This is a genomic window from Amygdalobacter indicium (genome assembly GCF_029101545.1).
Classification (GTDB): domain Bacteria; phylum Bacillota; class Clostridia; order Saccharofermentanales; family Fastidiosipilaceae; genus Amygdalobacter; species Amygdalobacter indicium.
Map to the genome: position 1 here is coordinate 876,030 of NZ_CP118866.1, position 57,671 is coordinate 933,700.

Consider the following 57,671-nt stretch of genomic DNA (forward strand, 5'->3'; position numbering starts at 1 on the left):
ATCTGCTTTCAAAGGTGAACGGTACAGGCAAATCCGGTCCGGATAAAGTTAAAAAGCTTTTCACATAAACACCTTCCAGACCTGCTAAATTAGTTCCCATTTCCTCCGGCGACAACTCATCCAGATAACCGGCTTCGGTTTTATAAACCTTCATTTGTAAACTGTCATAGGACCATTTTTCCCAAGCTTCAGCTAATTTACCGGCAGGTAGGAATGAAGTTTTTAAGCTGTATTCTCCTGCTTGACTTAAAAAAGGACAATTATCATAAATCATAGATGTAAAAATCGCCTGCTTACAGCTGTAAATATATTTATACATCTGCCCGTCTATATTACTTCCCTGAATTAAATAGTGCTCACCGTCAGCAAAAATTAAAATATTTCTCTCCGCCGGTCTAATTTTTTCGTCCTTCTCCAATTCCGTTTCCAAAGGTAAAACATCTTCCGCTTCACAAATTTCATTCAACAAATTTTCGTTAATATCCTTTTGCCAAATAAATTGCTGTAAACCGCTTTTATGCAAATTTTCATGGCGACCGTCTTCACTGCAGCCAATAAAACAATTAAGTGTCAAAGTAGAATATTGTTCCTTTAAGTCTTCCAATGATTGCCCGGGCACATTTATTTTTGTAATTTGACCGCTTGTAATTTCCAACGGGAAGATTTCCGCCTTTTGCAAAATTTTACCGTCACCGGTCAGTTCATAACGCAAACTGTAGCGCTTTTGGGTACAGGCATGGGCAAAATTATTGTAAATATAAATACAACATTCCGCGTTATTCGACCTGATTACCCGAACAGTCAGAGGGCAAAGTGTATAGCGCATACCTGTTATCTCGTTAAAATCAACTATATTCTTTCCCGGCAGAGCAAAATCATTAACAGCCGCACCCAAGCAACGACTGTCTGTCGTTAATTCATTCAGAACCTCATTAACTGCAATTTCTTCTTCTCCCAGCTTATCTGCAAATGAAGCAAGATAATATGGCGTTTCGAACGGTAAAACTTTTTCATCGAGTAAACGTTCCTGCAGTGCAGAATTGAATAAGCATTTAAGAGCAACATTTATTTCACCCTCTTCACCGCTGCATGGTGCCGTCAGAGCAATAAGACTGTTTTTAGATAATTTATCAGCTGCTTCGGGCAAAGATTCTTTTAGTTGTAACCAATATTCATAATCCAATAAATAAAGTAGAATATTATTCTGTTTGTATGCAACTTCCAATGTCAAAACTTGCATAATTGCCTGCTTCAATTCCGGTAAATCAAGATAAGCGGCTGTTTTCCGGGCAGCAATCGGGGAAGCTGAATTTTTTTGCCAATCTGCTGTATAGACTAAATTACGCACCTGCCGCATACCGCTTTTTAAGCATAAATTCCGGAACATCTGATTATACATCACCCTACTGCTGATACTGTTAAAATTATTTTTATGCAAATTCTGCAAATAGTGATAAACATACTGCCTTTGTGTCTGTAAATTGACTTTAGGATTATTGGAAAGTGGAAGATCGGGCGGACATAATAAAATTTCACTATTTACCGCCCAGACTTTCAATGCCTGACCTTCATGTTCGACAATCCCGTCAACAGCGGTAATTTTCTGAAAATTCAAAGGAAAAAGCAGGCATTCCTCTTCCATATCAATTAAAAAGTAATACAATCGCGGCGACTCCCACGACCAGGCTGCAACATTTGCAATTTCAAAGGTATTTGAACCGTTTGCTCCAACTACATGAGTTAGCTGAATTTCCTGCCCCGAATCATCCAGCAAATAAAAATCTGAAGCGGCCGCTATGGCATCAGCTGCAGTCGGCGACGGCGTAATTTTTACATTTATTTTCCCTCTGTTCTCACCTATCAATTCAGTTTCTACCATCACATCGGTAACGGCAGCCTGAGGCCGTTTAACCAGGACTAAATCATTAATGCGTAAATCACGGACAGAATTAATATGCAAATAAGAACTGAAAGCTTCCGCTGTCGCTAAAATTGTCAAATGATTGATGCCTTTTATAACATGCGGTGAGAGCAAAAATTCATTATCTCTACCCGTTACCTGACTGAAACCGATAAACGTACCGTTAAGCCAAATATAAAAAGCAGCCGCCTGCATACTCAGCTGCATGTGATATTCATAATGCAAATCCTGGGCGGTAAAATATTTATGAAACAAAGCAACAGGATTATTCGCCGGAATATGCGGCGGATCAAAGGGTATTTCAGAAACCTTTTCTAACTTGCAAGCTGCTGCTTTTTTGCGAAAATTATACGACTTCACAAAATCATCCGGTAAAGCTGCCAAATCAGGATAACAGACAGAAGGTTGATCCATGCAGCCTAAAATTTCAAGGCGATCGGAATCCAACCTCAAATCGCGTGTAAATTCCTGTTTTTGCTTAATACAGGCTTTTAAGGCCTGTTCTTTTCCGGAATAAACAAAGAAATAATCCGAAAGCGGGCAAGCGCCAACTTGCAAATTGCTTTGCTCGAGCAAACTTTTTTCTTCAGAAGTCATATAAATTTATCCTCACTGCAATAAAGCAGCCCGAATTCAGACTGCTTTATTTTTTATTTATCAATAGCCGTGGCATTTTTCGGCAAATATAAAGTAATTATAAAGCCGATAACAAACAAAGGTACTACAGCTAAAATTGTTAAGCGCGGAATACCTGTCAACCAACCGATTAACGACATCAAAGCCGGACCCATAATGGCTGCAAAGCGACCGAAAACATTATAAAAACCGAAGAATTCATTATTTTTTTCCGGCGGAATAATCTGAGCAAAATAAGAACGGCTGAGAGCTTGAATTCCTCCCTGAGAAGAAGAAATTAAGACCGCCATAATCAAAAGATGCCAGATATTTTGCATAAATACGGCTGTGCAAACTGTAATCAGATAAGGAATCATAGCTACTTGAATCAATCTTATCGGCGTAAAAAATTTGGTCAACCAACCGTACAATATAGCAAAAGGGAAAGCCACAATCTGACTGCCTAAAAGAATAACCAACAAGATCACCGTATCGACGATTTCATTTCCCAAAACGCTCTGAACATAAGGCACAACCATTCTTATGATTGTATCAACTCCGTCAATATAAAAGAAATACGCTATTAAAAAAACAAACGCATACTTATATTTTCTGATATCTTTAAATGTTGAAGCAATTTCACGGAAAGAATAAATGAAAACCCCGTTTTTCGGCTTAGGTGACCAATAAACCTGTTGCACGTCTACAATCATCGGTAACGTAAAAATCAACCACCAGGCACCCGTGATTAAAAAGCATAACTGATAGCCCAAAGGATTGGCCATGCCCAAGTAATAAATAAAGACCAGCGATATGCCGAAAGGAATGATACTGGTTATATACCCCCAAGCAAAACCGTAGGAAGAAATCTTATCCATTCTTTCTTTGACAACGGAATCGACCAAAAAAGCATCGTAAAAAATAATCGAACCGTTATAACAAACATTGGTTAAAACATAGGCCAAACAAATGGTAAACCACATATTTGTAGGTAAAAATGCCAACAACATTGTCGTTAAAATACCGAAAATGGCAAAGAAGTTGAACATTTTCTTCTTGTATCCTCTAAATTCAGCCAAAGTTCCTAAAATCGGACTTAAAACCGCTAAAATTATAGAACTTAAAGAATTAAACCAGCCTAATTGCATCTGGGCTTCAGTACTGGCAATAATACCGATAAAAGCAGGAAACGCAGCGCTGCTTATAGCAACTGAAAAAGCGGAATTGCCGACGTCATAAAGCATCCAGCTCCATTCTCGTCTGTTCCTTTCCTTTAAATCAAGCTCTTCCGGTCTTTTCTGCCCCATAAGCTTGCGATATTTTAAGTTGAGCGACTTAAAAGGCGCACTCAACTGCTGATCGAATGTTGTCATAATAAACCTCCTACAATCGTTACAGCTTCATATTGGCTTATCCTACCACAAATAGCAGGAAAAAGTACAATATCACAACATATTTAACTATTGTTCTATGGCAGGAGGGACAAACTCTTTATATTTTGCCAGTATCGGTTCACACGAAGGACCGAAGTTTTTTTGCCAGACCGGCAAGTTACCTTCTCTTAAAGAAGCGAGACTTTTTTTAATATCCAAGATCCGCTGGTTGGCCGAGCCGCGAAAACGCAGCATTAAGTCTTTTTGCGCCATCTGAAAAAGTCCGTCCACTAAAGTATCACATTGTTCCAATATACTTAATTGAACCGGATTTTGCAGTAATTGCTCAATTTTATAACCGGAAAATATCCAAATATTCAATTGTCTGCCGCTGTTTTCCGCATCCGATTCGGCCACCAGATTGCGCAACAACTTTAAAATAGCAGCCAAGTCCTTACCCTGCTGCATAGGTTCACCGCCCAAAACAGTCAAGCCGGAAACAAAAGGGTTGCGCAACCACTTGGCCAATTTAACTGTCACTTCCGGTGTCCAAAGCTCACCGTATTTAAAATCCTGATACGCTCCGTTAAAGCAACCGGGACAAGCAAAGGTACAACCGGTAACAAATACAGTCGAGCGAATTCCCGGTCCGTTAGCTACATCAAATTCTCGCAACTGTGCATAACGCATAGGTTTACTCCTTTGCTTGATAACAAAAGAGTCAGTCAAACAACTGACTCTTTCATAACTTTCAAGTTTTCCCGTTAAATATGTAAAACACGGCTCTTAATTTCTTTTGTTCGACCCTCATTCCAATAATTGGAGCCTAAATAGCCGCAAGTACGTCTGACTACAGTCAACTTATTGCGATTGTTGTTACCGCATTGCGGGCAGGTCCAAACATTGTCGTCATCGAGCTTAATTTCACCGCTGAAACCGCAAACATGGCAATAATCAAGTTTGGTGTTGAACTCGGCATACATAATTGTTTGATAAATATACTGAATCATTTCCAATATTGCCTGAATGTTATTCTGCATATTAGGTATCTCAACATAAGAAATCATGCCGCCTTTTGACAAGGGTTGAAACTCCGACTCGAACTTGAATTTGTCGAAAACGCTTATAGGTTCACGTACATCGACATGGTACGAGTTGGTGTAATATCCTTTATCAGTAACATTTTCAATATCACCGAAATGAGCGCGGTCGATGGCGCAAAAACGATGTGTCAGCGATTCTGCCGGCGTACCGTAAACACCGAAACCTAAACCTGTTTCAGCCTTCCATTTATCTGCAGCCTCATTCAACTTGTGCATCACCTTAAGCGCGAAAGCTTTACCTTCAGGGCTCGTATGACTCTTGCCGGTAACTAAATAACTGGCCTCGTACAAGCCGATATAACCGATGCTTAATGTTGAATAACCGTTTTCCAGGAAAGGTCTAATCTTCTCACCTTCTCCCAAACGGGCGATAGCGCCGTACTGCCAATGTAAGGGGCTGACGTTGGAATTGACATTCAACAAACGCTCATGTCTTAACATCAAAGCTTTCTTTACAATATTGAGGCGCTTGTCGAGCATCTTGAAATAGCCCTCTTCATCATGGCGGTTCAAAATACCGATTTGCGGTAAATTAATCGTAACAACGCCTTGATTGAAACGACCGTCGAAAACATATTTACCGGCAGCATTTTTCCAAGGGCTGAGGAAAGAACGGCAACCCATCGGACTGAACACGTTACCTTCATACATTTCGCGCATTTTTTTAGCAGAAATATAATCGGGATACATCCGCTTGGCCGTACATTCGGCCGCCAACTCCGTCAGATAAAAATAAGGTGCGCCGGGCTTCACATTATGTTCATCCAGAACATAAATAAGCTTGGGGAAAGCCGGTGTTACATAAACACCGCATTTGTTTTTAATACCTTCAATTCGCTGCCGTAAAACCTCTTCCGTAATCATGGCCGCTTCTTTAGCATATTCGTTATCCGGTTCACAATACAAGAATAAAGTAACGAAAGGTGATTGACCGTTTGTCGTCATTAAAGTATTAATTTGATATTGCACAGTTTGGACGCCGTCTTTTATCTCTCTTCTCGTCCGGCGCCAGGCAATCTCTTCCGCCTTCTGTCTGTTGGCCTCCGTCGCTTCAGCCCCGTATACCTCGGCCTGTTCTTCCAGAACTTCTTTCAAATAACGCAAATAGGATTTACGCACGAACGGCGCCAAAATTCTGTCAAAGCCGTTAATTGACTGACCGCCGTACTGATTCGAGGCCACCTGGGCAATTATTTGGGTCGTAACAGTACATGCTACTCTGAAAGTATGCGGAGTTTCGATCTGATTACCGTTAATTACAGTACCGTTCATCAACATATCTTCCAAATTAATCAAACAGCAGTTAAAAATCGGTTGTATTGCATAATCCAGATCATGATAATGGATAGCTCCCGAATCATGAGCCTGTAAAATATCAGTCGGCATAATTTTCCGGCGGGCCATATCTTTCGAAACTTCACCGGCAATTAAATCTCGCTGCGTTGCTGCCAAAAAGGCATTTTTATTGGAATTTTCATCCATTGTATCTTTATTGGTGGCTTCAATTAAGCCGATAATTCCGGCATCGGTTGTATTATCCTTACGCTTAAAGCTTTGCACAGCCTTATAATTTTCGTAAGATCTGGCAGTTGCGGCATTATCATGTTTAATCAAGCTGTAATACACCTGATCCTCAATTTGATAAATTGTAATAGCCCTCGGAATATTACGGGCAAATTCTTCAATTTCACCGGCAATTTCTTCAGCTTGTCCCGCAACATAATTACCGGTTGCCGAATTCATTGCTTTTTCAATAGCAACTTGAATCTTGCTTTTATCAAACGGCACTGTTGTTCCGTCACGTTTAATCACTTCCAAAGACATACTCAATCCCTCTCATCTACCAATATATAGAAACATCATCCGCTCAGTTTTACATAAGACTGCCGCTAACTGACGTTTCTTAATCAGAAGCGCAAGCTCCAATTACTACATATTGTGGTAAGGCAGCCTTAAAGCACAAATAGAATACCATTCATAGATAAAGTGTGCAAGCAAAGATTGATTTGTAATTTTACAGGAATATTACATAGTGATACAAATTAGATCGTTCCTGCATTTTTTTAACTGCCGTTCGCTTGTAATTAGGCGTTTTTTCTCTTATTAATAAATCTTTTTACCTTTATTTTTGTTAAAAACTTGTAATAATTGACTTACAGCTCTCGGGTGTTCAATACACAATATTGAAAGTATACAGCATTATTGGCAACTGAAGTACTATAAGTTGTGGTCATGCATCACTTATCAATGCCGGTCGAAAAATCACAATTAAAGCCCGCTCATTTCCCTTATTGTCGATTTATTCAAGTAGCAATTAATTAAACAAAACATTATAATAACTAGTACTTATAAAACACTTTAATACACTTTAATTGAGGGTACAGCATTGAAAAGGAATTCAATTTTAATTAAGGCCGGTGAAATAACTAAAGCTAATGCAACAAATTTAGCCAAAATCGGTATGCGTACTTTAACTTTTCGGCGTTCTAAAAAAAGTAAAGCGGCGCCGTCTGCACATATATCGACCTTATTCTATTCATTTTCTTATTTTTTGCTTAGAATATTGGCAAGTATACTATTTGCATATCGCTCACAGCATAATTTTGCCGAAAAAGAACTTAAAGGCCCCAGCATCGTGATTGCACCGCATTCTTCCCTTTTGGATCCGGTATTCGTGATGTTATGTATGGGACCGAAACATAAGTTACATTTCGTAGCCGGTAATTTTTTGCAGGAAGGTCACGGCTTTCTCCCTTGGCTTACGGCCAAAATGAAAACTATTAATATCACCCAGTTCAACAGTGACTTTTTAGCTGTCAAACAAATGATTTCTCTATTACGTAGCGGTGAATCCATCGCTATTTTCCCGGAAGGTGAACGTTCTGCCGACGGAAGACACGAGTTATTTTCCGACGCTTTTATTAAATTGGTACAACGTTCTCACGCAAATTTGATATTTTGTGATCTTGACGGAGCTTTCCTTTCCTGGCCGCGTTGGTCAGGGTATCACGGCTTACGTTTGGGCAAAATTGCCGTCACTGCTTCTCTTGTTTATACGGGGGAAGAAACAGGCGAATTGGAACTTGAAGATATTCGTACTAAAATGACGGAATTACTGCGCGGTACAGACTACCATAATCAACTTGAAAGACGCAACAAGGGTCAAAAAACTTACAGTTATTTCAGTTTCAACCCTGCCGGAGGGTTGGACAATCTCTTATACAGTTGTCCCAATTGCCAGGAGTTTTTATCCATGTATCAGTTAAATCGCACAGCTATCATGTGTTCTTTGTGCAACTTTAAGGCGGAACTGGGCAAAGACGGGTTATTCAAACAAGCTATTAATTTTCCGGCCATCGGTAAAATAAAAATAGGCACAAGTACCAATCCTATTGTTTGGCATATGTGGCAGATAAGGCATACTTCCGTCCGTTACTTGAAGGAACTTGCACCGGATTATCTTTTTCCCAGCAGCGGTAATTGTACAATTGAAACTTTTGACGCCCAACATCACGCTGATTTAATCGCAAAAGATGCCTTGAGTTATTTAGCCTTGGACTGGGCCGGTGAAAAGCCGCGTTTTACCTTTGCTTTTCAAGCTGATTTACCTGCTGAAGTTGCCGCAGAATTTCAACAGGATTTAACGCTGCCCAATGCCCGTTCCGCCTATATGACAACAACGGAGACCGAACGGAAGATTAATAACCTGATTCAAATTACACCGCAGCATTTTGTCTATGAAGATATAAAAACCTATTTGCAATTTTGGCACAAAAACTATCGCATAACTTATTATCCGAATGATGTTAAGTTAGTTTATGTTTACCGTGACTTAATTGAAGGTCTGGGTCAACCTGATTTGGATCCCCGTTTAGCTCGTTGCCATGTAGATGATGCCAAAGATCTGATCAATGATTATAAAATTTTGCGTCAAAAATTGAAGAAGGAATAATTATGCCTGAATTACCGGAGGTGGAGACTATCCGTCAAGGTCTCAATCAACAATTAAGCAACAGTCATTTATGTTCAATTGTCAGACTTGATAATTATTGTTGGCATGATGAAACAAGCAATTTTTCCTTAGCTGCCGATTATAAATTATCTGAATTCGAGCGGCAGGGAAAATATTTATTTGCGCACTTGAAATCTGATACAAGTGCCGAGGATATTACTCTGATTTTTCACCTTCGGATGACCGGAAAACTCATTATCACTTCCACAGTTACCAACTTACCGAAACACAGCCATTTTTATTTTGAGCTGAAGAAAGATCATAAAATTTTGTACCTTTATTTCAACGATGTTAGAAGATTCGGTTATGTTAAACTCCTGCCCCGGCAAAATTTAAGTTTTGATCAAAGTTTAAAGAAATTAGGTTTCGACGCATTAACGCATAAGTTGACCTTAAATGAAAAAGCATTAACGGAAAAAGAGGCGGAAAATGCCTTTATTCAAGGATGCAGACGTCATTTGCACAAAAATATCAAATCTGCTCTGCTGGATCAAAGCATTATCGCCGGTTTAGGTAATATCTATGCTGACGAACTGCTCTTCTCCGCCCGCATCCATCCTGCCAATCTTTGCTGTGATTTAAGCGAAAAAAACTTACAAATTTTATACCGTTCCATTCTACCGTTGCTCAATAAAGCTATCAGTAATCACGGAACATCATTCAGTGATTATGTTGACAGTTGGGGCATTAAAGGGAATTTTCAAAATTATCTGCAAGTTTATCAGCGAACCTCACTTCCCTGCTATAGCTGTAAAACGCCCATAAAGAAATGTAAAATTGCAGGTCGAAGCACACATTTCTGCCCAAAGTGTCAAATTTATTACGGTTCGAATACTCTTACCTGATATAATTGTTTTAGCGATTTTAGTTACACAAAGGAGAATTGTCTCAGATATGCGCACTCATCAAAGTCATTCCGGTGCTATGCCTAATTACGAAGGAACCTGTCGTGCGAGCAATGTACCGGTAAAAAAACGTGAGTCTGCCGTATCGGCCAAAAGTACTTTCAAATCGAATATATCCGCCGGAAAAATCTTAGATAAAATAAAGCATTTATGCCGTTACAAACAAAATAAACAGCTGCAACAGGCTGATAAAAAGGCTAAATTGCTGCAAAACACCATTAAACCGCAGAATACAGAGAATACAGCCGAAGATTTGGAAAAATTATTTCAAACTCACTTATCTCATGCGCCTTTATTGTCACCCGATACTGCTTCTGCGAAAGAATCGGCAGCTGTCCTTGAACCTCAAAGTCTGCAAATTCTCACTTATCGCGGTGTAACAACGCGCAGTAATAAAAAGCAGGCCGAAACTGCTGAAATCGTCAACTCGAAAACTGTTCCCCGCCAAAGTGAATGGGCCGACTTGAAAAATGATTTGCGCAATTTACGACGTGAAAGTCATGCCACCTGGGATTTTTCACAAAAATTATTACAAAAATTTTGGACACGCGGCAAGAATATCAGTTCTAAAGAACAACAGAAACTTGTGCACTCAACGTTCAAACTTACCTGCAAAAATTTCTGTGCAAGTATTATTTTCAACCTTTCCCGGCAATATCAAGCTTGGCGAAAATACTGTCAACACAGTACTTACAATACGCAGGCTCATAACAGCCAACTGGCAAATTTATCTTTTTGGCGTAAATTCTCTGCCCGACGCTGCAGCATAGTACAGACTCTATGCTTTGTATTGGCCGTAATTTTAATTTTCAGTACCATTTTCACTATTCATTATCACCAACTTGCAAGCATAGAAGCAGATAACAATATGCGGCGGGAATTAGATAAAAAGCATGGAATACTGCTCTCGGGTACCGCTCAATGCAAAAAAGCCGAACTTGATCAGATAAATTTACATTTAACTTTTCCGCATTATGATGACAGTTATCTTGACTATAAAATTCAAAGCCGTCTTGACAGTCTTATTCAACCGTACATTCAGGCTGCGAACAAATTACCTCGCCGCAACAGTTTTCGGCAAAAGCCGCTTCTGGTTGTTAATTATGACAGTGCAATTTTGGCCGGTCGCCTGGTCTCTTTAATTTTCACGCTCAATTATTATGAAGGCGGTGCCGCTGCCGACAAACTCAGTGATTTAGCCTACAGCTCACTGTACTACGATTTGCAATATCATAGTGTTTTAACTTTGAAAGATTTACTTTCGGAACGCAATAATATCCTGCAGGAAATTGCCGACAGCTATAATACGATGTACCGTTACGATTTGAAACAGGATTTAGGTTTACAGACCGATCAAATTACTCGGCAAAACTTTTTATTCACTCCGGAAAAGTTGATTTTATTAGTCAATCCCAAACAGAGTCATGCCTCCCTGTTGAACAACAATTCCCGACTCAACTTGGTAAGTAACGGCGGCAGCAGATACATTTATAATAACTATCTCAGCTTGAAATATAATGAAGTAAGTAAATATTTTAATCAACAGAGTGATTTGAAAGTCAGTCTTAAATATGATTCCTGGAAACGTTATCTGGCCAATAAAGATAGCGAAAAACTGTTGCCGTATACACCCGATAGTGAAGGTAATACCGACAGTCCGTACAAATTTTCGGCTCTGACAATTAATAATTTACCGGCGGAAGAAACATTAACAAAACTCTTAAAATTACTCCGCGATAATGCTGCAACTGCCAGCTTTTTCCTGACACCGCAAGAGTTAAATACCGCTAATTTGCCGACTTTACAAAATATTATTTCGCAGGGACATGAAATTGCCCTGTTGTTGGATAATAACTCTTATACACAGGCTCAAATAACTGCTGCAAGCGACTTCCTGAAACAGAAATTACACGCGACGAACAACTATTTGCGCCTCCTTGAGCAGCAAAATAATGCAATTAGAGATGATTTACAGGACTACATTCAGATCAAATGGAATAACTATCCGCGTAGCAAAAATCAAGCAGCTATGATTAAACAGCTGACTTCCAAGCGTGATGCCGGCGATATAATTTGCCTGGACAGTCAAGACGATACATTTATTGCAGTTGTAGATAAAATGTTGGAACAACAGGATAATCAATTCCGTTATGCTGCAGTTACTCAAACTGCTCAAATATACCGGACAAAGTTAACGCCGCAGCAATCACCTTATACAGATATTTCTGCCGATTAGAAAACTTAAGCGGCCGTTAAGCGTTAATAACTCGCAGGCGCCGCAAAAGCTTCAATATCAGCCCGGCCAAACTTAATAAATATTTACAGGCAAAATTCAAGAAAATTACTAAGCGCTTTTTCTTCACATAATGCCATAATTGCGGATCCAAGCGGTTGAAAGCTTCTTTGACTTCCTGCAAAGCTGCAAGATGCTCCGGATTAGGTTGCATAAGATAAATTAATTGACACACCTCATACATTCTGGCCATATGCTTAACTGTCAAATCTCGCAAAATTACCGGCTGCCCTGTCCTGTAACCGAACTTAAGATCTGCAAGCATCGCCTTAATAACTTTTACTTGATGTTGATAATTTTGAATTATTTTCTGTAAATTAACCGACTGTCCTTGACGACCGATATAATACATGTACAAATTAACCGGCAAATAATACATTGTCTCTACTGTTTGCAAAGGAATCAGACTGTAATAGTTATCTTCATAAAAGACGCCTTCAGGTAATGTTAAATGTAAATTTTGCAAGAAATCGCGACGATAACAAAGAGTATGCATAATCAGAAGTTCAGTAAAAGACCATTTCTTTACTTCCTGCCAGGTAAACAATTTATTCGCCGGCAAAACCTGTCTTAATTTATTGTCAATGTAAAAAAACTTATTATTGCGCTCAGTCGGGTATAATTCATTCGCTGTCAATAACGAATGATCCTGACGGTAAACTTGTTTCAAAATTTCCAATGTATAATCTGTAAATATCAAATCGGGCAATTCCGCAGCGGAAGAAAGCTGTTGAATTAATTGCAGCAAGGAATTTAACGGCTCGGCAGCAAAATAATCATCAGAATCCAAAACTTTAACATACAATCCCCGGGACAATTTCATTCCGGCATTGATAGCCGAACCGTGTCCCCCGTTTTCTTTATTAATTAAAATCACACTATCTTGATATTTTTGCACATAGGCAGCTGCAATTGCTGATGTATTATCATTTGAGCCGTCATTAACAATAATTACTTCTATTAATTCAATGTACGGCAGCAAGGAATTTACGGCTCTTTCCAAATACATCTGTGAATTATAGGCAGGGATAATAACAGTTAACAGTTTTCCCATATAAACTTCCTCCTTAACTACTCTTGATCAAGCTTATTAAGATTAGCAGCATTTAATTTGAAATCAACTCTAATAAAACAAATAGTTGTAATAACAGCTGCTATCAGCAAAAAGACATATAAATTAATTACTCTTGTCAATAACAACGCCGGAATTAATTGCTTATCCGGCACAATATTCCCGAATAATTGTAAAAATCCGCCCTCCGTCAAACCGACAGCTCCGGGTGAAGGTACCAAAGAAGCGGCAATATTCAAAACAGCCTGCATCGAGAAACTGTCTTCCAACAACTGCCAGCAATTTTGCGTATTTCCGGCTCTTAACGCCATACAGGCAAAAAAAGGCACGGCCGTGTAAGCTGCCATCTGCACAAGGTGTAAAGCCATAAGTTCCAACAACAAACGCCAATTTTTATTAAACGAAAGCGAGCTGGCAATATAACGCTTGGAAAAATGTAAAAGCTTACGTACTAAATTACGCGGATTTTTAATTAGTTTCTTCCGCATCAACATGCCTAATACAAAACGGAGCGCCGCAACAATAATTTTAGGATTGAAGAACAACAACAATAAAAAAGTCGTAGTTACAATGTACAAAAGATAACCTAAAGGCAGCAAATAAGAAACATAGCCTAAATTCTCCTGCAAATATCCCGATCGGAAGAAACTGACGCAGGCACAATAAAACAACATAGATAAATTGTAAAAAATAGCCAAGGCGATAAAAACGACTGAAGTATAAGACATCGGGATGGACAACTTTTTCAAATAATACATTTGCATCGGCTGACCGCCTGAAGAAGACGGTGTAATATTATTAAAGAAAAAGCCGATAAAAGAAGTGTTAAAAGCCATTTTAAATTTGACTTGTAAAGTAGGCGCGATATAATTCATTACTCTAATAATACTTAAGGCTATACAGCACTGGTGAATCAACATTAACGTAAATCCACCCAATAACCAACGCCAGTCAGCTTGTAATAAAATTGCTTTCATTTCCTTGATACTATAATCTTTGAAGATCATATGCCAAGTTAATGAAAGCATAATAATAAGAATAAATAAACCAATAAGTAAATTTCTTGCAGTCCCGCCTTTGCCGTCATTACGGACATCAGCGAGATTTTCACTTATCAATTTTTCATCCTGCCATTCCTGCATAAACAATATTACTTCTTGAATCCCATTTTATCTGCTAAAGCATTGAACTCGGTCGCTAAAGCCTGCAATTGCATAGCAACATCCTGTTTTTTATAAACATACATAGCACAAACTTTTGAACCTAAAGCTAAAGCCCAGAAAGCAAAAGTCAAAATACTTGCCCGCATAAAAAGAAGTAAGAAGAAATCAATTACCAGAACTAATTTACGATCGGCAAACTTCGCTGTCTTCAAAACATAGGCCAATACTACCAGTTTTACTATATATTCAATAACCAGCACTGCAACAGGAACACCGAAAGGAATCAGTGCAACCGGTAAAACTGCAGCAAAAAATCCTAAAACAGCCGAAGAAAAAGTGAAGACTAAAAGTGAAAATACCGTAAACACTATCCAGAGTATACCGTATATCATGTTAAAAGTCTTATAGTTACCGGCTAAAATACCCCACACCGTTGTATTGCTGCTACTGTCAGCATTATGTTGCAACTCTTCTGAAAAAAGCGGCTCATTACCGTTTTGATTTTGCTCGGACATATCTACCTCCAACAAAAATTAGCAGTATTCTGCAATATTTTCGCATAGTATAGCATATAGGAGCTGTAAAGTCTATTTATATCCCTAATTTTCGGGATTTTAAGAAAGTTTAAGGGGTTTTATAAATTACTTGTTATGCAAAAAGCTATTATTATCCTGTTTCTTCTGCGCCGGCAGAAGTTGCTCCGTTTCCGGCTTAAGGTATAAAAAAGCGGCTTAGCCACAATATAGTGGTCAAGCCGCAAAATTGATACTGTTTGCACTATCTGCTGTAGAACTCAATGATCTGACGATCGTTAACTTCCACCGGAATTTCTTCTCTTTCAGGTAAACGAGTGAACTTAGCACTGAGCTCTTCCGTATTACGTTCAATGTACGGTACGCTGAAACCGCCGAACTCTCTGAAGTTATTGCAGAAGACTTCGACCTTGCGTGAAGACTCATGTAAAGCGATAACATCACCCGGTTTAACTTGATAAGAAGGAATATCAATTCTCTTACCGTTGACAATAATATGTCCGTGGCTGACTAATTGTCTGGCCATACGAATAGAATTGGCAAAGCCGATACGATAAACCAAGTTATCCAATCTGCTCTCCAACAAGCGCAGCAAAGCTGTACCTGTCTGCTCGGAAGAACGCAAAGCTTCTTCATAATAACGCACCAATTGTTTCTCGAAGATATTGTAATAAATCTTCAACTTCTGCTTCTCCAGCATCTGCACACGATATTCAGTCGGTTTCGTACGACGCAAATTACCGTGAGTGCTGACGCGCTTCATTGCCTTGGGGTTACCGATAGCATTAACGCCAACCCAACGGCATTCCTTAAAACGTGGACCTCTTCTTGTTGCCATGTTTTCTCCTTAAAAGAATACGTAAATTTCACACCGGGCATTTACATAGGGATGTGATAAAACAGACTTGCTGTGTTGAACTTAGCTTAACTTATAATAAGCATATCCAAACTTTCCTACCTAAAATTGTCTGAACAATAAAATGCTTAAATATTTTAGCAAAAATCATCTTTTGTTGTCAAGCGAATTGGCCGCACACCGCGCTGCCGCTCAAAAATTTCTCGTCATTTCACGCGCAATCGTTTTCGCTTTCAAAGTCTCCCGCTTATCATACAATTTTTTACCTTGAGCAAGAGCCAATTCCAATTTCAGACGATTGTGTTTAAAGTACAATTTCAGCGGTATAAGAGTTAAACCGGAAGTTTTTATTTTGCCGGCCAATTTATTAATTTCCCGCCGATGCAACAACAATTTTTTCGGTCTCAGAGGATCACAATTAAATATATTTCCCTGTTCATACGGACTTATTTGCCACGAATAAAGCCATATTTCTCCATCTTTAATTTGAGCATAAGCTTCCTGTAAAGATGTATTCGCAGCCCTGATCGATTTTACTTCCGTTCCGCGCAAAACTACGCCGCACTCATAAGTATCAATGATATTATAATCATGCTTTGCCCGGCGATTATAGGCTACCTGTTTAATTCCCGTAACTTCCGTCATACAACCACCTATATCTTTTTTCTCACGTTAATTTGCGGCAAAGATTTCCACTGATCCAATGACCAGGACGGATAAGCGTTTAAAGTACTGTCTGTCGGTTTCACCCCACTCAATATAAGATAATAGGCAGCCGCACCGATCATCGCACCGTTGTCTGTACATAATATCCTGTCCGGGCAAGTAAAATCAACCTTATTTTTACGGCACATAGCAGCTAAAGCTTCTCTTAAGTGCGTATTGGCCGCAACACCGCCGGCTAAAGCAAAGCGCCGAGCTTGAGTTAATTTCAAAGCTTTCTCGGAATGTTTTACTAAAGTTCTGATAATAGCAGCCTGAAAGGAGGCGGCAAAATCATTAATATTTAATAAATCCGTCCAATTAATTCCTTTCTGCTCTGCTTGCATCTTGGCACGATTAATGTAGGTCAAAGCAGCTGTTTTCAAGCCGCTGAAGGAAAAATCCAAAGCATTTTGCAAGTGACTTTCCGGAAATTCATACCTGGTACTGTCACCTGCAAAAGATAACTTATCAATCTGCGGGCCGCCGGGATAAGGTAAACCCAAAGCTCGAGCAATTTTGTCAAAAGCTTCACCGCAGGCATCATCTAAAGTCCGACCTAATATTTGGAAATTATATTCTTTATCCATCGTCACTAAATGGCTGTGACCGCCTGAAACTATCAGGCCCGTATACGGGACATCAAAATTCGGATCACATAAAAAGTTGGCACAAATATGTCCGGCTAAATGATGTATCGGATAAAGCGGTTTGTTATAAGCATAAGCTAAAGCTTTAGCGGCACTGACGCCGACCAATAAAGAACCTGCTAAACCCGGGCCGGCAGTAACCGCCACGGCAGCAATATCTTCCATGGTACAGGCTGCCTGCGCCAAAGCCTCGGCAATAACTGCCGTAATAACTTTAACATGCTCTCTGGCTGCAATTTCCGGCACAACTCCGCCGAATTGGCTTTGTAAATCAGCTGACGAAGCTATCACATTTGCTAAAATTTCTCTACCGTCTTTTACTACCGCTACACTTGTCTCATCACACGAAGACTCGAAGGCTAATATATTCATTTTTTCACTTCTTTCCCGTCAATAATCATTCCTGCAGCTATTTTACTCCACTGTGACCGAAACCGCCCTGACGATCAAATTCCGCTTCTTCCGCATTTTCCGTCCATTGAGCTTGATATATGGGGACAAGAATCAACTGAGCTATTCTGTCTCCCCGACAAATTTTATAAGCACCGTGGGGTGTTGATTTAACGTTCAAATCATATAATGGTATTTTACCATACGGACTTTCTAAAGTTTTTAAAGGTACCTCGGCCGGGTCATTATATGCAATTAAGGCCGCTTGCGAAAGATTACGCATAATTATCTTTATTTCGTCACGATAGCCTGAATCAATCGTTCCCGGACTATTGGCAATATGCAGATTGGTTTTAAGACTCAGGCCGCTTCTCGGTCTAACTTCCAAAGCGTAATTTTCAGGCAAAACAACACTTAAACCCGTAGCGATTAAAATTGTCTGTCCGGGTAAAATTATATAATCCGCCGCCGCACAAACATCCATCCCCATATCGCCTCTATGGCGATAAAAAGGTAACTGCAAATCTTTCGGGAAATCTTTTATACCGACTTCAACAATTTTAATGTTACTGCTCATAAACTATTCCTTTCTCAGCAAGTCGCTAAAAGTAATTTGTTCTCTCCGACTTAGTTGATCTTCGTCTTTTTCACCTTCAAGCAATTGGAGAATTATCTTTCGGAAGTTATCCGCTCCGCAAGCCGGATCATTTTTATAAAGACTGAAGCGTTCCGCAATTTGACTGAAAACTTCTGCTAAAGCTGTCAGCTTCTGCTTATATTGCTGAATTTTTCTTTCAGCAACGGCAACCTGATCTTTGAGTTCTTTATTAATCAGCAAGCAATCGGCAGCTACCTGCTCCTGTTCGCGTAATTTGAATGTCATATCGGCTTTTTCATCCAGAACATTCATTAAACACAAGGTAAGAATTGTTTGCTTATCACCGGTTTTTAATTGCCGTTTGACATCTTTAATCAATAAGTTGGCTTCCTGCGCAATAGTTTTCATATATTCGACATCAGCATCGGCGCTCACTTGATAAAACTGATTGGCAATGCATAAAGTAATTGTGCTTCGAGGGCAGGAAGTGCGTTGTTTAATATCCAACTTAGGATTATTGCTTACCGTGTTTTGTGACTTATCTACAGAATTAATTGCCTTTTTCACAATATCAGGTAATTCCGTAGAAAAATTACGTTTAGCGGCAAGGTTTTCATCTTTAGACTCTATGGCAGTTTGTAAGGCAGATTGAACTATATCCGGTATTACCGGGCGGATAACGCCGATATCCTTGGCCGGCGGATATTCCTGCCAAGCAATTTGCTTAGCTGTCAATTCCTCTTTTTTGTGTTTCTGCATATTATTTATCCGTTTTTCGCTTCAAACAATTCACAGGCTATTTGCCAAAGTTCCTGCGGCGTCAATTCTTCCGCTCTGACAGTCAAAGGCAAACCTGCCTTCAATAATATAGCCGATAATTGTTCATTCGGCAAAGTTGAAAAACAATTGCGTATTTGTTTACGACGATTTTGGAATGCTGTTTGTAAAAAGTCAATAAAATAGAGCCACAATTTTTGATCTCGTATTGAATTTTGCCGGGGAAAATAAATATCCGACTTTTCTTCTCCGCCTTTTTCAGTTGTCATAATCAAAAATTCATTGTCGACATGCGGCACGGGAAAAAATGCCTGACGCGATATTTTATAACGTTCAGCACTCCGAAACAGCATTTGAGTGATTACAGCCTGTAAACCGTATAACTTCGCTTGATAATTAGTTCGGCCCGGAGGCGGACAAAGGAGACGGTTAATTGCCTCTTTTTGCAGCATTAAAGCTAAAATGCCGATTTTTTCGCCCAATTCACGATAAATCTTATTAATCAATTCTCGTGTTAAAGAATAAGGCAAATTAGAAACTACCGCTACTTTTTCAAATCGGGCAAAAAGCTGCGTCCAATCGGCAGCCAACGCATCGGTAAATGATAAGTGCAGACGTCCTTGGGCTAAGCTTTCAGCGAATCTTAAGTTCAAGAAAGTTTCCAAGGTTTTATCTATTTCATAAGCATAAACTGTAACATTGCGATTCAGCAATGCTGCCGTCAACGCACCGCCGCCGACACCGATTTCCAGAACAGCCATGTTATCCGTCAAATCGATTTTATCAACCAATTTGCCGGCATCTTCACAATATCTTAAGAAATTTTGCCCCCAACTTTTTCTGAAATTATGGGCAAGATTAGCAAGATATCCGGCATCGGGCGTCTTATTTTGCTTCAAATTCGTCTGCACTTTATCATCCAATCATTATTTATTCAAACGTGCTTCCAAAATTTCTTTTTGTTTTTCAAATCCGGGCTTACCGATTAAAGCATACATATTCTGTTTATAATGCTCTACACCCGGCTGATTAAACGGATTAACAGCATTGAGATAGCCGCTCAAGCCACAGGCATATTCGAAGAAATAAAGTAATTGTCCCAATTCGTTTTCAGAAATTTTGTCTAAGGTAATTAAGCTGTTCGGGACACCGCCGTCAGCATGGGCTAAGGACGTACCCAACATAGCATTGTGATTAACTTCCTGCAAATTTTTATTGGACAGGAAATTCAAACCGTCAATATTTTGCGGATCATCAGGAATCAGGCAGACACTGTTACTATTATTAATCCACAACACCGTTTCGAACAAGTTACGGGACCCTTCCTGAATAAACTGCCCCATACTGTGTAAATCGGTTGTATTACTTACAGCAGCCGGGAAAATACCGCGCTTGAATTTACCTTCACTTTCGCCGTATAACTGTTTCCACCATTCCGATAAATAATTCAAGCGTAAATCATAGTTGACCAAAATTTCAATAGCTTTACCCTGTCTATACAAGCTATTGCGCAAAGCGGCATATTTCCAAGCCGGGTTGCTCAAATCTTTAGTTTCAGCGCAAATTTTCTGCATTTGCCCGGCTCCGGCCAACAGCTCTTCGACATTAACTCCGCTTACAGCTAACGGGAAAAGACCGACAGCCGTTAAAACAGTAAAACGTCCGCCCACGTTATCGGGAACAACGAATGTTTGGTAACCCTTTTCCGTAGCAAATTTTTTCAAAGCACCTTTATGCGCATCAGTTGTCGCAAAAATTAAAGATTTCGCCTTTTCACTGCCGACCTGTTTTTCTAATAAGGAACGCAAAATTCTGAAGCTTACTGCCGGTTCTGTTGTTGTACCGGACTTGGAAATAACATTGATGGCAAAGCGTTTATCTTTAAGGTATGCCAACAATTCATTCATGTAATCACCGGACAATTGGAAGCCGGCATAAATAATTTCCGGGCTATTCTTAATTTGGCCTGTAAGAGATTGAGCAAAGGCTGAATGAACGGCACGAGCACCCAAATAAGAACCGCCGATACCGATAACTACAAGGCAATCAACTTCCCGACGCAATCTCGCTGCACATTCCTTAATTTTTTGTAATTCCGCTTTGTCGTATTCAGTCGGCAAATTGACCCAACCTAAGAAATCTGCACCTAAATTCGTACCGTCGTGTAAAGCACAATCAGCTATTTTTAATTGTGCCTGTAAAGCTTCCAACTCTCCGTCAGACAAAAAACTCGCAGCATTTTTGCAGTTAAACTTTAACATGAAACAACCTTCTTTCTCAAATTTTCATGTACATTATCCGATTACTCGGCCTTACTTATTAATCATCGGCTTAATTACATATCAGCCAACTAGATAATTATAACAGTTTACCGCCCCTATTGCTGTAATTTTTTCTAAAACAGAAATTTATAACAGTAAATATAGCCGATTATTTGCCCCTTTCTGCAGCTGTGCAGGTATTGATTTGATGTTATAATTACGTCATGAGTTTGATAAATTTACAAGAAGTTAATTTAGCTTTTAATGAGCAGGTAATATTCGATCAGGCCGATTTAACCATTGATGCCGGATATAAGTATGCACTTGTCGGCTTAAACGGTTCCGGTAAGTCTACTTTTTTTAAGTTATTGTGTCGTGAAATTTTACCGGACAGCGGTAAAATAAATCAAGCTAAAAATTGTATCATAAGTTACTTAGGCCAACATTCCTTACAAGCTTTAGATAAACTGGCTCATGTCTATGATAATCCGGAATTGACTGCTGTTGAAACTGAAATGAATGAATTGAGTCAATTGATAGCCGCAGCCGATAAAAAAGCCGAAAATGACAAAGATTTACCCGTCCTGCTGAAACGGTATACGGAAACTCAAGCTGAATTTGAACGCCTGGGAGGATATGGTTTTACAGCTTCTATTAAGGCTGCTCTGGCCGGATTGAATTTACCGACAGAATTAATCGAACAGGCACCGATTACTCTTTCCGGCGGTGAAAAAATGAAAGTAGCTTTAGCTCATTGTCTATTACGACCGGCGGATTTAATTTTGCTGGATGAACCGACGAACCACTTGGATTTACTTAGTTGTGATTGGCTGGCCGATTTTATCAAAAAATCCAAAAAGACTTTTATTGTTGTCAGTCATGATCGCTATTTTCTTGATCGTATAAGTGATAAAACCATTATGTTGGAGGGACATAAATTCACCGTATATTCCGGCAATTATACGCAAGCGCGGAAATTAGCTGATGAACAAAAACAAATTCAGGCTAAAGAATTGGAACGTTTAAATGAAAAGCTCAATATAGAAACTGCTGTTAAACAAACCTTTCTTTCCCATCGTAATATCAGCGGTTATCATCAAAGAGAAAAAGTTGTAAATAGCTTAAATGCCAAAATAAAGCAGCTTAAAGAACAGCAAATCGGGGAAAAACACTTAAAATTCAGTTTTAATCAACCGTCATCTTTGGGTGAAAAAGATTACAAACGTTTACTTGTCTCGGTGAAAGATTTAAGTAAAAAATTCGATAAGCAACTTTTTCAGCATCTGGATTTTTCCTTGAAAGCGAATGAAAAAGCAGCTTTAATCGGACGTAACGGCACAGGTAAAACCACTTTATTAAAAATCCTTTTGGGAGAAGAACTGCCTGATAGCGGCGAAATTAAACTTTACGGGGATTTACAAATAGCTTATATGGGACAAATCATTAATTTCCCCGATCCTTCTCAAAGTTTGCTGGATTATCTTATGCACGATAATACCATACCCGAACGCTATATCAGAGCGCAATTGGCGAATTACGGTTTTGACAGCAGCATGATTGATAAACCTCTTCGTATTTTATCCGGCGGTGAAAGACATAGAATTTTTTTGGCAAAATTGATCAACGCTCACCCGGATATTTTATTTCTGGATGAACCGACCAATCATCTTGATCTTTATTCTATAGAACGTTTGGAAAATGCCCTGCAAAATTATGCCGGGGCTTTAGTAGTGGTTAGTCATGACCGCTATTTTGTCGAGAAAATTGCCAATAAAATCTACGGTTTTGTCGATTGTCGCCTGAAAGAATATGCTTCTTACGAAGAATGGTGGAAAACGTACTTGTCTTCTCTGAATTCGAGTAACATTGATTCTTTAAGTAAAGAAAAATCGCTGTCTGCAACTAAAACTACAAGTTCCGCGGTCGTTAAAGAACGAAAAGCAACTGACAGCAATTGGAATAAAGGTAAAATTCGGGCTTTAAAAGTCCAGGCACAGAATAACTTAAATACGGTTCTGCAACTATTAACCCGAAATGAGCAGTTTAATCAAACTTTTTTACAAAATACGGATAATACGCCTCAGTCCTACGAAGATTACAATCTGCGCCTCCAATTGGGAGAAAAAGCGGAGGAACTGTATTTAGAATTAAGTGAAGAATTGGAAAAAGATGAAGCCTGTTCCTGGGCGGAAGTTCAAGCTTACAATGCAAATCTGGAGAAAACTATAAGTAACTTGGAAAAATTACTCAAATAAATAACCCTCAGGCTGCAACTTGCAACCTGAGGGAAATAGTTTTAATCCGGCTTTCATTAATGCTTGTTTTTCAAATGATAATGTTTTTGCCATTCACTTGTATCGCCGCTGATTCCCGGTCCGGTCATGTTTTGCGGATTCATTAAAGTTTCTAACTGCTTAGAACTCAACAACTTATTCTCCAAAATCAATTCGCCGACCTGTCTGCCGGTTTTTTGCGCTTCTTTAGCAATCTTGGCAGCATTTTTATAACCGATATAAGGATTAAGTGCAGTAACTATGCCGATGGAATGATTGACCAGATCCCGACAACGTTCTTCATTCACACTTATACCGTTAATACAATTGTCAATCAAAGTTCTGACAGCATGCGTTAAAGTTTCCGCCGATTGGAATAAGTTATAAAAAATAACCGGTTCAAAAGCATTCAATTCCATTTGTCCGGCTTCACAAGCTAAAGTAATAGTTGTATCGTTGCCTATAATATTAAATGCTACCTGATTAACCACTTCCGGGATTACCGGATTAACTTTTCCGGGCATTATTGAAGAGCCGTTTTGCATCGACGGTAAATTAATCTCGGCAAAGCCGCAACGCGGTCCGCTGCTCAACAAACGTAAATCATTACACATTTTTGATAAATTAACGGCACATGTCTTGATAATTCCGGACGCTTCCACATAACCGTCCAGATTTTGCGTAGCATCTACTAAATTTTCCGCCTGTCTCAAAGGCAGATGCGAAATAGCGACAATATTCGGCACGATATTATTAACATAATTAATATCAGCATTTAAGCCCGTACCGATCGCCGTACCGCCCATAGGCAAATCTGCCAAGCAGGAAACGGCTTTATCAAATCTCTTGATATCTCTTTGTACAGCTGCAGCATAAGCCGAAAATTCCTGGCCTAAACGAATAGGTACGGCATCCTGTAACTGTGTACGTCCCATTTTCAGAACGTTATCAAATTCTTTCGCTTTGGCCTGCAAAGCAGAAGCTAAATCATTTAAAGCTTTCTGTGCTTCCAAAATCAGTTTAATGGCCGTCATTTTGCCGCAGCTGGGAAATACATCATTAGTCGACTGCGCGAAATTAACGTGGTCATTGGGATGAACAATAGAATAATCGCCTTTTTCGCCTCCCAAAATTTCAATGGCACGATTGGCAATTACCTCATTGGCATTCATATTCAGCGACGTACCGGCACCGCCTTGAATCGGATCAACAATGAATTGATCATGTAGATAACCGGCAACTATTTCATCACAAGCCTGACTGATAGCAGTTGCCCGCTCCTCATCCAAACGGCCGGCAGTATAGTTAGTTATAGCTGCTGCTTTCTTAATCTCAGCGACAGAATCGATTAAATAACGATGCATTCTCATGCCGGTAATAGGGAAATTAATTGCACCGCGCAAAGTCTGGACACCATAATAAGCGTTCTTGGCAACTTTCTTTTCGCCGATTGAATCACTTTCCAAACGATAAGCAAAATCAGGTTTTTTTTCTTGTTTGCTTAAAATTACTCCGATTGCCAAGTTAGCCTGTTCTTCCGGTTTATGCCAATCTGACGGAATATTAGCTTCATTAAATGTATTGTGTAATAACTTCTCAACAACTTCCTGCTTAAAATCACTCATTTCTTACCTACCTGTCAGCAAATCTTTTTGTATAATTTACTAAGATTACTAATAAATTATAGGTCTTAATTTGTGAAAATCAACCTAATTAATGCCGAAAAGTCGAACTGCATTATCGTATATTACTCTTGCCGCCTCTTCCGGCGCTACGTTCTTAATTTCAGCAATTTTTTGCAAAACAAGTTTTACATTCGCCGGTTCATTTCTTTCTCCTCTGAAAGGTTCAGGGGTAAGATATGGTGCGTCAGTTTCTATTAATATCCGGCTTAGAGGACAATACTCTATAACTTCCGGCGCCACTCTGGCATTTTTAAAAGTTATCGGGCCGTCAAATCCCAAGTAAAATCCCATTTCCAATAAACGTTTGGCAAATTCTTTGGAACCGGAATAACAATGAATCACACCGGGCGAAGATAGCAACAAATTATTTTTAAAAGCAGACTGTAATATATCTAAAGTATCACTGAAAGCTTCCCGCGTATGGATACTCAAAGGTAATTTAAGTTCTGCAGCCCATGCCAGCTGCTCGTAAAAAGCGCGTTTTTGTAAGGCGCGCGGGGAATTATCGTAATAGTAATCCAAGCCTATCTCCCCTACGGCTGCCAAAATAGGTTTGCCGGAATCGCTAACAAATCGATCAGCTGAATTATCCGAGGAAGTCCGAGCGACAAGAGAAAATTCGCCGGCCAGTTTTACCAATTCTGCATAACCGTTATTCAAGCAATAATCCTCCGCCGCATGCGGATGATAGCCTAAAGCATACCGTACCAGCTTCTTTTCCTGCGCAGACAAAGAAGCATGGAAACTTAAAGTTCTTTTGCATGATTGCAAGTCGTCACAAGGCAACAGCATCTGTTTGATATTCGCCGCATGTGCTCGGGCTATAACGCTATGATAATCGGCTTGAAATTCCGGGTCATGAATATGGGTATGGCTGTCATAAGCCGGAAGATTATTAATAATAAAATTACGAGCGGCAACTTGAGCCGCATGTTGTTTTTCTTTACTCATATATTCCTCCGGGCGAATAAAATTAAAGAAATAACCGAAGGCTGGGCAGCAACTCCGGTTATTTTATCTTTGCTTAAACTCAAGCTATAATTGCTCCGTCCTGAACTTTATCGGCAACTGTCAATAAACGGATGCTGCCATCAGGATTTTCTGCCGTCAAAAGCATCGCTTCGGAAACAATTCCTTTTAACTTACGCGCCGGTAAATTACACAACAGGACTACCTGCTTGCCGAGCATCTCCTCCGGCGTATAATATCGGGCAATACCTGAAACGACACTGAGCAAACGGTCATTACCGATATTAATTGTTTCATGCAACAATTTATCCGATTTGGCAACTCTTTCACATTTAACTACCGTACCGATACGCAGTTCCAATTTGGCAAAATCACTCAACTCTACAGTCTGTTTCTCCTCCGATTCGGATTGAACTTTTGCAGCAGTTTGTTTTTCCGGCTCCTGTTTGGCCTGAGCAGCTGCTTTTTGAGCTTCCAGCAAGCCGTTAAGGTAGTCGATTTCCTTCTTCATATCCAAGCGCGGGAAAATCGGTTCGCTGGTCTGCAAAGTCCCTTGACAGGAGAAATTATGCCAACTGCCGACCTCTTTGAATTGCGCAATTAAATTCGTTTTGTCCGTCGCCTGACCCAATCCGCTCAATATACGCAACATGGAAGACGGCATAGCCGGATATAAACACAAGGCTATTTGCCGCAAAGTCTCCAACAAATGCAATATAACGGATAAAAGTTCTGCCTTTTTATCTTCCTGCTTAGCTAAAACCCAGGGAGAAGTTTCGTCGATATACTTATTTGCGCGTTGGATTAAAACAAATATCGCCGCCAAGCTGTTGGAATACTGATTTTCCTTGAAGCAGCGATGATAAATACTTATTTGTTTAACCAAAGTCTGCTCCAAATCAGCATCAAAAGCAGTCGCTTCGGGCTTTAAATCCTGCGGTATTTCTCCGGCAAAATATTTCACAAACATAGCTAAACTGCGTGAATAGAGATTCCCCAGATCATTAGCCAAATTAATATTAATACGTTCAATCAAAGATTCATTAGAGAAGTGTCCGTCCGCCCCGTACGGTAATTCACTCAACAAATAATAACGAATAGCATCGACTCCGTAACGCTGCGTCAAGATCAAAGGATCAACAACATTGCCTTTTGATTTACTCATCTTGTCATCTTTGAACATCAACCAACCGTGTGCATACAGCTTTTTCGGCAAAGGCAAATTCAGGGCCATTAATAAAGCCGGCCAAATAATAGCGTGAAAACGCACAATATCTTTACCCAGTAATTGCAAAGAATTTTGCCAAATGTCCGGCAGTGTCTGCCGCTCATCCGGATAATGCAAAGCCGTAATATAATTACTCAAAGCATCAATCCAAACGTAAATAACATGCTTAGGATCAAAAGGTACCGGCACTCCCCACTTAAAAGAAGTACGCGAAACGGCCAGATCCTGCAAACCCGGTTCAATGAAATTTTTCACCATCTCATTAACTCTGGCTGTCGGAACCAAAAAATCCGGTCTTTCTTTGTAAAGCTGCAAAAGTCGGTCCTGATATTTGGACAAACGGAAAAAATAGCATTCTTCCTGTGCCGTTTCAACCGGACGATTACAATCAGGGCACAAATTTCCCGCAAGGAGCTGTGTTCCCGTCCAAAAAGTTTCGCAAGGTGTGCAATACCAACCTTGATAAGCGCCCTTGTAAATATCGCCCTGATCATACAATTTTTGGAATATCATCTGCACCCGTCGGCAATGGTCTTCATCAACGGTACGAATATAATAATCGTAAGAGATATCTAAACTTCGCCATAATTCTTTAATCCAGGCAACAACTTCATCCGTAAAAGCCCGAGGCGCCAAATGTCTTTCAGTCGCCTTTTTCTCAATTTTTTGTCCGTGCTCGTCCGTTCCTGTTAAAAAGAACACTTCTTTACCGCGCAAACGTTCATAACGAGCTATATAATCCGCCAGCACCGTTGTATAACTGTTACCGATATGCAACTTATTACTGGGATAATAAATCGGAGTTGAAATGTAAAATTTATCACTCATAATTGCTCTTCTACACCTTACTTAAATTTTTTCAGGTTCGCCCAAGTCAACATTTCCTACTACGTAAATATGACTCATTACCTGATTTTGCAAAGGCCGATCCTGATAGTCTACCTGAGTTTCCGCAATTCTGTCCAAGCAGGCAGTTGTACCGACTAAACGTCCGAAAGCTGCATATTGTCCGTCTAAATGAGGAGCAGCGGCATGCATAATAAAAAATTGTGAACCGGCAGAATCCGGACTCATAGCTCGAGCCATGGAAATTACACCACGTTCATGCTGCAACGGGTTTTGATAATTATTGCTTCTGAATTCACCTTTTATGCAATATCCCGGGCCTCCCATTCCCGTACCTTCAGGACAACCGCCTTGAATCATAAAACCTTTGATAACTCGGTGAAAGATCAAGCCGTCATAAAATCCTTTTTTTACCAAGCTGATGAAATTTTTTACCGTATTGGGAGCTAAATGCGGATAAAGTTCCAATTCCATATAATTCGTCGGGGCAAGCTCAGCTTGTAAATCAGCAGCTTCCTGCAAATTCAAAGAGTTATTCTGCGGTAATGCAGGCAACTTTTGCAATTGCTCTTCCGAGGCGGCCACTACTAAAATTTTGACCGGATCAGCATATAAATTACTCATAATTTTCCAATCTTTCTAATTATTAATTTAATGATGCATTTGATGCGAACGTAAGAACTCGTCTTTTACCTGCCATAATTTTGCCGATAAGTCGACATAATACGTCTGCGGATTTTCAAAGCGCTTAATCGTCGGCCAAAGTGTTTCCAATTCCTGGCGACAAAACTCTCGCAACTCGGGCAAACTGTATTTCTTCGCTACCACAACACCCTTTTCCATCAAAGGTTCCAACATATTTCTGACACGATAATTAGTTAAAGTTTTACGTTTCCAAGTTTGTACCGGATCGAAAATCTCAACTGCTTCTCCCTGATAATAAGGAGTTAAATCCTCATCAGCCAACAAGATTAAATCGGCCATGGCTTTACCGGTTTCCAAATCATAGAAACGCAGCAGATTCTTTTCGCCCGGATTAGTTGTTTTTTCAGGATTTTCCGAAATCTTCATCTTCGGAGTAAAGTTTTTCTCGCCGGCTTTTCTGATACCGGTCAACTTATAAACGCCGCCGAATACAGGCTCATTACGAGCGGTAATCAGACGTTCGCCCACACCGTAGCTGTCAATTTTAGCATCCTGCATCTGTAAATCTCTGATAATATATTCATCCAAGGAATTGGAAACTGTAATCTTAACATCAGTCAAACCGGCTGCATCCAGCATTTTACGTGCTTCCTGCGTTAACCAAGTTAAATCGCCGCTATCAATTCTGATACCTTTAAGATGCTTACCCTTAGGAGCTAAAACGTTTTTCTCTACCAAAATAGCGTTGGGCACACCGGATTTCAAAACATTGTATGTATCAACCAAAAGAACGGTGTTATCCGGGAAGCTGTCGGCATACGCAACAAAGGCATCATATTCTGTCGGAAAAGACTGGACAAAGCTGTGCGCCATTGTACCGCCCACCGGCACATGATAAAATTCACCGCTGGCTAAGCAGGAACTTCCGTCCATACCGCCGATATAAGCAGCTCTGGCACCCATCAAAGCGGCTGTATAACCTTGAGCTCTTCTGGCGCCGAACTCTAAAACCTGACGTTTGCCGACCACTAAGCGTAATCTTGAAGCTTTAGTTGAAATCAGACTCTGATGATTAACTAAAAGCAATATCATCGTTTCCAAAATTTGAGCCTGAATAATCGGTCCGACAACTTTAACAAGCGGCTCACGCGGGAATACCACACTGCCTTCTTTCACGGCATAAACGGAGCAACGAAAATCCATATGACGCAAATAGTCCAAAAAACGACTGTTAAAAAGTCCGGTAGAAGCTAAATATTGCAAATTTTCTTCAGTAAACTTCGTCTCCTGCAAGAAATTAACCAAATCTTCCACGCCGCCCATAATAGCATATCCGCCGTCTTCCGGTACTTTACGAAAAAATACTTCAAAGCAGGCTTCCAAGTCTTCTTTTCCCTGATCCAACCACGCTTGCGCCATAGTCAGCTCATACAAATCCATCAACATTATACGATTATCCATATATCTCATAGTTCAAAGCCTCCACTATTGAACAAAATCTAATACTCGTTACAGTTGATCCTTAAACTTCGGATCATACATGAAATGAAAATGCATATGCATAACTGACTGGCCGACACCTGCGCCGTTATTTTGAATAATACGGAAACCGGATTCTGCTAAATTGCCGATTTCAGCAATTTTCGGAATTGCCTGTACCAAAGCAGCCATATCTGCCCGACCCTCAGTTGTTTGAATTTTCGGATCCAAAAAATTATCGTAATGCTGTTTGAAAATAATCAAACGATGTACTTCGGCTTGCGGATGGATATCGTTAATTACGAATAAACTTTCGTTCTCATAAATTTTATTAACCTGAATATCCCCACGGGCCATTTTGCAAAACAAGCAATCTTCCTTTTGCATTAAAACGCCTCCTACAAATTGAGTATTAAGAACGGACAACCTCTGTTGTCCGTTCTCACTTGCATTATAATTTTTCCGTCAACTTTTGTCTGACAGCTTTGATAGCCTCAGGTACAGCCTGAATATCTTTGCCGCCGGCCTGGGCCATATCCGGTCGACCGCCGCCACCGCCGCCGCAAACTGTCGTCGCCGTCTTAATCAGCTCTACAGCGTTAAGACCTTTATTCGTCAATTCTTTGGAAATCATACAGATCAACTGCAATTTTCCTTCGTTGACATTGAACAGCATAACAACTGCCGGATTCAATTTATTGCGATAATTATCAGCTAATTCCCTCAAAGCCTCAATCGAGCCGACGGAAACCTGCAGCAGCAAAAGCTTTACTCCACCTAATTCCTGCACTTCTTTCGCTAAATTGGAACCGTTATCGCCGTTCAACATTTTTTGTTCCAAATCGTGTAATTTTTTCTCACCATTCTTAACCTGTTCCTGCAAATGAGCAACACGATTAAGCAATTCCTTACTCGGAGCTTTCAAAGCGGCAGATAAAGCTGCAAGCTCATCATGCTCTTTGAACGATAATTGGTAAGCTGCCGGTCCTGTGACCGCGTCAATTCTTCTAATGCCTGCAGCTGCTGAAGTTTCAGCCACAATCCGGAAAAATCCCACCTGCGAAGTATGATCAAGATGAGTACCGCCGCAAAGCTCGACGCTATAGTCAGTCATTGTCACTACTCTGACCTTTTCTTCATACTTTTCATCGAAGAGATGAATTGCTCCACGCTTATTGGCTTCGTCCATATTCATAAACTCCACCTGCACGGGCCAATCCTGCATAACCGCCCAATTAACACGTTCTTCAATTTCTCTAATCTCCTGCGTTGTTAAAGCGCACGGATGATTGAAATCGAAACGTAAATAATCAGGGCCGACGAAAGAGCCTGATTGAACCAGCTGCTTACCGAACTTTTCCCGCAAAGCAGCATGTAATAAGTGAGTTGCCGTATGGTTCTTTCTAATTTTTTCGCGTCTCTCTTTATCGACTGTTAAAGTGAATTTATCTCCAACTTTAATTGTTCCGCTTTGTAAGACCGCATCATGAATATAAACCTTACGGATGGTTTTGGTACAATTATTAACCTGAATCATAGATTTACTGTTGCCGATCATACCGGAATCACCGATTTGGCCGCCATTTTCCGCAAAATAAGGTGTCTGATTAAAAATCAGATAAGCCGGAACCGGATCAGCCGTACAAGTCAATTCGTTAACCAACTTTTTACTGCCGTGATCATCAACAATAATTGCCTGCAAAACGCCTTCGTCGCTCGTTTTTTCGTAACATGTATAGATACTCGCCGGCATCTCCTTCAGCTCTTTGGCTAAATCAGACTTGATCCAGGAACTGTCGGATTTAGCTCTTCTTGCTTCACGTGCCCGCTCTTTTTGCACCTGCATCGCCCGATCAAAACCGGCACGATCAATATCAAGCTTGTTTTCGTGGGCAATTTCCGCCGTTAAATCAACCGGGAAGCCGTAAGTATCGTGTAACTTGAAGACCACATCGCCCGGCAAAATTTGCTGCTTATTTTTCTTAACTTCATTCATTGTTTGTTGCAGCAAATCAAGTCCCTGAGCCACTGTCTGATCAAAGCGTTTCTCCTCCGCTTCGATTGTAGCCATAATGAAATCACGATGCTCGATTAATTCCGGATAAGCTGAACCGGAACATTTAATGACAACATCTGCTAAATCGGTCAAGAAAAGACGTTTGATATTCAACAATCTGCCGCAACGACTTGCCCGACGCAACAAGCGGCGCAGAACATAACCGCGTCCTTCGTTGCTCGGTGTAATACCGTCGGCAATCATCATAGTTGTAGAACGAATATGGTCGGTTATTACACGAATAGAAATATCATCCCGTTCATTCTCACCGTACTTCTTACCGGCAATTTCGCAAACTTTATCCAGGACAGCTCGTACCGTATCTACTTCGAACAAGTTATCGACACCCTGCAGAATTGTAGCAACACGTTCCAAACCTGCACCTGTATCAATGTTTCTTTGTTTCAAAGGTGCATATGTCCCGTCAGCCTGATGCTCAAATTGGGTAAACACCAAATTCCAGATCTCAACATAACGATCACCGATATCCTGTTGAATTCCCTGTTGCGGCGTTTCTTTACCATATTGCGGACCGCGATCGACAAAAATTTCACTGTCCGGACCGCAAGGACCGGTGCCATGCTCCCAGAAATTATCAGCTTTGCTCATTTTAAAGACGTGAGTAGGGTCAATTCCTACTTTTTTCGTCCAAATATCATAAGCTTCATCATCTTTTTCGTAGATAGTAACATAAAGTATATCTTTTGGAATTTCCAGAACTTTTGTCAAAAATTCCCACGCCCACGGAATAACTTCCGCTTTGAAATAATCACCGAAGCTGAAATTACCCAGCATCTCGAAAAATGTTCCATGTCTCGAAGTTAAGCCTACACGTTCAATATCAGGTGTACGAATGCACTTTTGACAAGTTGTAACTCTGGTGCGCGGCGGCTTCTCATCCCCACGAAAATAAGCTTTCATCGGAGTCATGCCGGCATTAATCAATAAAATCGACGGATCATTTTTCGGAACCAGCGAAAAACTCGGTAATCTTAAATGTCCTTTACTTTCAAAAAAACTTAAGTATGCTTCACGTATCTCATTTACGCCTAAACGTTTCATACCAATTCATATCCTCTTTTGCAATTAATTCTTCTTAGCTGTTGTTGCGGCAGTGCCGGCTGTTGTTGCTGTCGGATTGCCGTTCACAATATCATCAATATCCGGAATAACCAATTCATCACCGGCATAGTAATTATTACCGTTGTTGGTAATCTTATCCGGATTAGCTTTAATCAAAGCTTTCAAAGCGGCAGCTTGCTGGTCGCCGTCCAAATGATAATCCTTATAAACTTCCTGAATAAGCTGAACAAGCGCCTGGCCGGCTCTAATCTTAACTTTATCAGGATGCTTCTTCTTAGCCGCAGTAGTTGTCGCAGCTGTGGTTGTGGCCGCTGTTGTCTCCTGCGTTGTCGGTGCGGCAGAAGTTGTCGGCTCCAGCGTAACATTTACCGGACTTGTAGCTGAAGTTTCTTTGGCCGCATCGCTACTGCCGAACAAAGGTACCCAACTGGGGAAATTACCTTCATTAAAGAATTGAACCCAGATCAAAAAAGCTGCTAAAACAGCCAAAAGGCAAGCAAAAATCGAAGCTACAATTATTAATCCCTTACTGCTGCCTGTATGTTCATAATCATCATATGAATCATCAAAATCATCAATCGGCTTCATATTAACAGGAGCCGCATTGGTATCAGGTTGCTGATTACCGAAGTTATTATCGTTTGCTTCATATACGGTCGGAGTTGCCGCTTTTTTAATTACGGTCTTGACATCCTTGTCGGCCAGCAAATCTTCAACAAAGCCGATCATATACTGATAAGGCACACCAGGAGCTTTCTCATCCATCAGCTCTTTTACCATACCGACAGAATCGGCCTGGTCTTCAGCCGCATATAATAATTGCAACATATTTTCCTGGCCTATTGTATCCATAACTTCACGACTGCAAAGGATAAAGCAATCGTCCTGCTGCAAGCGGGCAATATTGGAATAACGGATAGTTGCTGCCGTTCCGGCGGAATAAACATAAAGGTTTGGAACTTTACGGCCGTGAGTATCTACAGCTTTGAGCGGATATTCATCTTCCGTTAAAGGATACAAAATATCATTACGATAAAGATACGCACATCCGCGGCCCAATGTAACCGCTGCAATTTCTGCGTCTTTGACAATCAAGCCGGCAAAATAAGGCTGCTTGACGCCATTATCTCCCAAAGTCATTTGACCGGAAACATTGACGGCACAATCGGCCAAATCGTTAATTTCCTGATCTATCTTTTTGTCCGTATAACGCATATCATCATGAATTTTATCCAAAATATCGCGTTTCTTTTTGTCATACTGTTCATTCTCACTATTAGAATAAGAAGAAGCATAAATAGCGAAAAAAGAACCGCCGGCTTCACGATCTAAAGTAATATCTGCACCTTTTTCTTCTCTTTTGCCGGAAAAACGTCCATCCAGATAAAAGCCGTCAACAGCACCCGCCGCATTCTGATACTTGGCTCCGACAGTGGTAGCTAATCTCGTAATCATTAAAGTCCTCTTTCTTCTGTTCTCACAGATATTATAATTTTATATTCGATTATTCGACGTTTGAAAATCAAACAAACAAAACCGAATTTAATAAAAAGCAAACATACACTTGATAATTTTACCACAAACTAGGCAAAAGCACAGCCGCCGCAAGCTTTTGCCGCACAATTGTTCAAAGCCGACGGAGCCTGCGCCGTGCCACCTTCAGCTGTTTCTCTTAAAGCTGCCGGCATCGAATCGCCCACTTTTTTCTGTACTTCAACCATCTCATCGAACGGCACCAACATTTTCAATCCGCTTATAGCCATCGTTGCCGCCGTTAACGCATTCGCCACGCCCATAGCATTCCGAACCTGACACGGTACTTCAACCAATCCGCCTACAGGATCACAAACCAAACCCAAAGCATTCATCAAAGCTATGGTTGCCGCCTGTAAAGCTGCAGCGTTACTTGCAGCAGCTAATTCGCATACTGCCGCTGCCGCCATAGCAGCTGCCGAACCTACTTCCGCCTGACAACCGCCTGTAGCTCCGGCTAAAGACGAACGAAGATTAATCAAAAATCCGACTGCACCGGCTGTAAATAGAGAATAAACCAGATCGTGTTCGCTTTTTTGATGGAATTCCCGCATAACCATAAGTGCGGCGGGCAAAACACCGCTGGCACCGGCTGTAGGAGCAGCTACAATTTTACCCATACAGGCGTTGTGCTCCAAAGTCGCCAAGGCATAGGCAACAGCCTTGTTGATTTCTATCCCGCCCGCAGTTGTCGGATGTTCAGCTAAATAATCATTAACCTCTTTAGCTTCACCGCCGATCAATTTACCCATAGACCTTTCCGGTTTAGTTAAAGCGATATTTACGGCATTCTGCATAGTTTGCCAAGCATACAGCATCTTATTGTAAATTTGCTGCCGACTCAAATGGCTGAGCGCTATTTCACGCCGCATCATAAACTCACTGATATTGATAGAAGCAGCTGAACATTTTTGCAGTAATTCTTCACCTGTAGAAAAAAGATAATCTTCCTCGACAAAGTTTTCCTGCTGCTCCGATTGTTCTTTAACTTTTGCCTGTTCTTCCACATCCTCATTGCGCAAAACCAAAACTCGCTTAATTTCGTGCAATTCACGCAATTTTGCCAACGCAGCTTCGGGAATTAAGGAATCAGTCTCAACAAATGTGTAAGCACGGGCACCTTTTTGTTCCCGAAAAAGATTCAGAAATGCTATATTGACATTTTCCTGACTTAAACAACGGGCAATATACGCTAAAACGCCCGCTTTATCTTCCTGTTCTATTACTATCGTATTCAAGCGGCCGGAAAAATCAACTTTTATCCCGTTAATTTCGCAAATTCTGGCTCTGCCTCCACCCAAAGATTGACCTGTAACGCTCATAACATTATTTTGGGCATCATACATTTCAACCTTAACAGTATTAGGGTGTTCAACTACAGTCTCTTTATCATAAACATATTCATATTTCATATGAGCTGATGCAGCTTCGGAAAACGCCTGTCTTATCCGGATATCATCGACGTCAAAACCCAACATACCGGCGAGCAGAGCTCTATCGGTACCATGACCCGAAGTAGTTTTAGAAAAAGACCCGTATAAAGTAAAGCGCACAAAAACAGGTGTTTTATTGGCATTAATCAAGCGCGCCCAATTAGCTATTCTGCACGCCCCGGCAGTATGGGAACTGGAAGGGCCTATCATTACCGGCCCGATAATTTCAAAGCACGACAAATCTAAATTCATAGCTCTTACCCTCATTGTTTTTAATGTTTAGATGAAAAATCCATCCCACTCGTCGGTCAAATTGAAAATCAACCTGCAAGTGAGACGGTATAAATTAAGCTTTTGTTCATTAATTGAACTTTTGTACACATGTACCCTGTTTTACAGTCGCATACAACTTACTTACTTGCATAGCTGCAGCAACTTGCTGACTGACTTCTTCGCCTTTCAAAACAGTCAAGGCTTGCAAAGCCAAGGGCAGGCAGGCAGCAGGTCCTACACCTGTCAGGAAATTCTTTTCCTGCACAACCATGCAGTCAGTAATATAATCACAATTCGGAATTTTATCCTTAAAAATCGGAGCACAGGTCATTTTCAAATCTTTGCTCAAACCGGCTGCATATAAAACATAAGGTCCGGCGCAAACCGCAACGATCAACTTTTCATCAACAGCCAAAGATTGTACAATGTGCAAAACCAGCGGATGTTCCGCTAAATTAGTTGCACCGGGCAGACCTCCGGGCAAATAAACAGCTTTAACATCATAAGGCGAAACATCCTCAATTAAGCTTTCGCAAGCAATTTTCACCCCGTGCGAAGATGTCACTTCATTTTGACCGGTAATAGAACATAATTCCGTTTTAACACCGGCTCTTTTCATAACATCATACATAGTTAAAGCTTCAACTTCTTCGCAGCCGTCAGCCATTAAAATTAACATTTCAATATCATTATCCATGTCACTATTCTCCTTTTTCCAATATAAGCGCCACCAAAGCGTTTACTTTTCATTTTCCAACAATTTTCGACTCAAATCCAGGGCCTTACGCACTATCTGGTCCATGTTGTAATAAGCATATTCCGCCATTCTGCCGCCGATATAAAGATTTTTCTCCCGCTTGGACAGCTCGAAATAATTTTTGTATTTGTCTTGATTCAGTTGATCGTTAACCGGATAGTAAGGTTCCATCCCCTCCTGCCATTCACAGGGATACTCCCGCGTAACTATCGTTGTCGGCTGTTGACCGAAATTAAAATGTTTATGTTCGATAATTCTCGTATAAGGTATACTTCCTTCTGTATAGTTAACCACAGCATTACCTTGATAATTAGCGATATGCAGCTCCTCGGTTACAAACTTCAAAGAACGGTAAGCCAACTTGCCGAAACGATAAGCAAAATATTCGTCCAGCGCTCCGGTAAAAATTATTTTATCGGCCAAAGAAGATAAAGCCTCTTTATCTTTTAAGAAATCCGTTTCCAATTTCACCGCACAATCCTGCAACAGCTTAGTAACCAATTCCGTATAACCGTTTACAGGTATGCCTTGATAAGGGTCATTAAAATAATTGTTGTCATATGTAAATCTGACCGGTAAACGGCGAATAATAAAAGCCGGCAACTCACAACAATCCCGTCCCCACTGCTTCTCCGTATAACCTTTGATTAACTTCTCATATATATCGCGACCGACAAGACTTATAGCCTGTTCTTCCAAATTACTCGGCTCGGATTTAATTTCATCGCGTTGTTTGGCAATCATATTTTCAGCTTCTTCAGGCGTCCTGACACCCCACAGGCGATTGAACGTATTCATATTGAACGGCAAATTGTAGATTTCACCCTTATAATTGGCAATAGGTGAATTGGTAAAGCGATTGAATTCAGCATACTGATTGACAAATTGCCAAACTTCCCGATCGAAAGTATGAAATATATGGGCACCGTAAACATGAACATCTATACCTGCTTGTCGGCGCGTATAACAATTGCCTGCAATATGCGGACGCCGATCGATAACCAGACAGCTCTTGCCGGCCTCTCTGAGCCGATTAGCCGTCACAGCTCCGAATAATCCCGCTCCCACTATTAAATAATCATATTGTGCCTGAGTAGGCTTTTCCATAAACACCTCAATAAAACTTTTCTTATATATTACTACAAATTACAGGCGCACAAGCACACTTCCTGCATCTACAACAAAATTTCCGCACATTCGGCATTTAAAAATTTAATTAATTCCTGCGGATTCAATTTTAATTGTTGGCCCCGTATTCCGGCTGAAACCAGAATAAAGTCTTTTTGTAAAACGCTATCGGCAAAAATTGTCGGAAATTGTTTCTTCATACCGATCGGGGAACAACCGCCGCGCACATAACCTGTCAGCGGCAACAAATTATTCAAGCTGAGCATACTGACACTTTTTACATTAAAACAACGAGCTACCTTTTTCATATCCAAATTTGCAGCTACCGGTAAAACGCAAACAAAATAATCCGGACCGTCCGTCAAAACTAAAGTCTTGTAAACATTGTCCACATCGACCCCCAAAGTTTCAGCAACATGAACACCGCTCAAATCATTTTCGTCCACATCGTAAGTTAATACATCATATTTAATCTTGGCCTGGTCCAACTTGCGCATCGCATTTGTCTTTTTGATTTTCATAATTCCTCCGCCCGATAAAAGCTATAAACAAACCCGGCCGTACCGGGTTTATTTATGTTGAAGTAATACTAAAGGATATCACTTAATTACGCTTAACAAAATAGGCTTCATCGATTTTCGGTTGATCTTTTATAACCTGATTAACAGTTTCCAATTTACTTATACTGTCAACAACATTCATTCCGTCAACAACTTTGCCGAAAGCCGCATATTTACCGTTCAAGGAAGCTGCGATATCGGCACTTGAAGATAAAACGATAAAAAACTGGCTGCTTGCAGAATCCATAGAGACAGCATTACGAGCCATTGAAACAACTCCACGCTCATGATTATCGGCCAAGGCATTTTTAACACCGTTATCAGCAAATTCACCGGTTATAGTCTCTTTCGCACCGCCTGTACCGTCACCGTTCGGATCGCCGCCTTGAATAACAAAATTAGGCACGGCACGATGAAAAGTCAAATTATTATAAAATTTCTGCTTAACCAATTTTTTGAAATTATCAACCGTTATCGGCGCTGTTTTCGGCTCCAAAGCTATAACAATTTCTCCCCCGTCGGCCATCTTCAACATCACCAAATCCGTTTCTTCTTCACTCCTGACGTATTTGCTCTGTTTTTTGCTCTCCTTAACGCTACCTGTAACTTCGTTTTTCGCTTTTTTACAGGACGTGACGCTCAGGCACAAAGTTGTTGCCAAAAACAGTAATAATACTCGCGTATACAATTTATAAATCTTATTTTTCATTTTTCCTACCTTCTATCAAACAAATTCACATTACAGGTTCGCTTTTTCCGGTTTCTTCAACCTCAGTCTCTTCCGGGGAAGCTAAATTTTGATAAAACTGCTTCCTTATATTATAAATGTTCATATCTATAATTTGATGCGGTCCCAGCTTAATTTCTCTGATTGTATCCGGATGCGGTAACTGTACACAATTTATATCGGCTCCCAACATCATGGAACGATTGACGGTTTTCCAAATTTCGAAACGGGAAGCATCCGTTGTTAAACAGCTGAAAAAAGTTTTAATAAAATTCCAGCGTTTAAGCCATGTCAAATCGTGAAACTCTTTTCCGATCTGCTCCAACAAAGTAACCATAACCAAATTGCCTTTTTCAGTCGTTCCGCCTAAGCCGGCATACGCAACTGCAAGTGTGCCGTCGGCAATTGAAGTTTCCTTATATTGCTTGAAATTCATGTGCTTTACCGCATTACCTCTTTTACCGCCGTTGAGGAGATTTTCCAGAAACTCCTGATTTTTCTGCAATAATTGTAAGGATGCATCGTCAATTTTCAAAGCTATGCCTTTAATAGAGTCAATCAAATCAACTAATTTACTTGCACTAAGCATATAAGTGTTATCAATTGTAATATCCAAATTACGCGCTAAAGTTGAAGCTACACTGTTAACGCCTCCGAGTAACCAACTTTGGCCTAAAGGATTATTCCCCAAACCGGATAAATTAACGTATAAATTCGGATTGACAAATTGCAGGACCTGCCTCCCTTCGCTTAAATTTTGGCTGAGAATCGCCATCTGCACGTTACTGTCGGTTTTTTCTTTATCACCGAGATTAAGAATTATCAAATTATGGTGCCAATTATCTTTCCCCGGCTTGTGTGTTTCCTTAGCCACCAATTCCTTAAGCGGCTGATCCAAATCATATAATTCCGATTTATATTCTTTGAAATCGATGAAAGCTGCCTGACCGATACCGTTATTGGCATTCTTTTCCCCTTCGCTCGTGTAAACATAACTGATACGATCTAAAGCGCGATTAACCAAAACTGTTCCCGCCACTGCAACAATAATTATTATGGAAATCAAAAAAGCGCTGAGCTTCTTCAACCAGGAAAAATTTCTGTTTTTACTTATTTTTTTGGAACGCATATTCACCTCAAATACATTAAAACATCTTTTTACAATTATAATACGCAACTTCCGATGTCACAATTTATGGATAACATCCTGCGCTATTTTCATCGCCGTCCAAACTGCAGTCATTAAATTATACCCGCCACAATCACCGACTAAATCCAACATTTCTCCACCGACATAACAATTTTTTGCTTTTTTCAAAGCTAATGTTCTCGGATCAATTTCGTGTAAATCGACACCGCCTAAACTGACTTGTGCTTCCTGCAGACTTAAAGTTCCCGTTAATTTCAGCGGCCAATGACGCAAAAAATATAAATAATCTGTATAATCATCAGGTGTCGTTTTCGTAATAAAAGGTTGTAATTCCAGCCATTGTTCAACCAAAACTGTCGCCAACTTGGTCGGTAAAAATCCAACTGTAAAAGTCAGTAAATTCTCTGCCTCCGATTTTTGCGGCGAATAGATTTTTTGCCATAAAGAAGATAAATCCGCTGCAGCGATATCATAGCAAAAGTCTAAAAGTAAATATGCCTTTTCTTTGGCCGAAGCGGTATTTTTACCGGCAGCTTTATTAGAGGCAATAAATTTCTTTTCCCAAATATTCAGATATTGTCTGATATTTTCGTCGTAGCAGTTTGTATGTGACGCTTTTTTGTTCGGAGATAAAAGATTATGATCATAACGCCATTTCACAAAATAATTCGACAAAATCAGGCTCACAATACCGCTTACCCCGTACTTAGTGAATAAAACTTCTCCTATCTTGGAAATTTGCACATTATCGGGCAGAATCAAAGTACACGCAGCTGCAACTTTTAAGCCGGTCAAGCGCAAATAATTGGGCTTACATTGCAACTGTACAAGTCCCGGCAAAATTTCATGACATGCTACTTGAAAATTCTGCTGTAAAATTCGATAAAGTCCTGCCGGCGCATTGGCATCACATTGGCTCAGACCACCTCCGGCTAAAACCAAATAGCGTGTATATATCGTTTTTTCCCGTTCAGCATCATCATTTGTATTGTCCGCAATAACCGTAGTCAAGACATATCCGCCTGCTTTTTCGGTAATTTCGGTCACGCGAGAATTACATTGTAATTCAACTTTATTAGCCGCAACTTGTTGCCATAAATTATCTCTGATTTGTTTAGCCGATAAATGGCGGGGATATAACCATTTATCTTTTTCCGTCAAAATTACACCGTGTTCCCGCCAAAACTTGAGAATTTGAGGTAATACCGTTTCTTTTCGGCCGTGCGTAAATTCCTGCCAAAAGCGTTCTTTTTCCTCCGCTGTCAAACATGACAGGCTGTGATAATAAGAACTGTCCCACGTCGCATTGGCTAAATTACAACGACCGTTACCGGTTTTTGCCAATTTACATCCGGGAATCTCCTCACTTTCAAGTAACAAAACTCGCTTATTTTTACCGTTTAAATTCAAAGACGCAGCTAAAGCCAAGCCGCAAGCACCTGCTCCCACAATAATCAAATCATAATTATTCAACTTATCCACGATATTAAATCCTTACAAGAACTTCGGACCGATTAATCCTAAACACGCAAAACTTTATTTTCCGTAACAATAATTAAGCGATTACGACTATCCAAAGCCAAACGGATAATATTACTGCTGACCTTAAATTTTTCACTTTTAAAATTACTCATATTAATACGATAAACAGTATTTCCATCGTGCAAAGTTGCATAATTAGCATTAGTAATTAACTTTTCCGGGTTATTGCCTACAGCTACGGAATTATTTTCATTAGGCTCCGCATCGGATGTATCAACATAGTACAAACGTAAACTTCCCTGGAAAGTTCGAGAAGCCAAAAGCGCAATACCGTTATGCACTTCTCTAGCTTCTTTCAATTCCGCCAAAGAAAACCAGTGCTTGAATTTGCGATTTACAAGATGGAAAACATCTGATTCGCTCAACAATACCAAGCTGTTAACTCGACTTTGCAAAATTAAAGGTAGAGCACCGTTATATGATATTTGATAATTAACCACAACTTTCAACGTATTCAGGCTGAAACGCGTCAAAAGAGGATACATTTTTACGCCGTCGGTATTGAGTAAACTTAAATCAAGGAAATTACCGTCCTGCGAAAAAGCGGCTCCCAATAAATAACCTGAATTTTGACGATCTTTGATGTCATAATCAAACAAATGTTTTCCTTCCGGACTCATCAAACGAACCGCACCCTTGCTTTTATCTCCCTGCATAATCAAAGCTACATGTCCATCGGCAGATAAACTCGCCCCTTGTATGGAATCCTTAGCCTTAGCCCGATAAACTAAACCGTAACGGTCGAATAAATAATAATTTGTACCGCCTTCATCATAAATAACGGCATATTTTAAATTGTTAACCACCTGAGGTTTATTTAACTGCACCGGCTGAGAACGATTGCTGACTCCTTGCATGTTCAGGTATTCGACAGTCCCGGATGAAACTTGTAAAACCGTATCGTCAGCAAAAGGATATAAAGTATTAGCATTACCGTCTACCAGAAAACCGTCCAACGGTTTCCTGCCGTTATCAACAAAAATTTGTTCATCCAAAGCTTTATCTCCGGAAGTCAATAACGGATAAACAAGAAGAAAAAGAACGCCGGCAAACATAAAGATCAAACACAAAACCGACAATTTCAATAAATTCTTACTATTCTTCGCCATTGTTCACTCCTTTTAGCTCATATCGTTTAATTGTATCTTAGCAGAAGGTAAAAATAAAGTTAGCTAACCTAAATTTTTACCGATAATTTTCTTGGATCGTGCTAAAGACATTTTAACTAAATTACTCAATTCGCCGGCAAAATCAACTTGTCTGTTCTCATCTTTCAGCTCATTTCTGCTGATCAAATAGTGCGTAAATTGATTGTTAATATACAAGTAATAATTTCCGAGGTTAGCTTCATGCAAGGTAAATTTCAATTCATGGCCATCTTGGAAAATATACTTAATAATGTACGCTGCCTGACTGTCATTATCCAAAAAGCTCGTCTTCCAAGCCAAATCTCCGATATCTATACGCTGCAGCAAATTAATAATATCGGCACTTTTCAACCATAAATCGGCGGTCAGACGCTCATTTTGCTTAACAGGTAATTCTGTATAATTTCCTTTTTCATATCTTTCATGCGCCTGCAATTCTACCTGCTGCGGCATAACAAAACCTTTATCGTCCTTTTTCGCCTTTAAAACTTCCTGTATTAATAATCTTTGATAATTATTCCAAACAATCTGTTTATCGGCTGCCGGCAATTGCGGAACTACCGAATGTTCTTTGATCAAACTGTAATTAACAAAATTTAATTGTAAATCAGCAGCCTTATCCGGATAAAATGAGTGAGACTGCAGATCAGGAAAAATTATACTGCATGTATAATTCTGATTACTGATACTGATTTCTTTCACTTCAGAATAAGGAAAAGCAAAAGGTTTACCGGCCAAATAACTGTGTTTATTCTGTAACAGTCGTTGCAATTTGCCCCGCTCCAACAAATAGACATACGAACTTGAAGAAGTTTTCACATAATAATAGTCGGCAACTGCCTTTCCGACTGTAATCTCCCAAAAATTATTGTGACCGAGCGAGCCCAGACGACAACGAATTAAAGGCTGCGCAAAACCGTATTTTTCAATTTGCGTCTCTCTTTCATCTGCCGTATCGGCTAACTCATCCACCACCGTATCGGCATGCAAAGAAGTTAAAGCATCAACTATTGCTTGAATTTTTTCCTGTTTGGTAACAGTATAAATCGGCCGATAACTCAACCATAAATCTGCTGTTGTATTATCTGTTTTAACAGTTTCCTTCACCGCATCGATATAAAAATCATCCGGCTTTCTGACAAAGGATAAATAATCCACTTCTTTCCCGCTCATCCGGTTTAAATGTTTATTAACTAAAGCGAACTTGCCTAAGAAAAAAGTCTTAACTTTACTGTCAACAGTATAGACTACATTCGAATTGTCAAAGCGTAAATAAAAGTAATCCGTATTTTGGCCGGTAGCGCGCCCGATACTGATAGAAAATTCCTGCCTGTTAGTAAGACGACATCTTACATAAGCCAAAGGTTGATGCAAACCGTAATTCTCAAGTTCATTTTCTCCGTTGGCCATAATGACATTATAAATTGGCAAATCTAATAATGCGTCCAAAATATTACTTATAACTTCCGAATCAACACTATTAATGTTCGGTTGCAACAGCTGCCAGGTAACACCGTGACTGACTGCAGCGGTATCGGCCAAAGCTTGAGCTATTTTTTTATCGTTTTTAATACTGAACTGTCTTTTGGCTGAAACATTCAAAGTTGAACCCTTATTAAGCAAATAAATACTGCCCTCTTTATTTTCAATTTTAAGAGAATCAATTTTTTCCGCCTGCAAAGTCAAAAGATTGCCGATTTGTTTATCAACTTCTTTGGTTGCAGCCTTACTCAAATGCAAATTGGCACCTAAACTGAACAAATAATAAAGAAGCAGACCGCCGAATAAAACAGCGAGAAAATATGCTGCTAAACGTATTACCCTGAATTTATTCATAATACTCAAAACTTGTTAGGGTGTACCCTCCGAAAATAACGTTGAATCTTAGTTTGAAAATGTTCATCGAGAGAAAGCAAAACGCAATGTTCGGCGGCAAACGGTTTCAGTCGCTTGGACCTTTGCCATAAAGACGGGGAAGCAACATCCGCCTGGCTTAACGTGATCAGGTAATATTTATATTTTTCCGTAAAATATCCCGGTGTAAAATCATAAGCTGCCCGTTGCTTAGCTTTGTTCCAATCCTCTTCCTTCTCTAAAAGCTGAACATTCTGCAGCTTCAAAAGATCAACTTCATATAAAAGCGAACGGCGTTTTTTGCTATAAACTATTGCTACACTAAAGTCGGAATTAATCAAAGAATATTCATACTCAGTTCTTAAAGCATCTTTCATATACCACAGCAAAAGCAAAGCCAAGACGCAATAAATCAGGATAATATAAGGAATTTCCCAAAAAATCACACCTGCAGCCACAACAGCGATAAGCAATATTATCGCATATAGAAGCTTTAAACTCTTGGGCGCTTTAGTCGGAAATAACTGTTCCACATAAACATCTTCAAGCATATTACTACCGTACCTTTGAATTATTTACCTTTAATTTTAGCATAATATATCACACAATATATTAAAAAAGCAGTGTACTCCTGCAAGTACACTGCTTAATTTACTTAATAGGCGAATTATTAATACATACCGCCTGCACCGGGCATTGCCGGCATATTTCCGCCCGCAGGCTCATTCTTAGGCAAATCAGCCACACAAGCTTCAGTCGTCAATAACATAGCTGCAACGGAAGCAGCGTTTTGTAAAGCCGAACGTGTAACTTTGGCCGGATCAACAATACCGCTCTTAATCATATCGACGTATTCATCTGTCAAAGCATTGTAACCTACGCCGACTTTGGCATTCTTAACACCTTCCAGAATAACACTGCCGTCCAAACCTGCATTCACGGCAATTTGACGCACAGGCTCTTCCAAAGCACGCAGAATAATACCGATACCGGTCTTGACATCACCGCTTGCCTGCTCAAGTAAAGGCTTAATTTGCTTCATCACATCAACATAAGTTGTACCGCCGCCGGGGACCATACCTTCTTCAACACCGGCACGAGTAGCTGACAAAGCATCTTCAATTCTGTACTTACGTTCCTTCATCTCTGTTTCAGTAGCTGCACCGACTTTAATTACTGCAACACCGCCGGCCAACTTAGCCAAACGCTCCTGCAATTTTTCTTTATCGAAATCGGATGTAGTTGCAGCAATTTGAGACTTAATTTGTTTAACACGTTGTTCAATCAAGTCTTTGTTGCCGGCACCGTCAACAATAATTGTAGTATCCTTATTAACTTTAACTTGACGGCAATGACCCAACTGTGCCAAATCAGCATCCTTCAAATTGTACCCCAACTCTTCGCTGATTAACTGACCGCCTGTCAAAACTGCAATATCCTGCAACATTTCCTTACGACGATCACCGAATCCCGGAGCCTTAACTGCGATAACATTTAATGTACCGCGCAACTTATTAAGAACCAAAGTAGATAATGCTTCACCTTCAATATCATCTGCTATGATAAACAACTTGGCACCGCTTTGAATAACTTTCTCCAACAACGGCAAAAGCTCCTGAATATTACTGATTTTCTTATCAGTAATCAAAATCAGCGGATCATCAATTACAGCTTCCATCTTCTCCATATCGGTGCACATATATGCCGAAACATAGCCGCGATCGAACTGCATACCTTCAACAACTTCCAATGATGTTTCCATGGTCTTGGCTTCTTCTACTGTAATAACACCGTCTTTGGAAACCTTTTCCATAGCATCAGCGATTAATTGACCGATTTTCTCATCGTTAGCTGAAATGGAAGCGACACGAGCAATATCATTCTTTCCTGTAACAGGGACAGCAATCTCCTTAATGCCCTTAACTGCAGCATCTACAGCTTGCTTAATACCTTTTTGCAAAATAATAGGATTGGCACCGGCTGCAATATTCTTCAAGCCTTCTTTAATAATTGCCTGAGCTAAAACAGTAGCTGTTGTCGTACCGTCGCCTGCAACATCATTGGTCTTTGTAGCTACTTCTTTCACTACTTGAGCACCCATATTTTCAAAGCGATCTTCCAACTCTATTTCTTTAGCAATAGTTACACCGTCATTGGTGATAATCGGTGTACCGAAAGATTTATCCAAAATAACATTACGTCCTTTAGGACCCAAAGTAATTTTTACGGTATTAGCCAGCTTATTAACGCCGGCTTCCAAAGCCTTACGCGCATCTTCATTATATTTAAGTTCTTTAGCCATAATTATTCCTCCTCTTTTAAGATGTTTACTCTACGATTGCCAAAACGTCATTCTGCTTCATAATGGAATAGGTCACGTCATCCAATTTTACTTCTGTTCCGGCATACTTGCTGCAAATAACCTTATCGCCTACCTTTAATTCCATCTTAATATCCTTAGTTCCGGGACCGACAGCAACAACTTCCGCTACTTGAGGCTTCTCTTTGGCTGAATCAGGCAAAAACAAACCGAATTCATTCTTGCACTCTTGTTCAATCATCTTGATCACTACACGATCTGCTAACGGTTTAATGTTCATTAAATTGACCTCCTTTGGCACTCTCAACCTTCAAGTGCTAACAAGGATGATTGTAGCACAGTGTTCCTTTATAGTCAAAGTCAAACAAGGTCAAAGAAGGCGATTTCAAAAAATTTTCACATTTACCCGCATGCGCCGCCTGCAGGCAACCGAAGAATTGTCAACTGCAGTTACAAAAAACCTCTTACCTGTCCTCAGTTGAAATTAACCGTAAAATTCAACTGAATAATAAGCAAGAGGTTATTAATAAAATTCAATTATGCCTGATAACCGTTAGGATTTTTCGACTGCCAATTCCAAGTATCCCGACACATATCTTCAATATTACGTTCAGCTTTCCAATGCAGAATTTTTTCCGCCTTGCTTGCATCAGCATAAACTGTAGCCGGATCGCCGGGTCTTCTGCCGACAATTTTGTATTTAACATGTAAATTGTTGACCTTTTCAAAGGTATGCAACAATTCCAAAACACTTGTCCCCTTACCGGTGCCCAAGTTGAAAGCAGCTACACCTGTATGCTCGGCGGCATACTCCAAAGCTTTAATATGTCCTAAAGCTAAATCCACGACATGAATATAATCACGCACTCCTGTGCCGTCCACCGTAGGATAATCATTACCGTAAACTGAAAGTTCCGCCAACTTACCGACAGCAACTTGAGAAATATAAGGCATCAGGTTGTTCGGTATACCGTTAGGATTTTCTCCGATCATACCGGAAGCATCCGCACCGATAGGATTGAAGTAACGCAACAGACAAACACTCAGTTGCGGATGAGCAAACGCCACATCCCGCAAAATCTGTTCAATCATCAACTTTGTCCAACCGTAAGGATTCGTACAGGGACCAAGGGGCATATCTTCCGTTAAAGGCATTTTTTCGCTGGCCCCGTAAACAGTAGCTGAAGAACTGAAAATAAAATTCTTACAATCATACTTCTTCATCATTTTCAACAAAGAAATTGCAGAAATCAAATTATTATCGTAATATTTCAGCGGTTCGGCAACTGATTCGCCGACAGCTTTGAAACCGGCAAAATGGATAACGGCGTCTATTTGATTATGGCTGAAAACCCCTTCCAATTTGGCTAAATCCTGAATTTGTGATTCAACAAACTCTACCTGATAACCTAACAGATCCGCTAAGCGTTGCAACACCAACGGCGACGAATTGGAAAAATCATCCATCACCAACGTATGGTATCCGGCCCGTTCCAATTCCAAAACCGTTTGGGCACCGATATAACCTGCTCCACCTGATACTAAAATCTTACCCATAAAATATCCTCCTGCAATTGTTGCCAGCAAATGCTGAATTTATTTACTCTTCATCCCGATCAAATTTACGTTTTCTCGGCTTTGCTTCAAATTGATTAAAGGATGTATGATTTTCTTTGTGTTGTGCATAAGCGGAAGAATTGCTCTTGCGATAATTATTCTTTTCGTAATTTCCGGAATTACGTTCAAAACTACGCTCGGAATTGCGCTCAAAGCGATCCGAACGGCCTCTTCTTTCCGTTCTTAAAGGCGAAGCTGTCGCTCCCGGCAGGCAGTCTTTAATTGACAAATTAACCCGTCCCTGATCATCAACTTCGATAATCTTTACCTTAACACTGTCACCGACATGCAACACATCCTCAATATTTTCCACGCGCTCCGGTGCAACCTTGGAAATATGTACCATACCTTCTTTTCCCGGCAAATACTCGACAAAGGCGCCGAACGACATCAAGCGGGTTACTGTGCCTTCATAAGTTTCACCAACTTCCGGTTCCCGTACAATCCCTTCGATAATCTTAATGGCCTTTTTACCCATCTCACTATCTATGCACGAAACATATACATGGCCTTCTTCATCAATGTCAATTGTTGAATTGGTAAGGCTGATAATTCTATTAATAGTTTTACCGGATTTACCGACAACTTCACCGATTTTATCTGCCGGAATTTCAGTCTGGAAAATCTTAGGTGCCCAAGGGGACAACTCGGTTCTTGGAGCCGGAATACAAGGTAAGATCACATCATTAATAATCTGCAAACGACCTTTTCTCGTCATAGCAAAGGCATCTCTGATAATATCCAACGTCAGGCCCTTAACTTTAATATCAACCTGAATAGCAGTAATACCTTCTGTTGTACCGGCAACTTTGAAATCCATATCACCGAAGAAGTCTTCAATTCCTTGAATATCCATAAATACTTTATAGTCGTCAATATTATCTTTAGCTGTAATCAAGCCACAGGAAATACCTGCTACCGGGCGGCTGATAGGAACACCGGCTGCCATCAAAGCCAAAGTTGAAGCACAAACTGAACCTTGAGAAGTAGAACCGTTACTGGAAGTAACTTCCGATACGTTTCTTATGGCATAAGGGAACTCTTCTTTACTCGGCAAAACGGCTAATAAAGCTCTTTCAGCCAAAGCACCGTGACCGATTTCTCTCCGTCCCGGAGATCTTGAAGCCTTTGCCTCACCCGTACTGTATCCCGGGAAATTATATTGGTGGATATAACGTTTCTCAGTCTCGGTCGATAAATTATCAACTGCTTGAGCGTTAGCCAAAGACGCCAGTGTACATACAGTAACAACTTGTGTCTGTCCCCGTTGGAACCACGCTGATCCGTGTACACGAGGTAATAAATCAATACCGCAACTTAAAGGTCTGATAGTGAAGAAATCACGTCCGTCAACTCTTTTTTCGTCATTGTATAAATAACTGCGTACGACTTCTTTCTCCAGATTGTACATAATTTCAGTACTTAAGGCTGCCAGCTCTTCTCTATCGGCATAGTGTTCTTTAATTTTTTGAGCCAAAGCATCGACATTATTGTCGCGTTCGGTTTTATCGGTTGTTAAAACACACTGCTTCAATTCCTCCCCGACCAAAGCTCGACATTCGTCCAGAACTTCCTGCGGTACAGCACTTGAAGTATAAGTATATTTTGGCAATCCTATTTCTGCCGCTATACTCTTAATGAAACGGCAAATTTGGCTGATAACTTTATGTCCTTGACTGATAGCATCAAGCATCACATCATCCGGTACCTCATTGGCGCCGGCTTCAATCATACAAACCTTATCTTCCGTACCGGCCAAAGTTACATACATATCGGAAGCTTCACGTTGACGTGTATCGGGATTAATAACAACTTTACCGTCAACCAAGCCTAAAGCGACTGCAGCTGTCGGGCCGTCCCAAGGAATATCTGAAATAGCTACGGCAATAGAAGAACCAAGCATAGCAGCTAATTCCGGTTCATTATCCTGATCAACCGACATAACCAAGTTGTTCACATGAACATCATTGCGTAAATCTTTAGGAAATAAAGGACGCAAAGGACGATCAATAGCTCTGGATGTTAAAATGGCATTTTCTGAAGGTCTGCCTTCTCTTTTCATAAAACCGCCCGGGAATTTACCCATAGCGTACATCTTCTCTTCATAATCAACACTTAAAGGAAAAAAATCCACGCCGGGACGCGGCTCTTTCGAAGAAGTTGCTGTTGATAAAACAACAGTATCACCATATCTTACTAAACAGGCGCCATTAGCCAAAGGTGCTAAATGACCGGTCTCAATAATCAATTTACGACCGCACAGGTCAAACGAAAATTCTCTTTTCACACTATTTCTCTCTTTCTTATTCTTCAATCATAATAATAGCATTTTTTCACGTCCATACAAGCAAAAAAGGAGCTGACAATAAAAAAAACCCGAAACTGGTTCGGGTTTTCTTTCAAGAACGAAAATAAATTACTTACGCAAATTCAAGCGAGCAATCAAAGAACGATAACGTTCGATATCGACCTTCTGCAGGTAACCTAAAAGGCTGCGACGCTTACCGACCATCATCAACAAACCGCGACGGCTGTGGTGATCTTTCATATGATCTTTCAAATGATCCGTCAAATGATTGATGCGCTCAGTCAATAAAGCAATCTGAACTTCCGGTGAACCTGTATCACCTTCGTGGGTTGCATACTCTTGAATAACTTGCAACTTTTTGTCCTTATCCATTGTCCTATCCTCCTATATAAACCTTAAACTGAGCCGGCTTCGGACAAAGCACAGCTAAGTAAAAGGTAATTAACCTTAAATTAGTCGTTAGACTTAACAATATTAATGTCGGCACCCTTACCGTCATCATCTCTATATGAGCTGGGGAAATCCTGTTCTTCTTTCTTCTTGCTGATAGATAAAGCTGAACCTTCAGGCTCACCCAAATTCATCACAGACTTAATGCTGATGGAAATACGACGACGCTCCAAATTAACTTCAAGCACTCTTGCTTGAACTTCTTGACCGACTTTCAGCACTTCTTCCGGCTTTTCAATCCGACGGTTGCAAATTTGTGAAATATGGCAAAGAGCATCCACACCCGGAGCAATATTCACAAATACACCGTAAGGCATAATTCTGGCAACCTTTCCGTCAACAATCGAACCGACAGGGTACTTCTCATCGATTTGGAAATAAGGATCGTCTTCCAACTTACGATAACCTAAAGAAATACGCTTGGATTCACGATCAAAGTCCTTGATATAAACCTGAACCTTGTCACCGATTTTAAGAACTTCTTTCGGATGACGAATATGTTTCCAGGACAATTCCGTCACATGGATCAAACCGTCCAAGCCGCCTAAGTCGACAAAAGCACCGAAGTTGGTCAAATTACGTACCGTTCCTTCATAAACATCGCCGACTTCCAAGTTATCCCAAATAGCTTCAGCCTGTTTGTCGCGAATAGCTGCCAATAAGCTGCGGCGAGAACCTGTGACACGCAAACGTCTGCTGTTGCTGTCGTCAAACGCTGTAATCAAAATTTCCAATGTCTGGCCGACATATTTATCCAAATCTTCAACTGCATGCAACTCCAACTGTGTACGATGGATGTAGATATCAGCTCCGCCGTAAGAAGCGATAACGCCATCTTTCACTTTGCTGACAACTTTAACTGTAACCGGAGTTTTCTCTTCATACGCTTTTTTCAAAAGCTCCTTATATTTGTTAAAGTCCACTCTAGCTTTGGAAAGCAAAATTTCCTTGCCCATTTCAGTATTGCGAATACTGCGAACATAAATTTCAATTTCCTGATGATCTTCAATAGCCTTATCCAAATCGAAGTCCGGTGTCTTCAAGAATTCGCTCATCGGAATCTTGCCTTCCGACTTGTCTTTAACATCAACATAAACAAAATCCGGGTCATAACGAACGATCACACCCTTGATAATCTCTCCGCGCTTCAATTGCGGAATATTATCAATAAAATCCGAGAAACTGACGTCATTGCCTGTTTCGGCTGCTTGCTTATCGACTGCATTTTGGTTCTTGGCTGTTTCTTCTAAAGCCTCTTGGTTTTTGGTTACTTCTGTGTTCTCATTCATTATACGAATGACCTCCGTGATTATACTATCTGGTGCCGAAGCTGATGCTGCAACACCTACTTGTTTCGCAGCTAAAACTCCTTTGACCTTCAGTTCCGCCATATCGGCCGCACTTTCAATCAAATAAGTCTCACCACACACCTCAGCAGATAAATCAACTAATCGCTTAGTATTGGAACTACTTCGGTCGCCTATGACAATCATGACGTCTTTCGTACTTGCCAATTCCTTCGTAGCTAGTTGCCGATCAACTGTAGCTCTACATATTGTATCAAAAATGAGCAGTTGTTCAAGATGTAAAGTTAAAAAATTTGAAATTTTTGTAAATTCTTGATGGTTGAAAGTCGTTTGAGCCAGTAAAACACTGGGTAAATTAGCTAAATTTAAGGTTTTCAGCTCCGTTAAACTCTCAGCAACAATCACATTATTCTCTGCAAAACTTATTTCACTTACAATTTCAGGATGTCCCCGATGTCCTGCCAGAATAATTTGATAACCAGCATTGTGGTATTTAGCTATTTTATTTTGAATAAAACGAACGTAACCGCAAGTTTCATCTATGACTTTGCAATTCTTATCTCGCAACCGTCCTAATTCTTCCCCTGTAATACCATGAGCCCGAATCAGCACCGTCGCCCCGGGTGCAACAGCATCAGCTTTATCTACCAGAATAAAACCGTTGGCAGTTAAATTATTAACTACCTGTTTGTTATGAATAACAGCACCGTACATATAACATTTTTGCCCGGTTTGTAAAGCTTCAGCCAACTCATAAGCTTTATGTACAGCTTTTTTTACCCCGTAACAGAAACCGTAACTGCCGGCTAACGTATATGATGCCGGTGCCAGGGAAGAGTTTTGCAAATTATTTTGTTTGTAATTCATGTGATTTTAACTCGGAATATGTCGGATACGGTCGCTTAGCCAAATCATAGGCGGATTTGAGCAAATCATAAGCAATTTCATCATCACTCTGCCCGGCATTATAACGTTCTTCCAATTTGAAAGCTTTTTGAGTCGACAATCTGATTTTTGATCTGAACTTAAAATCACCGCTGATTCCGACCACCAGAACTTTCGCTTCGGCTTTTCTGATTAATCCGACAATTGTTGCACTTGGCCGGTATTGCATTAATTCAGCTTTAGTACGACAGCGATGCCCTTGCGGAAAAATGCCGACAATTCTTTTAGCCTTTAATCTTTGAATTATTGTCTTTATAGCTGTCAGATCAACTTTACTGCGGTCAAAGGGAATTGCCGCCCACTCCTGCAGAAATTTTCCGAACAGAGGAATATTGAATAATTCACACTTACAAACCCAATCAACCCAAGGATTCAAAGCCAAAATTATTAAAGGTACATCAAAAAAATTTTGATGGTTTGCAATTAAAACTACAGGTTCTCTATCTTCAGCGGATAAACAAGTAGCAAAGTTATCATCAACTTCTATCTTCCAGAACAATTTCATAAAAATATAAACAGTTCTGATTGTAAACAGGCGCCAGCCATAACGCGACTTATAAATATCCGGTAAATCACTGACCGACAAAGCTCTTGCTTTATTGTTATTTTTCATACATAAACCTCAAAATCTATACAATCGGTTGAATAATTGCGCTTATACGTTCCAAAACTTCCTGAATATCCATCTGACTGGAATCAATATAAACTGCTTCTTTCGCCTGTTTTAACGGTGCCAGTAAACGATTAATATCTTGGAAATCACGTTGATTAATTTGATTCAATACACTTGTATAATCACATTCCAAACCCTGCTGATTCAAATCCTGCCACCGTCTGCTTGCTCTTTCTTCCGGTCTGGCATCAAGATATATTTTAACATCAGCTTGCGGTAAAACTACAGTTCCTATGTCACGTCCGTCCATTATAACGTTATTATGTGCCGCAAATTCCCGCTCCAATTCCAGAACATAATTTCTCATAGCCGCATTTTGACTCAGCAGTGAGGCTGAATGACCGATACTTTCAGTTCTGATGGATTTATCAACAGCTGAATTATTTAAGCTGTAACGAACGTCCTTACCCATAACCTGAATTTTAATTACAGCTCCCTGTAAGATAGTATTAATTGCAGCCGGATCGTTAATATCCAAATTATTCTCTTCCGCATATAATGCCAGGCAACGAAATAATGTACCTGTATCCAAATGATACAGATGAAATTTTTCCGCCAATAAACGGGCTATAGTACTCTTGCCCGCTCCGCTCGGTCCATCAATCGCTACTGCAATATGTTTCATCATTCCTACCTACCTTTTCCTAAGCGTACTTAATTTTCTATTCCTGCCGCACTTACCTGATCATTCAATTGTTGTAAGCTTTCATACATCAGCAACGGTTGCACCGGCAAATCTTTTGTCGAACTTAATCCGAATAAACGTAAAAACTTGGCCGTAACAACATACAAAGCCGGATGTCCGGGCATCTCCAGGACGCCGCTTTTCTCAATCAATCCCAAATCCGCCAAATTATTGATTACAGAATCGGAATTGACACCGCGGACCAATTCAACCTGTGCTCTTGTACAGGGTTGATTATAACTTATTGCTGCTAAAACTTCATAAGCCTGGTTGCTTAGTCTAATCTTACCGCCATTGTCGAACAAACGGCGCAAGAGCGGTTTAGCCTGCGCCTGCACAGTTAAAACATAATTATTGTCTACTTTTCTCACTTCAAGCAGCGAACCTTCGGTATGATACTTCTCATTCAATTTCATTACCAAATTTGTCAATTCTGCTGCTTCACAGTGCAACAGTTGTTGTAAACTTTCTTTTAATAAGCCGTCGCCTGCAGCAAACAGCAAGACTTCTAAAGCGTTAATATCCGCTTTGTTATCATTCTCACCCGTTTGAATTTGCTCTTCTTCCATAACATTACACCACCAATATTACTGATAATCGCTCGGAACATCACTTATATCCGTATCCTGCAACTCGTGCGTCTCATTTTTGGTTAAAACAATGTCGGACGCATAATTGTCCTGTCCGGCAATAACAAGTTGTCTTCTGATTAATTCCAGTAAAGCCAAAAATCCGGTAATTTTACTTTCCTTGCCGGCATTTTGCAAAAATTCGGAAAAATACAACTTTTTTCGTTCGCAAACTTTTTGATACAAAGACTGTAATCTTTCTTGTAAGCTGACTTTTTCCCGCGCTAAAATATAACGAAGTTTCTCACTGAGATTCTGGTACATTTCGCCGTTACGCCGAGCCATTTTAGCAATAATTTCATAAAATTTTTCCACACTGCATTGTTCTGCCGTCAAATCTTTGCGTTCAGAATCGGCACCTAAATCACGTTTACTTAGAGGCGGACGGACAACAGCATAGGCATAAGCGGCATACCTATCCTGTAAACTTAAAGCTAATTGTTTACAGCGCTTATATTGTAACAAGCGAAAAACCAAATCATCGCGCGGATCTTCTGCTGCTTGTGTATCGTCACCGTTAAGAGGCAGAAGTAACCTGGACTTAATCTGCATCAACGTGGCGGCCATCAGCAAAAACTCACTGGCAATTGCTACATTAAAATCTCTGGCTGCCTGCAAATAAGCAAAATAACTGTCTGTCAACTCTTTAATCGGAATATCATAAATATCAATTTTATGCTTACCGATCAAATACAGCAGTAAATCAAACGGTCCGTCAAAGTTCGCCATTTTCAAGGCTAATTTTTCCTGACTCTCGTTCTTGGAAATATATAAATTTAAACTTTCATCCGCCATACTCAAACTACTAAATTTACCAAAAAATTAATCAGATTGATTACCGGCCCGACAATAGGATCCATCAATCTCCCCAATATATTGAAGGGTAAAATCGCCATAACTAAAAGTGCCATCATGAAATTACGGCTGTTATTATTCAGGAATATCTGTACTTTCGGCGGCATAAATAAGCTCCATATCCAATAACCGTCCAACGGCGGGAAAGGTAAGATATTAAAGCACAGGAGTCCCAAATTTATTCGATACATATAACTCAACAGTAATATTAAAGTTTGGGTAAAGCGCAAATTACCGATAATTTGATTATGCTTAAACACTAAGGCAAAGCCGAAAGCTGCGAGCAACG

General features: G+C 40.2%; 46 protein-coding genes and 1 pseudogene (2 of these 47 cut by a window edge). 4 read left to right on the forward strand and 43 right to left on the reverse strand.

Annotated features, from left to right (window positions below):
* The 4 genes from PYS60_RS03670 to nrdD all read right to left on the reverse strand — a co-directional run.
* Nucleotides 1-2,518: the 5' portion of a beta-galactosidase small subunit-related protein gene (locus tag PYS60_RS03670; RefSeq protein ID WP_315567802.1), read on the reverse strand. It extends 494 nt beyond the left edge of the window; only the first 2,518 of its 3,012 coding nucleotides appear in the window; the start codon lies at nt 2,516-2,518; its stop codon lies beyond the left edge, outside the window.
* A 53-nt stretch (nt 2,519-2,571) separates the two neighbouring features.
* On the reverse strand, nt 2,572-3,909 hold the full coding sequence (locus PYS60_RS03675) for an MFS transporter (protein WP_315567803.1): 1,338 nt from the start codon (nt 3,907-3,909) through the stop codon (nt 2,572-2,574).
* An 87-nt stretch (nt 3,910-3,996) separates the two neighbouring features.
* Nucleotides 3,997-4,599: an anaerobic ribonucleoside-triphosphate reductase activating protein gene (nrdG, locus tag PYS60_RS03680; protein ID WP_315567804.1), complete on the reverse strand. Its 603-nt coding sequence runs from the start codon at nt 4,597-4,599 to the stop codon at nt 3,997-3,999.
* Between the two features lie 74 nt (nt 4,600-4,673).
* Nucleotides 4,674-6,830, reverse strand: coding sequence for an anaerobic ribonucleoside-triphosphate reductase (nrdD, locus tag PYS60_RS03685; RefSeq protein WP_390866554.1), 2,157 nt, complete (start codon nt 6,828-6,830; stop codon nt 4,674-4,676).
* 568 nt (nt 6,831-7,398) lie between these two features.
* On the opposite strand from nrdD, the gene PYS60_RS03690 reads away from it, so the two are divergent.
* The 3 genes from PYS60_RS03690 to PYS60_RS03700 are packed head-to-tail and all read left to right on the forward strand — an operon-like array spanning nt 7,399 to nt 12,165.
* The gene (locus tag PYS60_RS03690) at nt 7,399-8,964 is read left to right on the forward strand and encodes a lysophospholipid acyltransferase family protein (protein ID WP_315567807.1); all 1,566 of its coding nucleotides are present in this window, start codon (nt 7,399-7,401) and stop codon (nt 8,962-8,964) included.
* Between the two features lie 2 nt (nt 8,965-8,966).
* On the forward strand, nt 8,967-9,869 hold the full coding sequence (mutM, locus tag PYS60_RS03695) for a bifunctional DNA-formamidopyrimidine glycosylase/DNA-(apurinic or apyrimidinic site) lyase (RefSeq protein ID WP_315567808.1): 903 nt from the start codon (nt 8,967-8,969) through the stop codon (nt 9,867-9,869).
* 49 nt (nt 9,870-9,918) lie between these two features.
* A complete protein-coding gene (locus tag PYS60_RS03700) occupies nt 9,919-12,165 on the forward strand; it encodes a polysaccharide deacetylase family protein (protein ID WP_315567810.1) in 2,247 nt (748 codons plus the stop codon).
* Between the two features lie 16 nt (nt 12,166-12,181).
* Here the strand turns inward: PYS60_RS03700 and PYS60_RS03705 are convergent, their stop codons facing one another.
* The 10 genes from PYS60_RS03705 to PYS60_RS03750 all read right to left on the reverse strand — a co-directional run bounded on the left by PYS60_RS03705 (nt 12,182) and on the right by PYS60_RS03750 (nt 21,224).
* A complete protein-coding gene (locus PYS60_RS03705) occupies nt 12,182-13,276 on the reverse strand; it encodes a glycosyltransferase family 2 protein (RefSeq protein ID WP_315567811.1) in 1,095 nt (364 codons plus the stop codon).
* A gap of 17 nt (nt 13,277-13,293) precedes the next feature.
* Nucleotides 13,294-14,436, reverse strand: a complete 1,143-nt coding sequence (locus tag PYS60_RS03710) for a lysylphosphatidylglycerol synthase transmembrane domain-containing protein (protein ID WP_315567815.1) — start codon at nt 14,434-14,436, stop codon at nt 13,294-13,296.
* 8 nt (nt 14,437-14,444) lie between these two features.
* Complete coding sequence (locus PYS60_RS03715; RefSeq protein ID WP_315567817.1) at nt 14,445-14,972, reverse strand: hypothetical protein; 528 nt, start codon at nt 14,970-14,972, stop codon at nt 14,445-14,447.
* A gap of 262 nt (nt 14,973-15,234) precedes the next feature.
* Complete coding sequence (gene rpsD, locus PYS60_RS03720) at nt 15,235-15,828, reverse strand: 30S ribosomal protein S4 (RefSeq protein WP_315567818.1); 594 nt, start codon at nt 15,826-15,828, stop codon at nt 15,235-15,237.
* A gap of 210 nt (nt 15,829-16,038) precedes the next feature.
* A complete protein-coding gene (smpB, locus tag PYS60_RS03725; RefSeq protein ID WP_315567820.1) occupies nt 16,039-16,491 on the reverse strand; it encodes an SsrA-binding protein SmpB in 453 nt (150 codons plus the stop codon).
* A gap of 8 nt (nt 16,492-16,499) precedes the next feature.
* Nucleotides 16,500-17,570, reverse strand: coding sequence for a tRNA (adenosine(37)-N6)-threonylcarbamoyltransferase complex transferase subunit TsaD (gene tsaD, locus PYS60_RS03730; RefSeq protein ID WP_315567821.1), 1,071 nt, complete (start codon nt 17,568-17,570; stop codon nt 16,500-16,502).
* Between the two features lie 37 nt (nt 17,571-17,607).
* Complete coding sequence (locus PYS60_RS03735; RefSeq protein ID WP_315567823.1) at nt 17,608-18,165, reverse strand: dUTP diphosphatase; 558 nt, start codon at nt 18,163-18,165, stop codon at nt 17,608-17,610.
* Nucleotides 18,166-18,168: 3 nt separating this feature from the next.
* Nucleotides 18,169-18,945, reverse strand: a complete 777-nt coding sequence (gene zapA, locus PYS60_RS03740) for a cell division protein ZapA (protein ID WP_315567824.1) — start codon at nt 18,943-18,945, stop codon at nt 18,169-18,171.
* A 5-nt stretch (nt 18,946-18,950) separates the two neighbouring features.
* Complete coding sequence (locus PYS60_RS03745) at nt 18,951-19,874, reverse strand: ribosomal RNA small subunit methyltransferase A (protein WP_315567826.1); 924 nt, start codon at nt 19,872-19,874, stop codon at nt 18,951-18,953.
* 15 nt (nt 19,875-19,889) lie between these two features.
* Nucleotides 19,890-21,224, reverse strand: coding sequence for a glucose-6-phosphate isomerase (locus PYS60_RS03750; protein WP_315567828.1), 1,335 nt, complete (start codon nt 21,222-21,224; stop codon nt 19,890-19,892).
* A 224-nt stretch (nt 21,225-21,448) separates the two neighbouring features.
* Between PYS60_RS03750 and abc-f the strand changes: the two genes are divergently transcribed.
* On the forward strand, nt 21,449-23,479 hold the full coding sequence (gene abc-f / locus PYS60_RS03755; RefSeq protein ID WP_315567830.1) for a ribosomal protection-like ABC-F family protein: 2,031 nt from the start codon (nt 21,449-21,451) through the stop codon (nt 23,477-23,479).
* Between the two features lie 56 nt (nt 23,480-23,535).
* Here abc-f and PYS60_RS03760 read toward each other — a convergent pair whose 3' ends face one another.
* The 29 genes and pseudogenes from PYS60_RS03760 to PYS60_RS03900 form a co-directional block, all read right to left on the reverse strand.
* A complete protein-coding gene (locus PYS60_RS03760) occupies nt 23,536-25,122 on the reverse strand; it encodes an aspartate ammonia-lyase (RefSeq protein ID WP_315567832.1) in 1,587 nt (528 codons plus the stop codon).
* Nucleotides 25,123-25,206: 84 nt separating this feature from the next.
* On the reverse strand, nt 25,207-26,133 hold the full coding sequence (locus PYS60_RS03765; protein ID WP_315567834.1) for a TatD family hydrolase: 927 nt from the start codon (nt 26,131-26,133) through the stop codon (nt 25,207-25,209).
* A 79-nt stretch (nt 26,134-26,212) separates the two neighbouring features.
* Nucleotides 26,213-28,207, reverse strand: a complete 1,995-nt coding sequence (gene metG / locus PYS60_RS03770) for a methionine--tRNA ligase (RefSeq protein WP_315567835.1) — start codon at nt 28,205-28,207, stop codon at nt 26,213-26,215.
* Between the two features lie 21 nt (nt 28,208-28,228).
* Nucleotides 28,229-28,699 carry a peptidylprolyl isomerase gene (locus tag PYS60_RS03775; protein ID WP_315570830.1) on the reverse strand — a complete coding sequence of 157 codons (471 nt, stop codon included), beginning with the start codon at nt 28,697-28,699 and terminating at the stop codon, nt 28,229-28,231.
* A 177-nt stretch (nt 28,700-28,876) separates the two neighbouring features.
* Complete coding sequence (locus PYS60_RS03780) at nt 28,877-30,340, reverse strand: nicotinate phosphoribosyltransferase (RefSeq protein WP_390866510.1); 1,464 nt, start codon at nt 30,338-30,340, stop codon at nt 28,877-28,879.
* A gap of 39 nt (nt 30,341-30,379) precedes the next feature.
* Nucleotides 30,380-30,736: an HIT family protein gene (locus PYS60_RS03785; protein ID WP_315567836.1), complete on the reverse strand. Its 357-nt coding sequence runs from the start codon at nt 30,734-30,736 to the stop codon at nt 30,380-30,382.
* A gap of 64 nt (nt 30,737-30,800) precedes the next feature.
* A complete protein-coding gene (gene alaS / locus PYS60_RS03790) occupies nt 30,801-33,467 on the reverse strand; it encodes an alanine--tRNA ligase (protein WP_315567837.1) in 2,667 nt (888 codons plus the stop codon).
* A gap of 24 nt (nt 33,468-33,491) precedes the next feature.
* Nucleotides 33,492-34,943, reverse strand: coding sequence for a hypothetical protein (locus PYS60_RS03795; protein ID WP_315567838.1), 1,452 nt, complete (start codon nt 34,941-34,943; stop codon nt 33,492-33,494).
* A gap of 128 nt (nt 34,944-35,071) precedes the next feature.
* A complete protein-coding gene (gene sdaAA, locus PYS60_RS03800; RefSeq protein WP_315567839.1) occupies nt 35,072-36,706 on the reverse strand; it encodes an L-serine ammonia-lyase, iron-sulfur-dependent, subunit alpha in 1,635 nt (544 codons plus the stop codon).
* A 109-nt stretch (nt 36,707-36,815) separates the two neighbouring features.
* Nucleotides 36,816-37,424 (reverse strand): DJ-1 family glyoxalase III, encoded by a 609-nt coding sequence (locus PYS60_RS03805; protein ID WP_315567840.1) that lies wholly within the window; start codon nt 37,422-37,424, stop codon nt 36,816-36,818.
* A gap of 42 nt (nt 37,425-37,466) precedes the next feature.
* Nucleotides 37,467-38,591, reverse strand: a complete 1,125-nt coding sequence (gene glf, locus PYS60_RS03810; protein WP_315567841.1) for a UDP-galactopyranose mutase — start codon at nt 38,589-38,591, stop codon at nt 37,467-37,469.
* Nucleotides 38,592-38,659: 68 nt separating this feature from the next.
* The gene (gene ybaK, locus PYS60_RS03815; protein ID WP_315567842.1) at nt 38,660-39,133 is read right to left on the reverse strand and encodes a Cys-tRNA(Pro) deacylase; all 474 of its coding nucleotides are present in this window, start codon (nt 39,131-39,133) and stop codon (nt 38,660-38,662) included.
* 82 nt (nt 39,134-39,215) lie between these two features.
* Complete coding sequence (locus tag PYS60_RS03820; protein WP_315567843.1) at nt 39,216-39,881, reverse strand: peptidylprolyl isomerase; 666 nt, start codon at nt 39,879-39,881, stop codon at nt 39,216-39,218.
* Nucleotides 39,882-39,906: 25 nt separating this feature from the next.
* Complete coding sequence (locus tag PYS60_RS03825; RefSeq protein ID WP_315567844.1) at nt 39,907-41,028, reverse strand: LCP family protein; 1,122 nt, start codon at nt 41,026-41,028, stop codon at nt 39,907-39,909.
* Between the two features lie 57 nt (nt 41,029-41,085).
* Nucleotides 41,086-42,531: an NAD(P)/FAD-dependent oxidoreductase gene (locus tag PYS60_RS03830; protein ID WP_315567845.1), complete on the reverse strand. Its 1,446-nt coding sequence runs from the start codon at nt 42,529-42,531 to the stop codon at nt 41,086-41,088.
* Between the two features lie 38 nt (nt 42,532-42,569).
* Complete coding sequence (locus PYS60_RS03835; RefSeq protein ID WP_315567846.1) at nt 42,570-43,700, reverse strand: DUF5711 family protein; 1,131 nt, start codon at nt 43,698-43,700, stop codon at nt 42,570-42,572.
* 63 nt (nt 43,701-43,763) lie between these two features.
* Entirely contained in the window at nt 43,764-45,575 is a 1,812-nt protein-coding gene (locus PYS60_RS03840; RefSeq protein ID WP_315567847.1) for a DUF4340 domain-containing protein, read from the reverse strand.
* Between the two features lie 5 nt (nt 45,576-45,580).
* Entirely contained in the window at nt 45,581-46,144 is a 564-nt protein-coding gene (locus PYS60_RS03845; protein ID WP_315567848.1) for a hypothetical protein, read from the reverse strand.
* Nucleotides 46,145-46,263: 119 nt separating this feature from the next.
* Nucleotides 46,264-47,895 (reverse strand): chaperonin GroEL, encoded by a 1,632-nt coding sequence (gene groL / locus PYS60_RS03850; RefSeq protein ID WP_315567849.1) that lies wholly within the window; start codon nt 47,893-47,895, stop codon nt 46,264-46,266.
* Nucleotides 47,896-47,920: 25 nt separating this feature from the next.
* The gene (locus tag PYS60_RS03855; RefSeq protein ID WP_315567850.1) at nt 47,921-48,193 is read right to left on the reverse strand and encodes a co-chaperone GroES; all 273 of its coding nucleotides are present in this window, start codon (nt 48,191-48,193) and stop codon (nt 47,921-47,923) included.
* A 257-nt stretch (nt 48,194-48,450) separates the two neighbouring features.
* Entirely contained in the window at nt 48,451-49,470 is a 1,020-nt protein-coding gene (galE, locus tag PYS60_RS03860; protein ID WP_315567851.1) for a UDP-glucose 4-epimerase GalE, read from the reverse strand.
* A gap of 268 nt (nt 49,471-49,738) precedes the next feature.
* Nucleotides 49,739-51,817: pseudogene (locus PYS60_RS03865) on the reverse strand (polyribonucleotide nucleotidyltransferase); the annotation flags it as partial.
* A 129-nt stretch (nt 51,818-51,946) separates the two neighbouring features.
* Complete coding sequence (gene rpsO / locus PYS60_RS03870) at nt 51,947-52,210, reverse strand: 30S ribosomal protein S15 (protein WP_315567853.1); 264 nt, start codon at nt 52,208-52,210, stop codon at nt 51,947-51,949.
* Between the two features lie 80 nt (nt 52,211-52,290).
* Entirely contained in the window at nt 52,291-54,462 is a 2,172-nt protein-coding gene (locus PYS60_RS03875) for a bifunctional 4-hydroxy-3-methylbut-2-enyl diphosphate reductase/30S ribosomal protein S1 (protein WP_315567854.1), read from the reverse strand.
* Nucleotides 54,443-55,153 carry a lysophospholipid acyltransferase family protein gene (locus PYS60_RS03880; protein WP_315567855.1) on the reverse strand — a complete coding sequence of 237 codons (711 nt, stop codon included), beginning with the start codon at nt 55,151-55,153 and terminating at the stop codon, nt 54,443-54,445. Before PYS60_RS03880 ends, PYS60_RS03875 begins: the two co-directional genes overlap by 20 nt.
* Nucleotides 55,154-55,169: 16 nt before the next feature.
* Nucleotides 55,170-55,841, reverse strand: coding sequence for a (d)CMP kinase (gene cmk, locus PYS60_RS03885; RefSeq protein ID WP_315567856.1), 672 nt, complete (start codon nt 55,839-55,841; stop codon nt 55,170-55,172).
* Nucleotides 55,842-55,867: 26 nt separating this feature from the next.
* Nucleotides 55,868-56,467, reverse strand: coding sequence for an SMC-Scp complex subunit ScpB (gene scpB / locus PYS60_RS03890; RefSeq protein WP_315567857.1), 600 nt, complete (start codon nt 56,465-56,467; stop codon nt 55,868-55,870).
* 18 nt (nt 56,468-56,485) lie between these two features.
* Complete coding sequence (locus PYS60_RS03895) at nt 56,486-57,322, reverse strand: segregation and condensation protein A (RefSeq protein ID WP_315567858.1); 837 nt, start codon at nt 57,320-57,322, stop codon at nt 56,486-56,488.
* A 2-nt stretch (nt 57,323-57,324) separates the two neighbouring features.
* On the reverse strand, nt 57,325-57,671 hold the 3' end of the coding sequence (locus PYS60_RS03900) for a site-2 protease family protein (protein ID WP_315567859.1). It continues 388 nt past the right edge of the window; 347 of the gene's 735 nt are visible here — the last part of the coding sequence; its start codon lies off the right edge, out of view; the stop codon is at nt 57,325-57,327.

What these genes read in the sequence shown, in the direction of transcription:
- PYS60_RS03675 (WP_315567803.1), bottom strand. Translation starts at nt 3,909, where the DNA reads ATGACAACATTCGATCAGCAGTTGAGTGCGCCTTTTAAGTCGCTCAAC.
- abc-f (WP_315567830.1), top strand. Translation starts at nt 21,449, where the DNA reads ATGAGTTTGATAAATTTACAAGAAGTTAATTTAGCTTTTAATGAGCAG.
- PYS60_RS03845 (WP_315567848.1), bottom strand. Translation starts at nt 46,144, where the DNA reads ATGCTTGAAGATGTTTATGTGGAACAGTTATTTCCGACTAAAGCGCCC.
- PYS60_RS03895 (WP_315567858.1), bottom strand. Translation starts at nt 57,322, where the DNA reads ATGGCGGATGAAAGTTTAAATTTATATATTTCCAAGAACGAGAGTCAG.
- PYS60_RS03795 (WP_315567838.1), bottom strand. Translation starts at nt 34,943, where the DNA reads ATGATTACGAGATTAGCTACCACTGTCGGAGCCAAGTATCAGAATGCG.
- PYS60_RS03775 (WP_315570830.1), bottom strand. Translation starts at nt 28,699, where the DNA reads ATGGAATTGGAACTTTATCCGCATTTAGCTCCCAATACGGTAAAAAAT.
- nrdG (WP_315567804.1), bottom strand. Translation starts at nt 4,599, where the DNA reads ATGCGTTATGCACAGTTGCGAGAATTTGATGTAGCTAACGGACCGGGA.
- galE (WP_315567851.1), bottom strand. Translation starts at nt 49,470, where the DNA reads ATGGGTAAGATTTTAGTATCAGGTGGAGCAGGTTATATCGGTGCCCAA.
- groL (WP_315567849.1), bottom strand. Translation starts at nt 47,895, where the DNA reads ATGGCTAAAGAACTTAAATATAATGAAGATGCGCGTAAGGCTTTGGAA.
- PYS60_RS03700 (WP_315567810.1), top strand. Translation starts at nt 9,919, where the DNA reads ATGCGCACTCATCAAAGTCATTCCGGTGCTATGCCTAATTACGAAGGA.
- scpB (WP_315567857.1), bottom strand. Translation starts at nt 56,467, where the DNA reads ATGGAAGAAGAGCAAATTCAAACGGGTGAGAATGATAACAAAGCGGAT.
- PYS60_RS03880 (WP_315567855.1), bottom strand. Translation starts at nt 55,153, where the DNA reads ATGAAAAATAACAATAAAGCAAGAGCTTTGTCGGTCAGTGATTTACCG.
- PYS60_RS03765 (WP_315567834.1), bottom strand. Translation starts at nt 26,133, where the DNA reads ATGAGTAAAGAAAAACAACATGCGGCTCAAGTTGCCGCTCGTAATTTT.
- PYS60_RS03715 (WP_315567817.1), bottom strand. Translation starts at nt 14,972, where the DNA reads ATGTCCGAGCAAAATCAAAACGGTAATGAGCCGCTTTTTTCAGAAGAG.
- alaS (WP_315567837.1), bottom strand. Translation starts at nt 33,467, where the DNA reads ATGAAACGTTTAGGCGTAAATGAGATACGTGAAGCATACTTAAGTTTT.
- mutM (WP_315567808.1), top strand. Translation starts at nt 8,967, where the DNA reads ATGCCTGAATTACCGGAGGTGGAGACTATCCGTCAAGGTCTCAATCAA.
- metG (WP_315567835.1), bottom strand. Translation starts at nt 28,207, where the DNA reads ATGAGTGATAAATTTTACATTTCAACTCCGATTTATTATCCCAGTAAT.
- sdaAA (WP_315567839.1), bottom strand. Translation starts at nt 36,706, where the DNA reads ATGAATTTAGATTTGTCGTGCTTTGAAATTATCGGGCCGGTAATGATA.
- rpsO (WP_315567853.1), bottom strand. Translation starts at nt 52,210, where the DNA reads ATGGATAAGGACAAAAAGTTGCAAGTTATTCAAGAGTATGCAACCCAC.
- PYS60_RS03760 (WP_315567832.1), bottom strand. Translation starts at nt 25,122, where the DNA reads ATGAGTGATTTTAAGCAGGAAGTTGTTGAGAAGTTATTACACAATACA.
- PYS60_RS03835 (WP_315567846.1), bottom strand. Translation starts at nt 43,700, where the DNA reads ATGGCGAAGAATAGTAAGAATTTATTGAAATTGTCGGTTTTGTGTTTG.
- glf (WP_315567841.1), bottom strand. Translation starts at nt 38,591, where the DNA reads ATGGAAAAGCCTACTCAGGCACAATATGATTATTTAATAGTGGGAGCG.
- PYS60_RS03875 (WP_315567854.1), bottom strand. Translation starts at nt 54,462, where the DNA reads ATGAATTACAAACAAAATAATTTGCAAAACTCTTCCCTGGCACCGGCA.
- PYS60_RS03855 (WP_315567850.1), bottom strand. Translation starts at nt 48,193, where the DNA reads ATGAACATTAAACCGTTAGCAGATCGTGTAGTGATCAAGATGATTGAA.
- cmk (WP_315567856.1), bottom strand. Translation starts at nt 55,841, where the DNA reads ATGATGAAACATATTGCAGTAGCGATTGATGGACCGAGCGGAGCGGGC.
- PYS60_RS03840 (WP_315567847.1), bottom strand. Translation starts at nt 45,575, where the DNA reads ATGAATAAATTCAGGGTAATACGTTTAGCAGCATATTTTCTCGCTGTT.
- PYS60_RS03785 (WP_315567836.1), bottom strand. Translation starts at nt 30,736, where the DNA reads ATGCAAAAGGAAGATTGCTTGTTTTGCAAAATGGCCCGTGGGGATATT.
- PYS60_RS03735 (WP_315567823.1), bottom strand. Translation starts at nt 18,165, where the DNA reads ATGAGCAGTAACATTAAAATTGTTGAAGTCGGTATAAAAGATTTCCCG.
- PYS60_RS03750 (WP_315567828.1), bottom strand. Translation starts at nt 21,224, where the DNA reads ATGTTAAAGTTTAACTGCAAAAATGCTGCGAGTTTTTTGTCTGACGGA.
- PYS60_RS03820 (WP_315567843.1), bottom strand. Translation starts at nt 39,881, where the DNA reads ATGAAAAATAAGATTTATAAATTGTATACGCGAGTATTATTACTGTTT.
- PYS60_RS03710 (WP_315567815.1), bottom strand. Translation starts at nt 14,436, where the DNA reads ATGCAGGAATGGCAGGATGAAAAATTGATAAGTGAAAATCTCGCTGAT.
- smpB (WP_315567820.1), bottom strand. Translation starts at nt 16,491, where the DNA reads ATGACGGAAGTTACGGGAATTAAACAGGTAGCCTATAATCGCCGGGCA.
- PYS60_RS03780 (WP_390866510.1), bottom strand. Translation starts at nt 30,340, where the DNA reads ATGAGATATATGGATAATCGTATAATGTTGATGGATTTGTATGAGCTG.
- PYS60_RS03805 (WP_315567840.1), bottom strand. Translation starts at nt 37,424, where the DNA reads ATGGATAATGATATTGAAATGTTAATTTTAATGGCTGACGGCTGCGAA.
- PYS60_RS03705 (WP_315567811.1), bottom strand. Translation starts at nt 13,276, where the DNA reads ATGGGAAAACTGTTAACTGTTATTATCCCTGCCTATAATTCACAGATG.
- PYS60_RS03825 (WP_315567844.1), bottom strand. Translation starts at nt 41,028, where the DNA reads ATGCGTTCCAAAAAAATAAGTAAAAACAGAAATTTTTCCTGGTTGAAG.
- zapA (WP_315567824.1), bottom strand. Translation starts at nt 18,945, where the DNA reads ATGCAGAAACACAAAAAAGAGGAATTGACAGCTAAGCAAATTGCTTGG.
- rpsD (WP_315567818.1), bottom strand. Translation starts at nt 15,828, where the DNA reads ATGGCAACAAGAAGAGGTCCACGTTTTAAGGAATGCCGTTGGGTTGGC.
- ybaK (WP_315567842.1), bottom strand. Translation starts at nt 39,133, where the DNA reads ATGAAAATCAAAAAGACAAATGCGATGCGCAAGTTGGACCAGGCCAAG.
- tsaD (WP_315567821.1), bottom strand. Translation starts at nt 17,570, where the DNA reads ATGAATATATTAGCCTTCGAGTCTTCGTGTGATGAGACAAGTGTAGCG.